Below are 55,835 nucleotides of genomic sequence, written 5' to 3'. Positions count from 1 at the left end.
CTGTTGGGTGCGGGCTTGTGGTTCCGCTTTGCCGCAACGCGCAAGCTGGCTCGCCGGCTGGGCCGCATGACCGAGATCATCCGCAATATTGCCGAGGGCGAGGGCAATCTCAGCCAGCGCATGGACACTACCCGCCTGGTGGCCGACGAGACCGGCGAGCTGGGGCGCTGGATCAACAGCTTTATCGACAACCTCGACACCATCGTGGGCCGGGTCAAGCAGGCCAGCCGCCACGCCTTGCAAAACAGCGAGCAGATGCTTGGCCGCAACCAGCAGGCCAGTGATACTGCCGAGGAAGTGACCACCAATATCCAGCAGATGCTCACCATGATCGAAGCGCAGCTGCAGACGGTGAACTCCGCCTCGGAAACCGCAGCGCAGATGAAAGCCAATATGGCGTCGGTGGTCGAGGCAGCACGTGCCCGGCTGGACACTGTCACCAGCGGCACCCGAAAGATCCGCGACATCGTTGAAAGCTCGGCGGCCAGCGTGCAGGTGCTGGATAACCGGACCGGCGAGATCGTCGGCATGGTGTCGCTGATCACCGACATCACCAGCCAAACTAACCTCTTGGCACTCAACGCGGCTATCGAAGCTGCGCGCGCAGGCGAACACGGACGAGGCTTTGCCGTGGTCGCCGATGAGGTTCGAGCACTGGCCTCGCGCACCGCCAAGGCGGCAGAGGAGATCAGCCAGGGTATCACCAGCATCCGCGACGCCACTCGCCAAACCGTGGTCGTCATGGAGCGTGGCGTGGCCGACGTCGACGTGCAGCTGCAACAGGCCGCCAGCGCCTCCGATGACAACGACCTGCTGCACAAGACCGTGGAGGAATTGTTCGAGGTGATCTCGGTGATGGACACCAACAGCAAGGAACACGGCCGCCAGGCAGGCCACGTCGCCGACGCAACCCGCTCGATGAGCCAGGTAATCACCGCACTGCGCGCCAGCTCCGGGCAGGTGAAGGAAACCGCATCGCGGCTGCATCAGTTGTCGGATACGTTTCAGGTTAGCGCCGACCGCTAGGCCAGCAACGCTGGCCTAGCGGTAGCGGCAAGCTTCAAGCCGCAAGCTACAAGTTACAAGCAAAGGCAAACCCAGGCACGTGCTGGTTTGGCTGTTTCTTGCAGCTTGTAGCTTGAAGCTTGCAGCTGCCTTCTAAAGAAAAACCCCGGCTCTTGCGAGTCCGGGGTTTTCTTGCAGCTTGCGGCTTGAAGCTTGCCGCTGGCTCTAAGCCGTCGGCTTAGAGCTTACCTTCCAGCTCCGGTACCGCCTCGAACAGGTCGGCAACCAGGCCGTAGTCGGCTACCTGGAAGATCGGCGCTTCTTCGTCCTTGTTGATCGCAACGATCACCTTGGAGTCTTTCATACCGGCCAAGTGCTGGATGGCGCCGGAGATGCCGACCGCAACGTACAGCTGCGGCGCAACGATCTTGCCGGTCTGACCAACCTGCATGTCGTTCGGTACAAAGCCTGCGTCAACCGCGGCGCGCGAGGCACCTACAGCAGCGCCCAGCTTGTCGGCGACCTTGTACAGCATTTCGAAGTTGTCGCCGTTCTGCATGCCGCGGCCACCGGAGATGACGATCTTGGCGCCTGCCAGTTCCGGACGGTCGGACTTGGCCAGCTCTTCGCCAACAAAGCTGGAGGTGCCAGCGTCGTGGGCAGAGGCAACGGCTTCAACGGCAGCGCTGCCGCCTTCGGCCGCAACGGCGTCAAAGCCGGTGGCGCGTACGGTGATGACTTTGATGGCGGCGCTGGATTGCACGGTGGCAATCGCGTTACCGGCGTAGATCGGGCGCTTGAAGGTGTCAGCGCTCTCAACAGCAGTGATCTCGGAGATCTGATCAACGTCCAGCAGCGCAGCAACGCGCGGCAGGTAGTTTTTACCATTGGTGCTGGCCGGCGCCAGGATGTGAGTGTAACCCTTGCCCAGCTCAGCGATCAGCAGGGAAACGTTTTCCGGCAGCAGGTTTGCGTAGGCAGCGTTATCAGCCAGCAGGACCTTGCTTACGCCAGCAACTTTGGCAGCGGCGTCAGCAACGGCTGCGCAGCCAGCGCCGGCAACCAGTACATCGATGTCGCCACCGATAGCCTGAGCGGCCGCAACGGTGTTCAGAGTAGCTGCGTTCAGCTCGGCGTTGTTGTGTTCAGCAATAACCAGAATGCTCATGTTCAGATCACCTTGGCTTCGTTCTTCAGTTTGTCGACCAGCTCGTCAACGCTCTTGACCTTGATGCCAGCACTGCGGGCAGCCGGGGCTTCAACCTTCAGGGTGGAGACGGTGGAGGCAGTGCTCACACCCAGGTCTTCCGGCTTGAGGGTTTCCAGCGGCTTTTTCTTGGCCTTCATGATGTTCGGCAGCGACGCGTAGCGCGGCTCGTTCAGACGCAGGTCAGTGGTAACAATGGCCGGCAGTTTCAGCGCAACGGTCTGCAGACCGCCGTCGATTTCGCGGGTGACTTTGACGCTGTCGCCTTCAACGGCAACTTCAGAGGCAAAGGTGCCCTGAGCGTAGCCAGACAGTGCAGCCAGCATCTGGCCAGTCTGGTTGTTGTCGGAGTCGATGGCCTGCTTGCCGAGGATAACCAGCTGCGGCTGCTCTTTATCAACAACGGCTTTCAGCGCCTTGGCGATGGCCAGGGAGCTCAGCTCCTCTGCGGACTCAACCAGAACAGCGCGGTCGGCGCCCAATGCCAGGGCGGTACGCAGTTGTTCCTGGGCGGCAGTCGGGCCGACAGTGACAGCGACGATTTCGGTCGCAACGCCTTTTTCTTTCAGGCGTACGGCTTCTTCTACGGCGATTTCGCAGAAGGGGTTCATCGACATCTTGACGTTGGCCAGGTCAACACCGGAGTTATCGGCCTTGACGCGAACCTTGACGTTGTAATCGACCACGCGCTTAACGGCAACGAGGATTTTCATGGACGTTAGTCCTCCACAAGTCTTGAGACGCCCGCGGGCGCACGACGTTAAAAGGGGTGCATAGGATACCGGGCAGATTCAGCGCCCGAAAGTACAAATTGTCGCTTTGTTGGACAAAAATGCCGGGTTAGTGACCGATCGTCGCTAACCCGGCAGTCCGGAGGGGCTTATGCGGCGCCGAGTTGCGCTGCGTAGGCTTCCAGGTGGTGGTCGTCATCACCGAACTGGTGGCTGATCATGACCAGGCGCTTGGCGTAGTGAGCACCGTTGTACTCCCAGGTCATGGCGATACCGCCATGCAGCTGGATGCACTGTTCGGCAACGTAACGGCCAGCGCGGTTGACGATGAACTTGGCGGCGGCCAGCTTGGCACTGCGCTCGGCGCTGTCGGCATCGTCTGCCAGCGAGGCAGCCAGGATGGCCATGGAGGTAGCACGCTCCAGCTCGCTGATCATGTCGACCATACGGTGCTGCAGAACCTGGAACTTGCCGATCGGCACGCCGAACTGCTTGCGGGTCTTGAGGTAGTCCAGGGTCAGGTCGCAGGCAGTGCGCATGGCGCCAACGGCTTCTGCACACAGGGCAGCGATGGCGCGGCCGCTCTGGTAGCGGATGGCGTCGAACGCCTTGCCGGCTTCGCCCAGCAGCTCGCCCTGGGCGTTGTCCAGGAACAGCTCGCAGGCCTTGCGGCCGTCAACGGTGGCGTACACGCGGCGGGTTACGCCGGCAGCGTTCGGGTCAACCACGAACAGGCTGATGCCTTGCTCGTCACGGCTGTTGCCAGCGGTACGGGCAGAGACCAGGATCTTGCCGGCAGTCTGACCGCCGATCACAACACCCTTACGGCCGCTCAGGCTCCAGCTACCGCCTTGCTCGGTAGCAGTGGTGGTGACGTTGGCCAGGTCGTAGTGGCTGTTCAGCTCGTCCAATGCAACGGCGGCTTGCAGCTCACCGGTAGCAATGCCGCCCAGTAGCTCTTCTTTCTGCGCGTCGCTGCCCAGCTGGCCGATCAGGCCGCCAGCCAGAACCACGGACTCCATGTAGGGTTCCAGGCAGATGCCCTTGCCCAGTTGTTCCATGATCAGCATGGTTTCAACGCCGGTGCCACCGAAGCCGCCCAGTTCCTCAGAGAACGGAATGGCGGTCAGGCCCAGCTCACCCAGCTGCTGCCAGAAAGCGGTGCTGAAACCGGCTTCGCTGGCGCTGAATTTGCTGCGGCTTTCGAAATCGTAAACGTCGCGAACCAGGCGTTCAGCGGTTTCTTTGAGCATTTGCTGCTCTTCAGTCAGTTTGAAATCCACGGTCGGCCTCCTTAGAGCTCAAGAATCATTTTCGAGACGATGTTCTTCTGGATCTCGTTGGATCCACCGAAGATCGACAGTTTGCGCATGTTGAAGTACTGCGAGGCCGGGGTGGCCGCGTAGTCGTCAACCAGCATCTCGCCATCAAAGTCCAGTTCCATTTCTTCCGGCAGGAAGGGCAGGGCGTACGGGCCCAGTGCCTTGCGCATCAGGTGAGTGATGGCCTGGCGGATTTCAGTGCCCTGCACTTTCAGGATGGAGCTCTCGGAGCCCGGTACGCCGCCTTCGGAAGCCGCGGCAACGATACGCAGGGTGCTCATTTCAGCCGCCATCAGCGACATTTCGACTTCGGCGATCTGGCTGCGGAACAGGGCGTCTTCGAGCAGCGGCTTGCCGTTCTTCTGCTGCTTGGAGGCAATACGCTTGAGGTTGGTCAGTGCTGCTTTGGAGGCACCGATACCAGCCAGGCCGGTACGCTCGTGAGTCAGCAGGTACTTGGCGCAGGTCCAGCCCTTGTTCTCTTCGCCAACCAGGTTCTCGACCGGCACTTTCACGTCATCGAAGAAGACTTCGTTGACTTCGTGGTCGCCGTCCAGGGTGATGATCGGGCGAACGGTGATACCAGGGGTCGCCATGTCGATCAGCAGGAAGGAGATACCACGCTGCTGCTGAGCTTCGGGGTCGGTACGTACCAGACAGAAGATCCAGTTGGCGTGCTGGCCCAGCGTGGTCCAGGTTTTCTGACCGTTGACGATGTAGTGATCGCCATCGCGCACGGCGCGGGTCTTCAGCGACGCCAGGTCGGAACCGGCGCCCGGCTCGGAGTAACCCTGACACCACCAGTCGGTGCCGTCGAGGATGCGCGGCAGGTAAGTGGCTTTCTGTTCTTCGGTGCCGAACTTGATGATTACCGGAGCAACCATGTTGACGCCGAACGGTACCAGACGCGGTGCGCCGGCAGCGGCGGACTCTTCGTCAAAGATATGCTTCTCGATCGGGCCCCAGGTAGTGCCACCGTGCTCTACCGGCCAGCCCGGCGCGTACCAGCCGCGCTTGGACAGGATTTTCTGCCAGCGCTCGTGGTCAGCCTTGTGCAGGTGTTTGCCCAGTTTGACCTTCTGGGCGATGTCGGCAGGCAGCTCCTGCTTCAGGAATTCACGCACTTCATCACGGAAGGCGAGCTGTTCGGGAGAAAAATGGATTTCCATTGTGGTTCCTCGTTGTAATACGGGTATCCGACGGTCAGCCCGGGGGGCTGACCGTACTGATTCATCACAGGTCGGCGAACTTGCGCCCTTCCTTAGCAAGTTTTTCCAGCAGGGCGGCCGGTTTCCACCAGGCGCCGTGTTGCTCGTGGAATTCGCAGATGCGGGCGTATACGCGATCCAGGCCGACCGCGTCAGCATAGAACATCGGGCCACCCTGGTGGGCCGGGAAGCCGTAGCCGTTCAGGTAGATGACGTCGATATCGCTGGCGCGCTGGGCAATGCCTTCTTCCAGGATCTTGGCACCTTCGTTGATCAGGGCGTAGATGGTGCGCTCGATGATGTACTCATCGCTCAGTTCGCGGCGCTCAATGCCCTGTTCCTTCGAGGCGGCTTCCATGATGGCCGGCAGCTCGGGGTTCGGCAGCGGAGTGCGCGAGCCCTTCTCGTAAACGTAGAAGCCTTTGCCGGTCTTCTGACCCAGCAGGCCGGCTTCGGCCATCTTGTCCAGTACGACCGGCAGTTTGAACTCGGCCGGCAGGGTTTGACGCTGACGGGTACGGATAGCCAGGCCGATGTCCAGACCGGACAGGTCACGCATGGCGAACGGGCCCATGGCCAGACCGAACTTGCGCAGGGCGCCGTCGATCTGCTCCGGTGTGCCGCCTTCTTCCAGCAGGAATTCGGACTCGCGACCGTACTGGAACACCATGCGGTTACCGACAAAGCCGTCGCAGACGCCAACCGGCACCGAGACCTTCTTCAGTTTCTTGCCGATCGCCATGGCGGTGGCCAGCACGTCCTTGGCGGTTTTCTCGCCACGGACGACTTCCAGCAGACGCATGACGTTGGCCGGGCTGAAGAAGTGCAGACCAACGACGTCCTGCGGACGCTTGGTGAACTGAGCAATCGCGTTCAGATCCAGCGAGCTGGTGTTGGAGGCGAGGATAGCGCCCGGCTTGCAGTTGGCATCCAGTGCCTCGAACACCTTCTGCTTGACGCCCATGTCTTCGAACACGGCTTCGACAACAACGTCGACGTCGGACAGGTCGGCATAGTCGGTCACGCCGCTGATCAGGGTCATGCGCTGTTCCAGCGCGTCCTGGGTCAGGCTGCCGCGCTTGACGCTCATGCCGTAGGTGTCGCGGGCACGCTCAAGGGCCTTGTCGCGGGCCTCTGAGCTGATTTCCAGGATCTTGACCGGGATGCCGGCGTTGGCGAAGCAGATGGCAATGCCGACGCCCATGGTGCCGCCACCGATGACCGCAGCCGACTTGACGTCGCGTACCGGGGTGTCTTTGGGCAGGTCGTTGATCTTGGAGGCCTGACGCTCGGAGAAGAAAGCGTGGACCAGTGCGGCACGCTGCGGGGAAACCAGGCACTCGGCGAACAGTTCGCGCTCGCGCTTCAGGCCCTCTGCCAGCGGCAGGGCGAAGGCGGCTTCAACAGCGGAGACGCAGCGCTGGGGCGAGAACAGGCCCGGCATTTTCTTCTCGATTTCTGCGCGCTTGGCAGCAACGGCAGCGGCGTTGTCGACGCCATCGAGCTTGTCGGTGCGCTCACCGGTGCGGCGCGGGCCCTTGCCCTCGGCCAGCAGCTTTTCGGCAAAGGCGATACCGGCAGCGGTCAGGTCGCCTTCAACCAGCTCGTCGATTACACCTAGGTCGTGGGCTTCGACGGCACCGATCGGGTTGCCGCTGACGATCATGTCCAGAGCCTTGGCAACGCCAACCAGACGCGGCAGGCGCTGAGTGCCGCCAGCGCCCGGCAGCAGGCCGAGTTTGACTTCCGGCAGGCCGACCTTGGCGCTCTTGACGGCGATGCGGTAGTGGCAGCTGACGGCCACTTCCAGGCCACCGCCCAGTGCGGTGCCGTGGATGACAGCGACGCTCGGCTTGCTGCCGGCTTCGATGCCGTTGACCACGTCGGGCAGGCTCGGCTCTTTCGGCGGCTTGCCAAATTCCTTGATGTCCGCGCCGGCCATGAAGGTCATGCCTTCACAGACCAGTACGATCGCCTTTACGTCCGGATCGGCTTCTGCAGCCTTGAAGCTTTGCTGCAGACCTTCGCGCACAGCGATGCCCAGGGCATTGACCGGCGGGTTGTTCACGGTGACGACCGCGATGGCGCCTTTGCGCTCCAGAGTGACCACATCAGACATGCTCGATCTCCGTCTGTTTATTGGGTGTGTTTCACTACGCGAAATAGCGGAATCATGTTTCGCTAGGCAAAATACAAAAAATAAAACCGCTTGTCGATGCCTCGGGAAAAGGAAATGGGGGTTTATTAGTTAAGGTGATGAATCTGGCCTGCGCTAGCGCGGGCCAGATTCATCACAGCCGCAAGCCGCAAGCCGCAAGCCGCAAGCCGCAAGCCGCAAGCCGCAAGCCGCAAGCCGCAAGCCGCAAGCCGCAAGCTTCAAGCGAACCCCGAACTGAAGGAGACGCTGTTTCAGGCGGGCACAAAAAACCCGGCTCACAATAGGTCCGGGTTTTTCTTGCCGCTTGAAGCTTGAAGCTTGCAGCTTGTGGCTTGCCGCTGGGGTCAAACCCCCAGCCGCTCGATATCCCGTGCCAGCATGGCCAGCTGGTGGGCGAGCTGGTTTTTGACGCGTTCTTCAGAGACCAGATAGGACGGGGCGCCGCAGGTGAGGACCATCAGGCTGCCGTCTTGTAGGTGCAGAGGCACGCCGGCGGCGTTGACGTTGCGGTCCCAATCGCCAAGCGAGAGGCAGAAGCCCTGGTCCTGATATTCGGCGAAGCTGCGTTGCAGGGAGGCGTACAGTTCCGTCCAGGTGTCCGGATTGCGGGCCTTGATGGCGTCGAGCAGGTGGCTGCGCTCGTCTTCCTTCATGGCAGCCAGATAGGCCCGGCCGGCAGCGGTGGTGGCCAGCGGCAGGCGCTCACCCACGTCCATGCGCAGGGAGGTGGATTCCGACGGGCGGCAGTTCTCGACGTAGATCATCGACAGGCGGTCACGGCAGGTCAGGCCAACCGAGGTATTGGTGTTGCGCGCAAATTCATCAAGGTAGGGCTTGGCCAGTTGGCGCACCCGCAAGTTGGAGACATAGGCGTAACCCAGCGCCAGTACGCCCGAGTCAAGCTGGTACTTTTCCAGCTGAGTGGAGTAGCTCAGGTAGCCCAGCTTGGTCAGCGTGTAGGTCATGCGCGAGACCGTTGGCTTGGGCAGGCCGGTGATGCGGGCGATATCCTGGTTGCCCATGACCACTGATCCCTGGCTGAAGGCGCGCAATACGTCCAGTCCGCGCGACAGCGCTTCTACGAACTTGCGGTCCTTGGCAGGGGCGTCCTTTACTGTGGTTTCCAGCTCATCTTTCATCGGGTTGCGTACCTTGTGGCGCATCAGAGGATGCGACCGAATGTAATGTGGTGCTTTTCAGTTCGCTGCTGTCGCTAACGCGCGGAAAGATACCATGATCAATCCCCGCACAGTGACACACTGATACTCTGTATCTGTTTTGTTAATCGTGGCAGTGTCAGGTGTCTCGATCATTGCACAGCCAGCCTTTAATAGACTAGCATCTTTTTGGTATTTCGTTTCGCAGTGCAAAACAATAGTTCAAAAACAAGAGGCTGAGATGTCTACACCTGAGCACTATGCCGTCAGTGCGCAACTGGCAGAACTGGGTCACACCACGATCTTCGATATCCTGGAGCAGTCCTGCAGCCGCTATGGCGACAGCCCGGCATTTTCCTGCGGTGCCGACACTCTGACCTTTAACCAGCTGCGCGGACGGGCCGACGCCTTTGCGCGCTACCTGCGCCAGCATGCTGGTTTGCAACCGGGCGACCGGCTGGCCATTCAGCTGCCCAACCTGCTGCAGTACACCATCGCCATTTTCGGCGCCCTGCGTGCCGGACTGGTGATCGTCAACACCAACCCCCAGTACACCTATCATGAAACCCGCCACCAGTTTGCCGACTCCGGTGCCCGCGCCGTGGTGGTGCTCGACAAGCTGGTTCCGCTGGTGCGCAAGACGCAAGGTGCTACCGAGATCGAGACGCTGATCGTCACCAGCATGGATGACTACAGCAATCCGCAGTTCGACAGCAGCGAGTCGGACGAGGTGCGCTTTATGCAAGCACTGCGCCTGGGTGATGAGCTGCCGGCCATCGAGACCGAGCGCGGCCTCGACGATTTGGCACTGCTGCAATACACCGGCGGTACCACCGGCGTATCCAAGGGCGCGATGCTGACCCACCGCAACATCCTCTGTAATGTGCTGCAGGCGGTGAGCATCCTGAAGGAAGGCGACGTGAACTACGGCGGCGAAGTGCGGGTTTCACCGCTGCCGCTGTACCATATCTTTGCCTTTACGGCGAACTGCATCGCCTCCGTGTTTACCGGCTTCCACACCATTCTGATCACCAACCCGCGTGATCTGGACGGGCTGATTGCCGACCTCAAGCGCCACCCCTTTACTCTGCTGACGGGTATCAATTCACTGTTCGTGTCGCTGATGAACCACCCTGAATTCGACAACGTCGATTTCAGTCGCCTGAAGTGGGTCAACTCCGGTGGCGCGCCGCTGAACACCGAGATTGCCCGTCGCTGGCAGGAGCGGACCGGCAGTGTGGTGCGTGAAGGTTACGGTCTGACCGAGACCTCGCCGGTGGTGGTTGCCTCTACCTCCAAGACGCCTCATAAGGAAGGGTTCATCGGTAAACCGGTGATCGATACCTGGGTCAAGACTGTGGACGACGACGGCAATGAGACGCCGCGCGGCGAGCCGGGCGAGGTGCTGATCAAGGGCCCGCAGGTGATGCAGGGCTACTGGCACCGTCCGGATGAAACCGCAGCGACGTTCTCTGACGATGGCTGGCTGAAAACCGGTGATGTGGGCGTGCTCGATCAGGAAGGCTTTCTCAAACTGGTCGACCGCAAGAAGGACATGATTCTGGTCTCCGGTTTCAACGTCTACCCCAACGATGTCGAAGATGCCGTCATGCGCCACGCCGGTATCCGCGAGTGTGTCGCCGTGGGTGTGCCGGATGAGCGCACTGGCGAGGCGATCAAGATCTTCGTTAGCCTCAACGATGCAGCGCTGGACGAGGCGGCAATTATTGCCCACTGCCGTGAGAACCTGACCGGTTACAAGGTGCCCAAGCACGTTGAGATTCGCGACGACCTGCCCAAGTCGACCGTGGGCAAACTGCTGCGTCGCGTGTTGCGCGACGAAGCGCGCGGTGAGGCCAAGGCGTGAGCGCGCCGCTGCAGTTCAGCCTGCAGGGTGGTGTCGCCGAGATCCTGCTCGATGACGGCAAGGTCAACGCGCTGTCGGAAAACATGCTCGAGCAACTGCTGGCCGCAATCGCCAAGGCGGCCGAGACTGATGCGGCGCTGTTGATCAGCGGCCGCCCCGGTATCTTCAGTGGCGGGTACGACCGTAAGCTGATCGACGCCGGCGGCCCGGCCTGCGATGCCATGCGCGCAGCTGGCGACAGGCTGACCCTGGCGCTGCTCGACTATCCCGCGCCGCTGGTCATTGCCGCGACCGGCCACGCGATGGCCAAGGCGGCGTTTATGCTGTTGCTGGCTGACTACCGCCTGGGGGCTGAAGGTGATTACCGCGTGTCGCTGAACGAGGTGGCTATCGGCATGACCATGCCGGACGGCGCCGTGTTGCAGGCGCGTGCGCGTCTGTCGCCGCAATGGCTGAATCGCTGCGTGTTGCAGGCAGAAGTCTTTGCCTCGGCCGGCGCGCTGGAGGCTGGGTTCTTCGACGAACTGCAGCCGGCCGAGCAACTGCTTGAGCGCGCCCGCGCCAAGACCCGTCAGTTGGCCGGGCTGGACCGCCGGGCCTATCGTGAGACGCGCGCGCTGCTTAATGCGCCGCTGCGTGAGGCGTTTACTGCGCTGCAGGGGTGACTGGAGGCCCGACTTCCAGCTCGGCCATGGCGCTGCACAGTACCTTCACGGGCTGACTAGACGATGAGCCTCGGGTTTTTGGGTGGGCCGAGTTCCAACTCGGCCTTAGTTTTGCAGGCTGACCCGTTGGTCGAGCAGATGCTCCACCTTTCCTTTCTATTTATTCCTTGAAGTACGCGACCTGCGTGGTGGTCAGCAGCAGCTGGCCGTCATCACTCCACAGGTGTGCGACCTGATCCGAGTAGTTGTTGTGCATGCGCGTTGCACGGGCGTGGCCGAGCACGTGGCGATCGCCTGCGCGCGCCAGTTGCTCGGTATCGGCGTGGAAGTAGTGGGTCAGTGACACCGTGCCCGCGGGGGTGAAGCGCTGGCGGCGGTGGAAGATGCGCGGGGCGAAGACGTCGCCCAGTGCCGTCAGCGAGGCAAAGTCGAGTGGCCGGGCGGGGTGGTCGCGGGTCCATAGCAGGGTCTCGCTGTCGGCATCCTCAATGGTGTCAGATCGGCTGGGGTCGAACAGGCCGGACACGTAGCGGAAATCGTAATTGCGGAACCAGTTGCGCTCACTGCGTACCAGCTGCGGCAGGCTGTCTGCAGCCGGTGCCGTGGGCATCTCGTGCTGCTGCTCGGACCAGGTCTCACGGCGGGTGGCAAAGAAGGCGGTGCCGCTGGTGACGACCTCACCGCCTTGCTTTTGCAGCAACAGCCAGTGCTGGGTTGAGCGGTTGGTGCGCAGCGGGATGGCTTCCAGCTCGAAGGCGCCCAGCTGGACCGGGCCGGCAAAGTTCACGGTCAGCGAGACCGGCTCGCCAATGCGCTCCGGGTGCTGCAGCGCACCATTGAGCAGGGTGGCGGCGGTGACGCCGCCGAACGGGCCGACCATGTTCTGAAAGCTGTCGTCGACCTCGCCCCTGAACAGGTTGGTGCCGGCCGCGGTCAGGTTGATTGCGCGGTCAAAGGCGTGGCTGGTGGGGGCGGGTGTGGTCATCTGCAAATTCCGTTACGGCGGGAAAGGTATAAATATGATGGTCATAATAGTAGGCGATCAGACGGTTTTGCCATCAAGCTTGATGCCGTGAATCCGCCGTTATCGACCAGGCCGAATGCGCCTGGAAAAGACAAGGCGGCACTGCTGTCGAGTGCCGCCCGTAGAGCGCATCAACCGCGCTGGTAGGTGCCGATCAGGCGGTTCATTACAGTGGCGTGCGGCTCGATCTTTTCCAGCAGTTGCCACAGGGTCAGGCCGGCTGGCAGGTCCAGCTCAGCGTCCAGCGCAATGACCCAGAAATAGTACTTGTGCTGGCCGTGGCCTTCCGGCGGCAGCGGGCCGTTGTAACCGCTGTTGCCAAAGTTGTTCACGCCTTGGGTGTAGTCGGCGCAGCCTTCGGCCAGTTCGCTGACGCTGGCGGGAATGTTGTAAAGCACCCAATGCACAAAACCGTAGGTGCCGTTGGCGGAAATCAGCGGGGCATCCGGGTCGTGGCAGATGACGGCAAAGGACTTGGTGCCGGCCGGTGCGTTCTTCCAGCTCAGCGCGGGAGACACGTCGACATCATCGCCGGTGTGCTTGGCGGCGATGGCGCCGTTGTTGCCAAACGCGCTGCTGGTCAGTTCCAGGTCGTTGGAAAATGCGAATCCCATGGTGTTCTCCTTAGGTTATGAGCTGAAAACTACCTAGTATGCACCTGCCTGGCGACAGGCACGTGTCACTTGATCAGGGCGCTCAGCAGCCAGAGTCCGAGCAGTACCCAGACGATACCCAACACGATCTTGCGGCGGATAAAGGCGCGTACGCCGGTGTAGATAAGAAACAGGCCGAGAATGACGGCGGCGATGCTCAGCAGATTGCTGTTGACCCCCAACGCGCGGGCAAACCCGTTGATAAAATCGGAGCTGGCGTTGCTCAGCAGGGTGAACAGCCAGATCAGGCTGTCGATGACGACACGGACCACGGTACCAATGGCCGAGCCGAGCCATTCAAAGGGGCTGGAGTTGAGCTGCATGCAAGGGTCGCTGAAAGAAAGTGGAGGCGCTACCTTAGCAAAAAAGGCGCTGGAGGCTGTAGCTGGAAGTGATCAGCTTGAAGCAGTCCGAGCTGTGTCGGACTGCTTTTCTTGGTCGCCCAACGCTGACGGTCTTCGGCGCCGATCCACGCTGTTTTGGCTTCCAGCTTCCAGCTTCCAGCTTCCAGCTTCCAGCTTCCAGCTGCGTGAGCGCGTTAAACGCGCTCGATCACCGCTGCTACACCCTGACCCAGGCCGATGCACAGGCTGACCAGCGCGTAGCGCTTGCCGGTGCCCTCAAGTTGGCGCAGGGCGGTCAGGGCCAGGCGAGCGCCGGAGGCGCCCAGCGGGTGGCCGACAGCGATGGCGCCGCCGTTCGGGTTCAGGCGCGGATCGTCAAAGGCGATGCCCAGTTGCTTGGCGCAGCCCAGAACCTGCGAGGCGAAAGCCTCGTTGATTTCGATCACATCCATGTCGTCCAGGCTCAGGCCGGCGCGGCTCAGGGCTTTTTTGCAGGCTTCAACCGGGCCCAGGCCCATGACACGCGGGGCGACACCGGAGACGGCGCCGGCGAGGATGCGTGCGCGCGGCCTGATGCCGTACTTCTGGCCAATCGCTTCGCTGCCGATGATCAGCGCAGCCGCGCCGTCGTTGACGCCGGAGGCGTTGCCGGCGGTGACCACGCCACCTTCAAACAGTGGACGCAGACCGGACAGGGCGGCCAGGTCGCTGCTCGGACGCGGGTGTTCGTCCTGATCGACCACCTTGGCCGGCTTCTTGCGGCCCTGAGAGACTTCAATCGGGTGGATTTCTTCAGCGAAGAAGCCGTCGGCACGGGCCTTTTCGTACAGCGCCTGGCTGCGTGCGGCGTAGGTGTCGGCTTCTTCGCGGGTGATACCCAGGTCGGCAGCAACGTTGTCGGCGGTTTGCGGCATGGTGTCATCGCCGAACTGCTTCTCCACCTTGGGGTTCGGGAAGCGCGCACCGATGGTGCTGTCGAAGGCGCGGAAGTCGCGGCTGTAGGCACTTTCGCTCTTGGCGATAACGAAGGGCGCGCGGCTCATGCTTTCCACGCCACCGGCAACGAACAGGTCGCCTTCACCGGCTTTGACTGCACGAGCGGCGTCGAGGATGGCCGCCAGGCCGGAGCCGCACAGACGGTTGACGGTAACACCGGCCACGTCCTGCGGCAGGCCGGACATCAGCCCAGCGTGGCGAGCAACGTTGCGCGCGTCTTCACCGGCCTGGTTGGTGTTGCCCATGACCACGTCTTCGTAATCCGCACCGTCGAAGGGGTTGCGGGTAACGACGGCGCGAATCACCTCGGCCAGCAGGTCATCGGGGCGCACGCTGGCGATGGCGCCGGCGTGGCGGCCGAAGGGGGTGCGCAAACCATCATAGATGTAGGCAGTCATGCTCTTACTCCTGGAAGTCGGGTGTAGTCAAAGGCAGTTCCAGCTGCACGCGGCGACGCAGCCAGGGGCTGGGGCGGTAGCGCGGCTCGCCGTAAACGGCCTGAATATTGTTGAGAACAGCGAGAATGTTGGCTTTGCCATAGTGCTCACCGAAGGCCAGCGGGCCTTTCGGATAGCCCAGTGCCAGTTGAATGGCGCGATCCAGCGTTTGCGGTGCGGTGATGCCTTTCTGCACGATTTCGCAACCCAGGTTGACGACGCTGGCGATCAGGCGCTGGATGACAAAGCCGGCTGAATCGTTGATGACCTCCACTGGCACGCCATCGGCGCTCAGGGCCTGGCGCGCCTGGGCGACGACGTTGGCGCTGGCGGCAGGCTGGCGCATCAGGGTGCGGCGTTTGTCCCAGTTGGCGAAGCTGTCCAGTGCCAGCGTGCGATCTGCCGGCAGACCCAGCTGAGTCAGGGCGGTGCTGCAGTCATCGCCCAGCGGGGTGATCAGGCAGATGGCGTCGTCCGATGGCTTGCTGGCGGTTTCCAATGTGGCGCCGGCCGTGGTCAAGACCTCTTCGACCTGGCTACGCAGTGCATCATCATCGGTCTCCAGCCAGAACGGGCGGTTGATCAGCACGGTTTCTGGCTGCTGCTCGGGCTGCTCGATCTTCTGGCCGTCTTCGTAACGGTAGAAGCCCTGGCCGGTCTTGCGACCCAGCAGGCCGGCAGCAACGCGCTGGGCGGCGATGAACGATGGGGTGTAGCGCGGGTCGTGGTAGAACTGCTCGTAGACCGACTCCATCACCGCGTGGGAGACGTCCAGGCCAGTCAGATCGAACAGCTCGAACGGCCCCATGCGAAAGCCTGGGCCGTCCCGCAGGATGCGGTCGATCTGTTGCACGCTGGCAACGCCTTCGCTGAGCATGCGCAGCGCTTCGGTGCCAAAGGCACGACCGGCGTGGTTGACCAGGAAGCCGGGGGTGTCGGGCGTGATGGCCGGGAAGTGCCCTGCTTGCTCTGCCAGCGCCACCAGTGCCTGTACGTGGCGCTCATCGGTGCGCTCGCCGCGTACGACTTCGACGATCTTCATCAGCGGAACGGGGTTGAAGAAGTGGAAGCCGGCAACCCGCTCAGGGTGCTTGGCGGTGCTGGCGATGCGGGTGACCGACAGCGAGGAGGTGTTGGTAGCCAGTACGCAGTCTTCGCTGACAATGGCTTCGAGGTCGGCAAACAGCTTCTGTTTGACGTCCAGCAGCTCGACGATGGCTTCAATCACCAGGTCGCAGTCTTTGAGCTGTTCCAGCGTTTGCGCCGGTTGCATGCGGGCGATGGTTGCTGCCAATTCGGCTTCGGTCATCTTGCCCTTGGCCTGCGCCCGTTGCAGCAGGTTGCGGTTGAAGGCCAGAGCATCGTCGATGGCTTCTGCACGGGTATCGAACAGCAGAACCTGCTGACCACTGCTGGCGAACAGTTGCGCGATGCCGCGCCCCATGGCCCCGGCGCCGATGACGCCAATCCGCTTGAACATGCTTTGCCTCCTGAAGTACGCTCATTGTTCCGCATGGCGAAACGGTATTTCGTTTAAAGTGCAGCGAGATTAAATCTTGCGCAGTAGGAGTGCAAGTTTGGCGACAGTCTGCGCGCCCTTTGCCGTGGCATACTCGTCGACTCCAAACTGGTCGTATTTTGCGCCGCGCAGGCCGCCAAACCGGGGCTTCTCGTCCAGCCGGCCAGATCGAGTGTAGTGAATAAAAGGTGACTCACCCGTGAATCAGGATCAACGTCAGGCTATTGCCAGTACCGTAACCGGCTTTTTTCAGGAGCTGGGCGCCCAGCTGGAGGAGTACTCGGAGGGGCGTGCCGTAGTCGGCCTGACTCTGACCGAGAAGCACATGAATAACGCCAGCTCCCTGCACGGTGGTGTCACCGCCAGCCTGCTGGACATCGCCATGGGCTTGTGCGGCACCTGGGTGGCCTCACCGCAGGAGCGTCGTGTTGCCATTACCCTGTCGTTGAACACCAACTTCACCTCGACCGCGCCGGTCGGTACCCATGTGCGCGCCGTGGCCACCTGCCGCAACGCGGGTCACAAGATCTTCATGGCCAGCTGTGATCTGCTGGACGAGAACGACAAGCTGATTGGTTTTGGTGAGGGTGTATTCAAGAAGGGCGCCTACCGCAAGGACCTGCCGTGACCCCTGCCTGGCTGCTACCCCTTGGGGTGGTGCTGGAGCTGGCCGCCCTGCTTGCTCATCTGCCGCCGCTCAGCTGGGCAGCGGCGCTGGCCTTCAGTGTCTACTTTCTGCTGTATTTTCGGCGCCTCAACCCGTATCCGCGCTGGCTGGGTATCGTCACCCTGGTGGTGCTTGCGGCAGCGGTATGGTTTGCCCGCCCCGAGGCGAGCCTGTGGCCAAAGCTGGCCAGCTCGGTGGCCTATTACACCAGCTTTCTCGGCGCGCTCGGGCTGATGCAGTTACTGGCGCAGCGCCTGCCGCAGCTGCGCGAGCTGCATAAGGCGCTGCTGTCCGGCTCCAAGGTGGTTTTGTATCCGCGTTATGTGCTGGCGGCGGGTAGCATCGGCTCGATTCTCAACTTCGGCATGATGAACCTGCTCTGCGGCACCCTGACTGATCACCTCAAGCGCTATCCGCTCACCGACGAGCAGCGCCGCGCAGGCCTGCGCAGTGTGATGGTCACCACCCTGCGTGGTTTTGCGCTGGTGCCCCTGCTGGCGCCGACCAGTGTGACCATCGCAATCATCTCGCGCGAGATGCCCGAGCAGTCCTGGAGCACTATGGTGCCTTACGGTGCGGTGGCGGCGCTGATGATGATTGTGGTCGGCTGGCGTCGTGAAACCACCGGCCTGCTGGCGCTGCGTGACAACATTGGTGACACCAGCAAGGCCGACGGCATGCCGCAGCTGCTGATTGGTAGCCTGCTGGGGCTGGGCGCCATTGGTCTGCTGGCCTCGGTGACCGACCTCAGCGCCTCCCAGTCTGCGATGGTGCTGGTGCCGGCCGGGGTGATCAGCTACTTGCTGTGGCGTGAGCGCTCGCCGCGGACCGTGGTGGAGGAGGTGACCGGCAACATGGTCAGCATGCACAACGAGATGTTTATCTTTGGTTGTGCTGCGCTGCTCGGTGGGGTGTTGGGCGCGGTGGCGCCGCTGGAAGATATTGCCGCCTGGCTGGCGCAGGAGCCCAAATACAACGTGTTGCTGGCCATCGGCGCGCTGTTCAGCACTATTGTGCTGGCGGTGCTGGGGCTGGCGCCGATTGTGTCGTTATCGCTGACCGCCGGCCTGCTGGCGCAGTTGGCGCACCTGGGCGTGCCGATCATGACGCCGGCGGTGGGGCTGATGTGCGGCTTTTCGCTGGCCATGATCTTCTCGCCCTTTGGGCCCTCCACCCTTATTCTGTCGCGCTACAGTGGTGAAACACCCTATCGGGTGGCTTTCGGCTGGAACGGGCGCTTTGTCGCCAGTGTCATGCCGCTGCTGCTGTTGCTTATCTTTTTTACCTATTGGCAGCAAAGCTGAGATGCCTGAATTACCTGAAGTCGAAACCACCCGGCGCGGTATCGCGCCCCACCTGCAGGGCCAGCGGGTAAGCCGCCTGGTGGTACGTGAGCGGCGCCTGCGCTGGCCCATCCCGGAAGATTTGGCGATCCAGATCGAGGGGCAATGCTTTGACGCCATCGAGCGCCGGGCCAAGTACCTGTTGCTGCGCATCGGCGGTGGCACACTCATCGGCCATCTCGGAATGTCGGGCAGTCTGCGGTTGGTGCCGGCAGGCACGCCGGCGGGCAAGCATGATCATGTTGATATCGAGCTGGAGTCGGGTATGGCGCTGCGCTACACCGACCCGCGCCGCTTTGGCGCGCTGCTCTGGGCGCGGGCCGACGAGCCCCACGCGCTGCTGGGCAAGCTGGGACCGGAGCCGCTGTCGGCGGCCTTTGACGGCGAGCGGCTGTATCAGCTCTCGCGCGGCAAGAGCACGGCGGTCAAGCCGTTCATCATGGACAACGCGGTGGTGGTTGGCGTGGGTAATATCTATGCCAGTGAGGCGCTGTTTGCCGCCGGCATTGATCCGCGCCGCGAGGCCGGGCGTATCAGTCGGCAGCGCTATCTGCGCCTGGCCGAGGAGATCAAGCGTATTCTGGCCGCCGCCATCGAGCGCGGCGGCACCACGCTGCGGGACTTTGTAGGTGGTGATGGGCAGCCCGGCTACTTCAAGCAGGAGCTGTTCGTTTACGGCCGAGGCGGGCAGCTGTGTAAACAGTGCGGCACAACCCTCTCCGAGGTCCGTCTGGGGCAGCGCAGTTCGGTATTCTGTCGCAACTGTCAGCGCTGATAATCGGCATTTGCAGTCGGTGCGTTCCGTATTTGCCCGATTGTGCCTACAATGAAGCGGAGGCCATCGATCCAGAGGAATTGGGTCGGGCCACAAGAACCATGCCTTTCGGGCCACAACCAGGGATTAACTATGCGCCTGTTACGTCATTCCACCGCACTTATCGCCGGCCTGCTGATGAGCGCCAGCGTCATGGCTGCGGACTCCTATAACGATTATCACCAGGATGAGCCGGGCTACTTTGCCATGGTCGGTGATCTGGTCATCGCCCGCCCGCTGCTGCTGGGTGTGACGCTGGTTGGCGCTGGTGCCTTCCTGGTCAGCCTGCCGTTCAGTGCCATGGGCGGCAACGTTGGTGAGGCCGGCCACGAGCTGGTTATTCGTCCCGCAGAAGAAACCTTCGTACGTTGCCTGGGTTGCTCCCGCGCCGGCTATGGCCGCAAGCAGCAGGATGAAGCTCGCTGAGCTGCGGGTGCCGTGAGCCCCGATGGGGCTCGCCGGTGCAGGTACTGACCCTGTTGTAACGGAGGCGCTCGCATGAGTGAGCCCCGATCGCTGCCGGCACCGGCGGCGTTGCTGCGTCCGGCCGGGCTGCTGCTCGGCCTGGTCGTTGTGGTCCTGTTGTTTCTGCAACATCCCTCCCTTGCCCAGCTGTTTGCCGGCGTTGCGCTGTTTCTGTTGGGTATGCGCTACCTCGAAGACGGCTTTCGCGCCTTTACCGGCGGTGCGCTGGAGCGCTGGCTGGCAGCCAGTACCGACCGGCTCTGGAAGAGCCTGACCTTTGGTACCCTGAGTACCGCGCTGGTGCAGTCGAGTTCACTGATTACCCTGCTCAGTATTGCCTTTCTCAGTGCCGGGCTGATCAGCCTGACGGCCGGGATCGGCATCGTATTCGGGGCCAACCTCGGCACAACCACCGGGGCCTGGTTGATTGCCCTGGTGGGCCTAAAGCTGGATCTGGCGCAGGTCGGCATGCCGCTGCTGGTATTTGGCGTGGTGCTGGAGCGCAATCGTCAGGCGCGTTGGCGTGGTACCGGGCAGGTGCTGCTGGGTATCGGCCTGCTGTTTCTTGGCATTGATCAGATGAAGGCAGGCTTCGCCGGGCTGGATCAGGTGTTTGATCTGGCGGCGTATCAGGTTGAGGGCTGGCGCGGCATTGCGCTCTATGCCCTGCTGGGCACACTGGCGACGGTGCTGATGCAGTCCAGCCACGCGACCCTGATGATTACCCTGGCGGCACTGGCCAGCGGACAGCTGGATTACAGCAATGCCCTGGCGATGGCAGTGGGTGCCAACCTGGGGACCACGGTGACCGCGTTGATAGCGGCGCTGGGTGCCAACAACGCCGGCCGTCAGCTGGCGGCGGCGCATATCCTGTTCAACCTGCTGACCGCGCTGGTGGCGCTGGCTATTTTGCCGCTGCTGGCCACTCTGGTTGACCAGCTGGCTGACTGGCTGGGCATGCAGGCAACGGCCTACACCCTCAAGTTGGCGCTGTTTCACACCCTGTTTAACCTGCTTGGCCTGCTGCTGATGCTGCCGCTGGTGCCGGCGCTGGTGCGCTGGCTGCCGCGCTGGTTACCGGCCCCGGCACTGGCGTCCGGCGAGGACCTGGCCGAGCAACCGCGTTCCCACGCTCTGTATCTGGACGAGGCGGCGCGGCGCCATGCCGACACCGCGCTCAAGGTGCTGCAGCAGGAGCTGAGGCACCTGGCGGCTACCAGCCGTCAGGTGATTGCCTCGGCGCTGTATCTACCCGCCGAGTTCCGCCAGGACATGACCCGCGAACGCGCCCTGAGCGACCCTTTGTCGGTGCCGCCGCTGGCAGAGCGTGAAGATGCCGATGCGCTCTATCACCAGCACATCAAAGGTATTTACGCGGATATCGTCGACTTTCTCAGCCATCTGGACTGCGACCCCTTGCCCGAGCAGCAGCAGGCGCTGATGCAGTTGAACCTGGCTGCGCGGGATCTGGTGGAGGCGGTCAAGGCGGCCAAGCACCTGCAGACTAACCTGCGCAAACACGTCGACAGCGCCCGCCCGGCGATGCGCGAAGGTTACCGCCAGCTGCGTGAACAAGGGCGTTTGCTGCTTAGCGATCAGGCCCGGCGTGAGGCCGACGGCTTGTCTGCCGAGGCTGAACAGCAGCGCTCGGCGGCCTATGTGGACCAGCAGCAGTTGTTCCGCAGCCAGTTTGAGCAGCGCCTGAACCAGCAGCTACGCGCCGGTGAGCTGGACGGCTGGCAAGCCACCAGCTTGCTGAATGACCTGCACTACCTGCTGGAATCCAGCGCCAACCTGCGTGCCGCCCACGACGCCCTGAGCATTCCGGCGGATCTTGCTGAAAGGTGAGTTGACATGCCTCCTACTAATAGTCCGCTGCGCTGAGACACTTTGCTAAACGCTCGGATGGTGGGGTGTGCACGGAATTTAGTCCCGTTTACGCGGGCGAGTAGCGCAGGGCTGGCGGGAAAAAGAGCGGCAGCATGTCTGAGGAGCGTAGCGACGAGTTCTGCCGCTACCTCGCCGGCCACCCCCGTCAGGCCGAGCAACGCAGCGAACCCGAAGGGCCGCGTAGTCGGGTGCCCCGGGGGATTCAGGGAAGCGCTAATCCATTTCACATGCCCTCTGGCGTTCAGGCCAGTCCGCAATCAAGGCGTGGTTTCGAAGGCATGTCGGGACCTGTCGAGAAATCACAACGCAGAGTTCGGACTGGCCTGACCGCCCCGCAGGGCGAGCGCTCAAGCATGCATCTGACCGCGTTGCGCTGCTTGCCAATAGAACCACTATTGGCTGCCCATCGCGCCTTGTATCTGCATGCTTGAGCACTCGCAGAGGGCGTGTGAAATGGATTAGCGCTTCCCTTTGGGGGGCTGGGCAAGCAGCCCCCCTTGGCTCGCCGTAAAGGCGAAAGGCGGACTTAGCACCAGCACGATGCCGAAGATACTGGGTTGCAACAGGATGGGCTCGCAACGCAAAAGTAGGGAGGTGCGCCGCTGGAGATATCGCTCCTTGCTGATTCCCGATAACCCATAAAAAAACGCCTGATGCAGAGCATCAGGCGTTTTTCGGTGCAGAGTAACGCGAGCCTTATTTGGCTGCGCGCTTCTCTTTCTCCTTGGCGATCACGGCCTCGGCAACGTTGGCCGGGCACGCGGAGTAGTGCGAGAACTCCATGGAGAACTGACCACGACCGGAGGTCATGGTACGCAGGGTGCTGATGTAGCCGAACATTTCTGCCAGCGGTACGTCAGCCTTGATGCGAACGCCGGTTACACCGGCTTCCTGGCCAGCGATCATGCCGCGACGACGGTTCAGGTCACCGATTACGTCACCAACGTGGTCTTCAGGCGTGAACACGTCTACCTTCATGACCGGCTCCAGCAGCTGCGGGCCAGCTTTGGGCATGGACTGACGGAAGGCACCCTTGGCGGCGATTTCGAACGCGATGGCCGAGGAGTCAACGGCGTGGAAGCCACCGTCGGTCAGCTCGAAGTCAACGTCCAGAACCGGGAAGCCAGCCAGCGGGCCAGTACCCATCAGAGAGGCAAAGCCCTTCTCGATGGCCGGGAAGAATTCCTTCGGTACGTTACCGCCAACAACGCTGGACTTGAAGGTGAAGCCGGAGTTCGGCTCGCCGGGACGGATGACGTAGTCGATCTTACCGTACTGACCGGAACCACCCGACTGCTTCTTGTGGGTGTAGCTGTCTTCAACTTCGCGAGTGATGGTTTCGCGGTAGGCAACCTGCGGCTGACCTACAACCAGTTCAACGCCGTAGGTACGCTTGAGGATGTCGACCTTGATGTCCAGGTGCAGCTCGCCCATGCCCTTGAGGATGGTTTCGCCGGAATCCGGATCGGTTTCAACGCGGAAGGTCGGATCTTCAGCAACCATCTTGCCGATGGCAACGCCCATCTTCTCGGTGGAGCCCTTGTCTTTAGGCTCAACGGAGATGGAGATTACCGGCTCGGGGAAGACCATTGCTTCCAGGGTGCAGGGGTTCTTCGGATCACACAGGGTGTGACCGGTCTGAACGTTCTTCATGCCCACGATGGCGATGATGTCGCCCGCGGTAGCGAAGGTCAGTTCGTTACGCTCGTCTGCCTGCATTTCCACCATGCGGCCAACGCGCTCGGTCTTGCCGGTGAAGGAGTTCAGGATGGTGTCACCCTTGTTCAGCTTACCGGAGTAGATGCGGTAGAAGGTCAGGGCGCCGAAACGGTCGTCCATGATCTTGAATGCCAGGGCGCGGAAAGGCTCGTCCGGAGAAACGATAGCGAACTTGCCAGTCGGGTTACCTTCTTCGTCGGTCAGCGGCTGCGGGTTAACCTCAGTCGGCGACGGCAGGTAGTCAACAACGGCGTCAAGCAGCAGTTGCATGCCTTTGTTCTTGAACGCGGAGCCGCAGTAGGTCGGGAAGAACGCCAGTTCCAGAGTGCCCTTGCGGATGCAGCGCTTGATGTCTTCGATGGAGGGCTCTTCGCCGTCCATGTAGGCCATCATCAGGTCGTCGTCCATTTCGACAGCCATTTCGATCAGCTGCTCGCGATAGGTTTCGACGTCGTCAGCCATGTCTGCCGGTACGTCTTCGACCTTATAGTTTTCCGGCTGTCCGGTTTCGTCCCAGATGTAGGCCTGACGGGTCAGCAGGTCAACAACACCAGAGAAGGTGTCTTCGCGGCCGATCGGCAGGGTCATGATCAGCGGCTTGGCGCCCAGCACGTTCTTGACCTGCTCGGTTACGCGGATGAAGTCTGCACCGATACGGTCCAGCTTGTTGACGAAGATCAGACGGGAAACTTTGGAGTCGTTCGCATAGCGCCAGTTGGTTTCGGACTGGGGCTCAACGCCGCCGGAACCACAGAATACGCCGATACCGCCGTCGAGTACTTTCAGCGAGCGATACACTTCTACGGTGAAGTCAACGTGGCCGGGGGTGTCGATGACGTTGAAGCGGTGGCCTTTCCAGAAGCAGCTGACAGCAGCGGACTGAATGGTAATACCGCGCTCGGCTTCCTGTTCCATGAAGTCGGTGGTGGACTCACCCTCGTGTACTTCACCCAGCCTGTGGATCTTGCCGGTGAGCTTGAGGATACGTTCAGTTGTAGTGGTTTTACCGGCATCAACGTGGGCGAAGATACCAATATTGCGGTAGAGGGATAGATCAGTCATGGCACTCTCTGATAGCCGGGTGGAAAAAACAGGCGGTTAATATACAGGAATCGGAAAAGAAACTCTCGGCTTTTACGATGAAATGGTGTTAAGCCCGCTGCCGCCTGTCTGGCGGTGGGCGTGTTGGGTGTCGATAAAGGCTCCTGCCGGGCATTGGGATCATGGGACTTTGCCATTTTGGCGCATCAGCCAGCGTGATCTGGCGGCGCATGGGGTGTCCGGCTGTTATGGTCCGCTTTTTGTTGCAGTAGCTTTGCAGCGCCTTGATATCAATCGGCCGAACGGAGAGGCACGTGATATAGAGCAGGGCGGTGACGCCTTCGTTAAAGAGCGCGTCGGCATTTCAGGCGCCGCACATCTACGTCATTCTTTTTGTATTTACCGCCATCGCAGTGGTGCTCACGCACTTTATTTCTGCCGGCCTGTATGACCGGGTAATGCTGAAGAACGGTCGGGTTGCAATCAACCCCGAGAGTTATCGCCAGGTCGAGGCGACCCCGGTCAGTCTGGAGTAGTTCGTGCTGGCGATTCCCCAGGGCCTGGTCGATGCCTCCATGGTGGTGTTCTTCACCTTTATCATCGGCGGCCTGTTCATAGTCATCCGCACCACGGGCGTGATCGACATCGCCGTGGACAAGCTGACTCGCCGCCTTGCCAACCGCTCCGTGCTTATTCTGCCGCTGATGATCGCACTGCGTTTTGACAGTATTACTGCAGTGGGCGTCGCGCTGCTGGTGACGACCGCCGGGTTCTCCGCCGGGGTGCTGAACCCGATCAACACTGGCCTGGGGCAGATGATCGCCGAGGTGCCGATTTACTCCGGCGCCGGCTTGCGCTCCATGTTGTTTCTGCTGCTGATTGGCTCGGGTGTGCTCAATATCACCCGTTGTGCGCTCAAGGTGCGGGCCAACCCGGAGTTTAGCCTGATGGCCGATGACAGCAAGGAAGCCGAAAAGCGCCGCCATTAAAAGGTTTTTATACGAATACCTTTGCGTCGTGATGCGGTCGGGCTAGTGCCGGGTTATTCGCTTGGTACCGGTGCCGCCTGCTCCTGCACGCTGGCCGCGCCGATACCGCGAGGGTCGCTGGCCGCGCTGACGCGGTTCTCGGTCTTGTCCCAGGAGACCGCGTGCATGTTGCCGTAATCGCGGCCGACAGGCTCGATGCGATGGCCCATGGCTTCAAGGGTTTCACGCTCCTGCTCTGTGAAGGCGGCGTCTTCGACCTGAATGTAGTCCGGCAGATACTGGTGGTGAAAGCGCGGGCGGCTGACCCAGCGGTCGACCGGCTCGCCATGCATGGCTTCCAGCGCTCCGAGCAGCACCATGGTAATGATGCGGCTGCCGCCGGGGGTGCCGAGCAGCGCCAACTGCTGGTCGTTTTCCAGCATGGTCGGAGTCATGCTTGAGAGCGGGCGCTTGCCGGGGGCGATAGCATTGGCCTCGCTGCCGGCCAGGCCGTAGGCGTTGCTGCCGCTCGGGTCGGCGGCAAAGTCGTCCATTTCGTTGTTGAGCAGCACGCCGGTGCCGGGCGGGGTAAAGGCCGCGCCAAAGGGCAGGTTGATGCTCAGGGTGGCCGACACGGCATTTCCATCGGCGTCCATCAGCGAGAAATGGGTGGTGTTGGTGCCCTCGTGGAAGTCACGCAGCGGCCCCAGCTCGCTGCTCGGAGTTGCGCGCTCAGGGTTGATGTCCTGCGCCATAGCCACGGCGTAGGCCTTGGAGGTCAGATCGGCCACCGGTACCGATACAAAATCGTTGTCGCCCAGCAGCATGGCGCGGTCGCGGTAGACGCGGCGCATCAGCTCGACCAGCTGGTGGGTCTGCTCAATTGAGCGATTGGGGCTGGCAGGTAGCGCGGGCAGCGCCTGCAGAATGCCGGCCAGCGCAATGCCGCCAGCGGACGGCAGCGGCGCGCTGATGACCTGATAGCCGCCGCTGGAAAAGCGAATGGGGCTGCGTTCGATAACCCGGTAGTTGTCCAGATCCTGTTGCTGCCAGACGCCACCCGCAGCCTGCACGCCGCGCAGCAGTTGTTCGGCAACCGGGCCACGGTAGAAACCGTCGCGGCCGTTGCTGGCAATAGCACGCAGGGTGTTTGCCAGGTCGGGCTGGGTAATCAGCGTGCCGGTTTCGGGTGCCTGATTGTCACGCAGAAACAGCCGCGCGGTTTCGGCGTCGCGCTGCATGGCGGCCAGCCGGTAGCCGACCAGCGTGCGGTAGTGCTCGCTGCTGTTGAAGCCGTTTTCTGCCGCCTCGATGGCGGGGGCCAGCGACTGGGCCAGCGGCAGGCGGCCGTAGTGCTCGGCAAGATGAACCAGTGCAGCCGGGATGCCGGGAATGCCGGCGGCCAGCGGCCCATTGATGGCCGGGTCGCGCTGTACCTCGCCGCTGGCATCGCGGTAGAGGTCGCGGCCGGCTTTGCCCGGTGCGGTTTCGCGGGCGTCGATAAAGCGGTAGGGCTGGTCGGCGTTGCCGGGTTGGCGCAGCAGGAAGAAGCCGCCGCCGCCAATGCCTGAGCTATAAGGCTCGACCACGGCCAGGGTGGCCGCCACCGCGATGGCGGCATCGAAGGCGTTGCCGCCATCGGCCATGATCTCAAGGCCTGCTTCGGTGGCAATCGGGTGGGCGCTGGCGACCGCGTTGCGGCCTGGGCCGTCCGCCGCCAGCAGGGGAGTGCTGCACAGCAGCAGCACGCTGAGGCTGAGGGTACGGCGCAGGCGAGTCATCATGCGTTTAGGCCTGGCCGGTGATGATCTTGTATTTGTCCATCAGCTCGTCCTTGCTTTCGACGTTGTCCGGGTCCAGCGGGATGCAGTCCACCGGGCAGACCTGCTGGCACTGGGGTTCGTCAAAATGGCCGACGCACTCGGTGCACAGGTTGGGATCGATGACGTAAATCTCTTCGCCCTGGGAGATTGCACCGTTGGGGCACTCGGGCTCGCAGACATCGCAGTTGATGCAGTCGTCGGTAATGATCAGTGACATGCTCTGACTCCTGCCGACTCAGCCGCTGAAGCGCTCGGTCAGCGCCTCGTTGACCACCGGGTGGACGAACTTGGTGACATCACCGCCCAGAGCGGCAATTTCACGCACCAGTGTGGACGAAATGTAGGAGTACTTCTCCGACGGCGTCAGGAACAGGCTTTCCACGTCGGGCGCCAATACGCGGTTCATGTTCGCCAGCTGGAATTCGTACTCAAAGTCGGAGACCGCGCGCAGGCCGCGCAGCAGCACGTTGGCGTCCACTTCCTTGACGAAGTGCGCCAGCAGGGACGAAAAGCCGACCACTTCGACGTTGGGCAAATGGCTCAGCACCGTCTTGGCCATGTCGACGCGTTGCTCCAGCGAGAAGGCCGGGTTCTTCTTCGGGCTGGCGGCAACAGCCACTACCACGCGGTCAAACAGTCGCGCGGCGCGCTCAACCAGATCGGTGTGGCCTTTGGTGATGGGGTCGAAGGTGCCGGGATAGAGTACGGTGTTCATGCCAGAGCGGGTCCTGCAGCGGGTGGTTGAGAGGCAGATGGTAGCTTAACAACCGCCGAAAACCCAGCTATGCGGGGTCGGCGGCGCGCTCGGGCGCCACCGACCGGACGCTCAGGTGAGATCGCTGGCCAGCTGGCTTGCCAGCCGGGCGACGAGCCCGTAGATCGACAGCTGCGGGTTGGCGCCAATGCTGGTGGGTAACAGCGAGCCATCGAGAATCGACAGGTTTGCCAGTTGGTGGTGGCGGCCCCGGCTGTCGACCACCGCGGTTTGCGGGTCATCGCCCATGGCGCAGCCACCCATGACGTGAGCGCTGGCCAGGCGCACGTCGTGGGCGCGGTAGGACAACTCGGCAACCTGCGTCTGGAAGTCGGCCCAGCTGGTGCTCAGGCGCCCGTGGGCGTGGCTCGGCATGACCGCCTTGGCGCCAGCGGCGAACTGGATCTCGCCCATGCTCAGGTAGGCGCGGCGCACGCCATCCCAGAGATAGTCGTTGAGCGGGTAGTCCAGTACCGGGTCACCGTTGTCGCGCAGGCTGACGCTACCGCCCTGGCTCTGTTCGTGGAAACCGTCACGCAGCAGCGCCAGCAGGATGTTGCTCTGCGGCAGCGCTGCCATGCGTTGGAACCCCTGCATGCCAAAGCCGCCCATCAGGGTGGCGGTGATGCTGGGCTGCATGGGCGGCACTTCCAGTTTGTAGCCCATGGGGCCGCTGGTGCCCTGATCCCACTGAAAGTGGTCCGAGTAGATCGACTGCGGCGCACCATAGTAGCCGTGGATGTCGCGATCATATTGGGCCAGGGTCAGGTTGACCGGGTGCAGGAAGGTACGTTTGCCGACGCGCTGGTGCGGGTCTGGCGCCTCGGAGCGCAGCAGCAGACCGGGGTTGTTGATGCCGCCACCGGCCAGCACGATGTGCGGTGCGCGCAGCGTCAGGCGTTGCCCGGCCGGGCGGCTGAGATGGGCGTCCATGGCGCGGCAGTGTACGGCGCTGACGCGGTCGCCACTGAACGACAGGCGCTCGGCGCGGGCGCTGTGTACCAGCACGGCGCCCTTGTCCAGCGCTGCCGGCAGGGTGGTTACCAGCATCGACTGCTTGGCGTTGGTCGGGCAGCCGGTGCCACAGTAGCCCAGATTCCAGCAGCCACGTACGTTGCGGGGAATGACCTTCCAGTGGTAGCCCAGCTGCTCGCAGCCCTGACGAATGACATCGTTGTTGGCGTTTGGCGGTACAGCCCAGGGTGCTACGCCCAAGCGTTCCTCCATCTTGGCGAACCAGGGTGCCATGCTGTCGCTGTCCAGCCCTGTCACATTGTGCTCGCTGGCCCAGTGCGCCAGGGTCGGGTCGGGTGTGCGGAAGCTGCTGGTCCAGTTGACTGTGGTGGTGCCGCCCACGGTGCGACCCTGCAGGATGCCAATGGTGGCGTCGGCAGTGGCGCGGGCCGAGGCTTCCTGGTACAGCTCGGCGTAGGCCTTGGCTTCGTCATTTTTGAAGTCGCTGGAGGTTTTCAGCGAGCCTTCTTCTACCAGCAGTACACGCAGGCCGGCGTTGGCCAGAATTTCGGCGCTGGTGCCGCCACCGGCGCCGGTGCCGATGATGATGACGTCGGCTTCGAGTTCGCGCTCGCTGTCCAGCTCGCGCGCATCAATGACCTGCCAGCCGCGGGCCAGGCCCTGCAGGAATATATCGGGTACGGGCATGAAAAGACCTCTCAGACTTGCGGCGGGCCGGGGTAGCCAACGGCTGCCCAGGATTGCGGGGTGGCGTACCAGGACAGCTGCAGTAGTTGCAGCAGGGCCTTGTGCCCCTTGCGCAGCAGCTCGAAGCGGCTGTCGCGCCAGCGCAGTAGAAAGGCCTCCAGCTGAGCCGGGCTGGCCTGGGCGAGATCACCCCAGATGCCGGTCAGCGGCCCGCGGGTCAGCGGCAGCGACAGCATGCCCAGGAGGTTGAGCACTTCATCCTGCACAAAAGGGGAGGCGGCCTGCAGGGAGCGGTCCAGCTGCGCTGTCGCGGCGTTGACGGCCTCGCCATCGTCAAAGGCCGGATGCGGGCCGATCACTGCGGGGTAGAGCGCGCGCAGCAGGGGCAGGTCGGAGTCGCGCAGCACGGCAAGGTGCTTGGCCGGGCCGCTGCTGCTGCAACCGCTGAGGCTGGCGGTCAGGCCAGCGGTGCCGAGCACCATGGTGGCGCCCAGCCCCAGCTTGAGCAGGCTGCGCCGGCCAAGGCTCGGTGAGGTGATATCAGACATGATGTTTCTTCTTGTTGTTGTCGTGTTTGCTTTTCAGCGTAGAAAGAATTTGTACACCAGGTTTAGTAGTTTGCCACCGTAGGGCGGGTAGATCGGTTTGGCGCCGTTGTAACGCTGCTTGATGTACACGCCCTTGGCCTTGCTCATGGTGAGGAAGCCTTCGTGGCCGTGATAATGGCCCATGCCGGAGGCGCCGATGCCGCCGAACGGCATGTCGTCCTGGGCCACGTGCAGCAAGGCATCGTTGATGCACATGCCACCGGCGTGGGTCTGGTCCATCAGGCGCTGCTGTTCGGCCTTGTCGTAGCCGAAGTAGTAGAGCGCCAGCGGGCGGGGGCGCTCGGCAATGTAGTCGAGCGCCGCATCCAGATTGTCGTACGGCAGAATTGGCAGCAGCGGGCCGAAGATCTCGTCCTGCATGACCTTCATATCGTCGGTCACGTCCAGTAGCAGGGTGGGGGCGATGATGCGCGTGCCACTCAGGTCTTCGTTGGCCGGGTTGACCGGCAGAATGCGCGCGCCTTTCTCTTCGGCATCGGTCAGATAGCTCTGCAACCGCTGGTATTGGCGCGGGTTGATGACCTGGGTGAAGTCGGCGTTGTCGCGCAGACACGGGTACATCTGCGCAAACTGCTGGTGCAGAGCCTGGGTCAGGTCCTCGATGCGGCTACGCGGGCAGAGGATGTAATCGGGGGCAACGCAGGTCTGGCCGGCATTCACGCCCTTGCCGAAGGCAATGCGCTCGGCCGCGTCATTCAGCGGTACATCGGCGGAGATGATGGCCGGTGACTTGCCGCCCAGTTCCAGGGTGACCGGGGTCAGGTTGTCGGCGGCGGCGCGCATCACATGGCGACCAATACTGGTGGCACCGGTGAACAGCAGGTGATCAAAGGCCAGTTTGGAGAAGGCGACACCCACCTCGGCCTCGCCGGTAACCACAGCAACGTGATCCTCGGGGAATATCTCACCCAGCAGTTGCTCCAGTACCTCGGCGGTGCGCGGGGTGGATTCGCTCATCTTGATCATCGCCCGGTTGCCGGCCGACAGCGCGGTGATCAGCGGCCCGATAGCCAGAAACAAGGGGTAGTTCCACGGCACGATAATGCCGACCACGCCCAGCGGCTGATAGATGACCTGCGCCTTGGCCGGCTGGAAGGCCAGCCCGACCTTGCGGCGTGAAGGCTTCATCCAGCCTTTGACCCGCTTGCTGGCGTAGTGAATGCCTTCAAGCGAGGGCATGATCTCGGCCAGCCGGGTCTCATCCGCCGAGCGCCGGCCGAAGTCTTCTCCGATGGCATCGATCAGCGCCTGCTGGTGTTTTAGAACCCCATGCTTGAGAGCCTGCAGGTGTTGAATGCGCTCGTCGGCGGAGGGCATGGGGGCCTTGCGAAAAGCCGCGCGCTGGGCTTCGAACAGGTCGTTCATGCGGCTGATGGAGTGCTGCTGCTCTTGCATGTAGGCAATATCGGCTACCATGGTGCCTCCCTCGGCTGGGCTGTTGAGCCAGCGCTGTCTTGTTGTTATCGGCTTTGGTGTTGTCGGCGAGGGGTGTGAGTCCTGCCGTGTACGTTATGGACTGTATTTCTAGAGTAATTGCTCTAAAGTGTCAAATAATCCGTGAGTGAAGCCGACCAACGACCATGAAAACCCGCGACCGCATCATCGAAGCCAGTCTGCAGTTGTTCAACGAGCAGGGCGAGCGCGCTGTCACCACCAACCACATTGCAGCGCATCTGGGCATGTCGCCGGGTAACCTCTATTACCACTTCCGCAACAAGCAGCAAATCATTGCCGAGCTGTTTGAGCGCTACGCCGCCGAGGCCGAGCAGAACCTGGCCTTGCCAGAGGGGCGGGCGCTCGACCTGGATGACAAGGCGCGCTATCTGGAGACGATGGGCGCAACCATGTGGCGTTATCGCTTTATGCTGCGTGATCTGGAGCACCTGCTGGCCAGCGACACCCAGCTGGCGGCGCGCTACCGGGCGTTTTCACGCCATGCGCTGCATGCGATTGAGGCAATCTTTCAGGGCACCATTGATGCGGGCATTCTGGATGCGCGCTATGCCAACGCCGAGGTGCTGGCACTCAACAGCTGGTTGCTGATGACCAGCTGGGTCAACTTTCTCTGCACCACCATGCTCAACGATGCACAGGATGACCTGACGCCGCAGATGCTGCGACGCGGTGTGTATCAGGTGCTGGCGCAGGAGAGAGGGCTGCTCAGCGAGGCGGCGCGTCCGGAGGTTGAGGTGATGTTGGAGCGGCTCTACTCGCCGCTGGCGGCAGACTGAAGCTGGTGCTGGAGCCAGGCGGGAATGCGGCGTTCCAGATAGTAGCGTGGCCGCCAAGGCGGTCCCTCGATAAAGCCGACGTGGCCGCCGCCCTGATGCAGCTCAAACTCGGTACGCGGACCCAGTTCGCTCAGCTGCGGCAGGCTGTGCGGGTAGACGAAGGGGTCGTTGTGGGCCTGAATCAGCAGGCAGGGCACCTGAATTGCGCCCAGAAAGTACCGGCTGCTGCAGCGTCGATAATAGTCCTGCGCGCTGGCATAGCCGTGCAGCGGCGCGGTCACCCGGCCATCGAAATCCCAGAAGGTATCCATCCCCTCCATTGAGCCCAGCGCATCCAGTCGCGCATGCTCGCTATGCCAGCCCTGGTGCTGGAATAGCCGCTTCTTGTTGCTGACATAAGCCAGCATGTCGCGCATGAAGCGGCTCTGATAGACCCGGGAAAAGCCCTCGCTGATGCGGTCGGCGCATTCATCCAGCCGGAATGGCACCGAGACCGCGACCGCTGCCTGCAGCGGGCATTGATCCGCGCATTCACCTAGATACTTGAGCAGCACGTTGCCGCCCAGCGAGTAACCGGCGGCTGCCAGCGTGCGCCCGGGGTAGCGCAGCAGCACATGGTTGACCACCTCGGCCAGATCATCGCTGGCACCCGAGTGGTAGGCACGGGCGCTGTGGTTGGGCTCGCCCGAGCAGCCGCGCCAGTTGACCGCCGCACTGCGCCAGCCAAGTGCGGCCAGCTGCCGCTGCTGACCGAGGATATACAGTGAGCTGGAGCTGCCGGTCAGGCCGTGCAGCAGAATCACGCAGGGGTGCTCCGGGTTGTCCGGGCCAAACCAGTCCAGATCAATAAAGTCGCCGTCGGCCAGCGTCAGGCGTTCACGCTGGCGCTGTAATTGGGGAGGGCGGCGCAGCAGCGGGCTGAACAGGGTCTGCAGGTGGCCGCCGGGCAGCCAGCGCGCAGGCCGAAAGCGGCTCACGCTGTGCGGTGCCACAGGCTGTACCAGACCTGGCCAGCGCGCTTTTCACGGTACAGTTGCCAGCTGCCGGGCAGGGTCAGCTGGCTGGGCGACTGCTCGCTTTCGATATAGATCTGCGCCTCTTCAGCCAGCCAGCCGTTGGCTTCCAGTGCTGTGCAGGCCGGCTCCAGTAGGCCCTGATGGAAGGGCGGGTCGAGAAACACCAGATCAAACTGGCGCGGCGGTGTGCCGCTCAGCAGTGACAGGCCGTCCTGCTGGACCACCTCGGCGCGGTCGCACTCCAGTGTCTGCAGGTGGCCGCGCAGGGTCTGCACCACATCCCGGCTGAGGTCGCCGGCCAGGGCGCTGGCGGCGCCGCGCGAGAGCGCCTCCAGGGTGAGCGCGCCGCTGCCGGTGAACGGATCAAGGCAATGGGCGCCGGGTACGTCGCTGCTCAGCCAGTTGAACAGGGTTTCGCGCACCCGGTCCGGGGTCGGACGCAGGCCCGGCTGTTCGGTAAAGGTGAAGCGGCGGCTGCGCCACTCGCCAGCGATGATGCGCAGCTGGCTGACGCGCGCCTTGGTGCGAACGGGTTTCATGCGTCCTCGCCCTCCGTGGTCTGGGCGGCCGAGTCGCCGTCGGTCTCGCTGTTGGTGTTGTCTTGCTCCGTCTCAGGCTCAGGCTGCGGCGGGCCAACGGTGATGATCACGCGCTCGCTGGCGGGCAGATGGCGGGCAAAGGCGTCGCGAATGTCCCCGGTGGTCAAGGCCTGCACGCGGTCAAGGAACAGCTGCATGTAATTCAGCGGCAGGTCATAGAAGCCGATGGCGCCCAGTTGCGAGACGATGGCGCCGTTGCTCGCGGTGCTCAGCGGAAACTCGCCCAGCATCTGCTGCTTGGCGCGGCTCAGTTCGGTGTCGGTCGGGCCGGTGAGGATGAACTCGTCCAGTACCTGGTTGGCTACGTCCAATGCCTGCTCGGCCTGATCGGCGCGGGTCTGAATGCTGATGTAGAAGGGGCCGGGGGCCTGCATGGCGCTGAAGGTGCTGCGCGGCGAGTAGGCCAGGCCGCGTTGCTCACGAATCTCGTCGACCAGGCGAGAGCCAAAACCGCCGCCGCCGAGGATCTGGTTGCCCAGATACAGCGCGGCGTAGTCCGGATCGTCGCGGCTGATGCCCTGCTGGGCGATCAGCACGTGGGTCTGGTTGCTGGCAAAGTCGATGTGCTGGGTGCTGGCGCTGACCGGCTCGGGGGCCGGGGTGCGCGGTGCAGCATCGCCCTGCGGCATGGCGTCGGCCAGGTGCTGGGCCAATTGCTCGGCGCGCTGGCGGTCAACCGCGCCAACCAGGGCGATCACGGCATTGCCGGCGCTGTAGTAGGTTTGCTGGAAACCTTGCAGGTCTTCACGGGTGATCGCGTTGATGCTCTCTTCCGTCCCGTCCGGCGGGATGCCGTAGGGGTGGCCGGCGTACAGGGTCGACCAGAGCGCGTCGCTGGCCTGGCTGCCCGGGCGCTGGCGGGCATAGCGCAGGCCGGCCAGCATCTGCTCGCGGATACGCTGCAGCGAGGCCTCGGGGAAGCTGGGTTTGGCCAGTATCTGCGCAAACAGTGACAGCGCAGGTTCCAGCTTGTCGCTGGCGGTCAGAGTGCGCAGACCGAGCAGCCCCATGTCGCGGTGCGAGCTGTTGCTGAACTGCGCGCCCAGGCGCTCAAAGCCTGCTGCGATATCGCCGGCATCCAGGTTGCCGGTGCCTTCGTTGAGCATGGCGTTGGTAAAACCGGCCAGACCCGGCAGTTCGCCATCGCGGCTGGCGCCGGCGGCAAACAGGATCTGCACGTCCAGCATCGGCAGCTCGTCGGCCTGCATGTAATACACCGGCGTGCCCTGACTGGTCTGCCAGTGCTGCAGGTCCAGCCCGCGGCGTGCCGGCGGGGTGTCCAGGTCCAGCTCTTCCAGCGACTGCAGCGCCGGCAGCGGCTCGCCAAAGACTTCGCTGGCGGTATCGGTGGCCACCGGCGCCTCGCTGGGCACGCTGACCGGTTCGGGGATGGACTGCTCGGGCGCACGCTCAACCAGCAGAAACAGCATGCCGCCCAGTACCAGCAGGGCAATCAGCCAGCGCAGGGCAGAAAACGGGGAACGGGGGCTCATGGTTGCGCCTCCTCGGCAAGCGGCAGGTTGTAGCTGCGGGTGTAGCGTTCGCGTGTCAGGTATTTGCGGGCCACCTCGCTGATCTGTTCGGGGGTAATGGCCTGCAGGGCTGCAGTGTCTTCGTCTACCAGCTCCCAGGGCAGACCGACGACTTCCAGCTCACCGATGCGATTGGCCTGCGCCATGAAGCTGTCCTGGGCGTAGACCAGCCCGGCGACCACCTGGGCCTGCACGCGGGACAGCTCGTCTGCGCTGGGCGGGTTTTGCTTGAGCTCGTCGATCTCTTTCCAGATCGCCTCTTCCAGCTGCGGCAGGTCGATGTTGCGCGCCTCGTTGGGGATGCCGCTGAAGATAAACAGGCTGTCACCCCGGGTGAAGGCGTCGTAGCTGGTGCCCACCGAGGTGGCGACCGCATCGCCTCGCTCCAGGTGACTCGGCAGGCGGGCGCTGTAGCCGCCGTCCAGCACGGCGCCGAGCAGGCGCAGAGCGTGTACTTCCCAGGCCTCGCTGACGGTATTCAGCGACGGCACGTTGAAGCCCATCAGCAGGGTCGGCAGTTGCAGATCCAGGTGCAGGGTCATGCTGCGCTCGCCGGGCGCCGGCAGTTCCAGGGGCTTGCGGACCTGCGGTGCGTCGCCGGCCGGCACGGCGCCAAAGTAACGCTCGACCAGCGGCTTGACCGTCTCGGGGTACACGTCGCCGACAATCACCAGTACGGCGTTGCCCGGCACATAGTGCTGCTGGTACCAGGCGCGCAGGTCCTCGATGCCCATGCGCTCGATGTCGTGCATCCAGCCGATAACCGGCTGGCCATAGGGGTTGGCGGTGTAGGCCTGAGCGAGGAAGCGCTCGTAGGCCAGGCCGTTGGGGTTGTCATCCACGCGCATGCGGCGCTCTTCCTTGATGACCTCGATCTCCTTGACGAACTCGTCTTCGGGCAGGGTCAGCAGGTGCATGCGCTCGGCTTCCATCTCCAGCGCTACCGGCAGCTGGTCGCGGCTGAGCATCTGGTAGTAGGCGGTGTAGTCGCGGCTGGTCATGGCATTTTCGCTGGCGCCCAGGCTACTCAGCAGGTGGGATGCCTGGCCGGGCTCAAGGTGCTTGCTGCCCTTGAACATCATGTGCTCCAGCGCGTGGGACAGGCCCGTTTGTCCGGGCGGCTCATCAACGCCGCCGACCTTGTACCAGACTTGCGAGACAACAACCGGCGCGCGGTGGTCCTCGCGGATGATGACCTGCAGGCCATTGTCCAGGGTGTAGCTGTGGGTGGGCTGGCGGGCCTCGGCGTGGGCCAGCGGTGCCAGCAGCGGAAGCAGAAGCAGGAGGTAGCGCAAGGGCTGCATGCAGGTTTCCTGTTGTACGGCGTGGTCGAAGGGCGAGCCGGCAGACGGCTGCTGCGGGTCATACCGCCCTCGGCTGAAGTGGGGTAGGATAACCCAACCTGTGCGACACGTGTCGCGCTCATGGAGTAGGGTAGCTGGCCCGTTGATCCCAACTTGTTGATAAACAAGAAAAACAGCATGAGAGTTGCTAGCAAGCACAAGAAGACAGGGGCGGAGCCGCTGTGTTCGTTAAAGCATTCCTAATGCCTTAAAAATTCGCGATCTTGGTTGAAATTTAACCATTTCGTGACGGTTGTAATAATTGGAAACAATTAGTCCAACTGCAAATCGTGCCCTAGGGGCGGCCATCTGCCCCTGCCTAGGGACAGTTGCGTCTGCCATGCCAACGCTGCGAAGCGCAGGCGCAACTCAATAATAGAGCGCAAGCTCTTCATCGAAATGTCGGGACGAAGCGTGTGTTTCGTTATCCGACCCAGCATATGCCTGCTGGTCTGCTAGGAGAGCATGCATACGGGGCCAACCTGTATGTGTGAAGCCTCTCCGACAATGTCCTAATAACCCGACCGTGAGGAAGGGCCTTCTCTGCGAGCTATACGTGGGGATAGGGCTAGCAGCAGTAACCACATGACTAACATATGTGAATTCTCGACAGACCCCTCGTCACTATCAACGGGCCTACGATAGCTATCGGCCTCAGCCAAAACGGCAACGCAGCTGGTTATTCCTGTGGGTTTAAGGAATACGGCATCAACACAGCTGTCGGGGGAAAGAGAAAGTCTAAATGGTGAAACGGTTCGATGAAGGGAACGTGGAAATCCTGACCACCTGCCAGCTAACGCTGGCAAGCCGCGCGTAAGCAAGGCCGACGGGTGTGAGGAAGGGGAGGCAACAAAAAGCAAATGCCAGGCTGTAATGGCTTGGATATCGGATGAAACATACCGACGTCAGAAATGGTGGCTGACTTGTTGCTGGTTTATGAGGGCAGGAAGACCTGCTGAAGCCTAAATAAAGGACCCGATGGGGACGGACCTCCCCATCAGGGGTACGTCCGTCCAGGGTTTCTTGGAGGACAGTATGAAAAATCATGAAGGAACATCTGATTCTGCGTCCCCCGCCGTCCATGGTTGGCACCAGCTAGACTGGGGTCATATCAATCGGTCGGTTAGGAAAACGCAGTTAAGGATTGCTCAGGCTACACGGGACAACGACTGGCGGAGAGTAGGAAGGCTGCAACGGTTGCTGACCCGCTCGTTTTATGGCCGTTGTTGGGCCGTTAAACGGGTGACGGAAAACAGGGGGCGTAGGACCCCCGGTGTTGATGGGCAAACATGGGGTACGCCCAAGGCCAAATGGACTGCCGTTAGTAGGTTGTCAAAAACGCGAGGGTACAGGCCCAGACCGCTTCGGCGGGTATGGATACCCAAACCCGGGAAAACGGAAAGGCGTCCGTTGGGAATTCCCACGATGCTGGACCGCGCAATGCAAGCGCTTTACCTGCTTGCCTTGGAGCCAGTGGTAGAAACGACAAGCGACCCCGGATCCTACGGGTTCAGGTCCGACCGATCTACCGCCGACGCGATGGTGGAACTATTCCACCTGCTATCCCCAAAAACGGGGCCGCAGTGGGTTATGGATGCCGACATCAAAAGTTTTTTTGACAAAATAAGCCATGACTGGCTGCTTAAGTCTGTTCCTATGGACAAGAGCATGCTTCGGAAATGGCTGAAAGCCGGAGTGATTGACCGGCATACGCTGAGGGCAACGGAAGAAGGAACGCCGCAGGGTGGAATCATCTCGCCTTGTCTGGCCAACGCCACCTTGAATGGGCTGGAAACCGAACTGAAAACACATCTGTATGAGCAGTTCGGAAAAACCAGAGGGAGCAAACTCAAGGTCAATGTAGTGCGCTATGCAGATGATTTCGTAGTCCTAGCCAGCTCAAAAGAACTGCTAGAGGAAACCATCAGACCGTGGATAGAAGCATTCCTGGCTGTACGGAGTGTGGAGCTATCTCCGGAGAAAACGCAGATCGTACGCATTGAAGATGGGTTCGATTTTCTGGGGTGGAACTTCCGTAAATACGTGCTCAAGTCACATCACAAGGGCTCTAAACTGCTGATCAAGCCAACCAAGGAAAACGCGCAGGCGTTTTATAGGAAGGTACGAGAAGTAATCCGGGGCAGTGGGGATATGACGCAGGAAGCGCTCATTGGGCGGTTGAATCCAATATTGCGGGGGTGGGCTAACTACCATTCTCCCGTAGTGGCTAAGGAAACCTTCAGTGCGCTGGATAGGCATATCCAATGGCGACTCAGGAGGTGGGCAAAACGGCGGCATCCAAAGAAGTCTATTCTATGGATCAGAAAGAAGTACTTCCATTCCATAGGCGGGCGGAATTGGGTGTTTGCCAAACCCTATAAAACTGAACAAGGTGAAGTAACGTACAAGCAGCTATATCTATTGGCTGAAACCGCAATCGTGCGGCAAAAGCGGCTACCTGGGGCGTATAGCCCCTTCGATCCGGAGCACGAGTTGAAGTGGGAAGCGATCAGAATCAAACGGATGCAGCACAAGCTGCGTTATCGGAAACAGGTTCTGTGGCTTTTCAGGAGACAGCAAGGCAAGTGTGCCTTGTGCGGGAGCGCGATCAGCAAGGACACCGGCTGGCACGATCATCACATTGTAAGACGTGTGGATGGTGGGTCAGACAAGCTGGGAAATCGCGCGTTGCTTCACCCCAATTGCCATGCCCAGTTGCATAGTCAGCATGGTTCAGTAGCTCTGAGACACAGCGGAATTAAGGACATCCGCTCCTCATCGTAACCGGGTCAGTGTAAACTGGCTTTTTCATAGGCTTGAGCCGTATGCGAGGAAACTCGCACGTACGGTTCTTAGGGGGGGATGGGCCAGTAATGGCCTGTCCCTACCCGACTCAATGAGGCGGACATGCGCCGCCGATCTCAGATAGTGACACTTCATGTTTGGTTCCAAAGACAAGCCGCAAGACACCGACACCCAGGACAACAGCAAAGCCGAGAAGAAGGGGCTGTTTGGCTGGGCCCGGCGCAAGGACAAGCCCGCCGATACACCGGCACAGGCAGATGCGCCAGCACCGCTCAGTGGCGACCTAAATACCATCGAAGGCCGTGAGGCCGCCGCGCGTGAAGCGGCGGCCTCGCTGTTTTCCGAGCTGGGCCAGCAAGCGCCCGCTGAAGCGCCGGCCGAGACAGTCGAGCCCGTAGCGCAGCCCGAAAGCGGCGGCTTTTTTGCCCGCATGCGCCAGGGGCTGTCCAAGACCAGCGCCAATCTCGGCGAGGGCATGGCTAACCTGTTCCTCGGCGAGAAAGAAATCGACGACGAGCTGCTGGAGGAGATGGAAACCCGGCTGCTGATGGCCGACGTGGGTATCGAAGCCACCACCATGATCATGGAAACCCTGCAGCAGCGGGTCACCCGCCGTCAGGTCTCCAGCCGCAAGGCGTTGTATCGCGCCCTGCAGGATGAGCTCGAAGCGCTGCTGGCGCATGTCGCCAAGCCGCTGGAAATCGACACCAGCAAGAAGCCCTACGTGATTCTGGTGGTAGGCGTGAATGGCGTCGGCAAGACCACCACCATCGGCAAGCTGGCCAAGCGTCTGCAGGGCGAGGGCAAGCAGGTGATGCTCGCCGCCGGCGATACCTTCCGCGCCGCTGCGGTTGAGCAGTTGCAGGTCTGGGGTGAGCGCAACAAGATCGGCGTGATTGCCCAGCACACCGGTTCGGACTCGGCCTCGGTGATCTTCGACGGCCTGCAGGCCGCCAAAGCCCGTGGTGCTGACGTGTTGATTGCCGATACCGCCGGGCGTCTGCACAACAAGGATCATCTGATGGACGAGCTGGCCAAGGTCAAGCGCGTGATGGCCAAGCTGGATGCCGACGCGCCGCACGAGGTGATGCTGGTGCTCGACGCCGGTACCGGCCAGAACGCTATTTCCCAGACCAAACTGTTCGATCAGGCGGTGGGTCTGACTGGTCTGACCCTGACCAAGCTCGATGGCACCGCCAAGGGCGGGGTGATCTTCGCGCTGGCCAAGCAGTTTGGCCTGCCGATCCGCTTTATCGGTGTGGGTGAGCAGATTGATGATCTGCGTCCCTTTACCGCGCCGGACTTTGTGGCGGCACTGTTTGGACAGAAGCCATAAATGATTCGTTTCGAGCAGGTCAGCAAGCGCTATTCCAACGGTCATCAGGGGCTGGATAACCTCAGCTTCCACATTCGCACCGGCGAGATGGTGTTCATTACCGGGCATTCAGGCGCGGGCAAGAGCACCCTGCTGAAACTGATTATGTGCATGGAGCGCCCCAGCAGTGGCGCCGTGCACGTGGGCGGCCAGAACCTGCGTGATCTGGGCAGTGATGACATACCTTACCTGCGCCGTCAGGTGGGTGTGGTGTTTCAGAATCACCAGTTGCTGTTTGATCGCACCGTTTTCGATAACGTCGCGCTGCCGCTGATCATTAATGGCACGCCGAGCGATGAAGTGGGTCGCCGGGTGCGCGCCGCGCTCGATAAGGTCGGCCTGCTAAGCAAGGAAAACAGCTACCCCATCGCCCTGTCCGGCGGTGAGCAGCAGCGCGTTGGCATTGCCCGTGCGGTGGTGCACAAACCCGCACTGCTGCTGGCCGATGAGCCGACCGGTAACCTCGACCCGGAGTTGTCGGCAGAGATCATGAGCCTGTTCGAAGACTTCAACCGGGTGGGCGTGACCGTGATCATCGCCAGTCACGACCTGCCGCTGATCGCGCGCCTGCACCACCGCACCCTGACCCTCGATCAGGGCCGGCTGCTGGCTGACGGGGAGTCCTGATGAGCAGCAACAAACCCACCCAGCCCGCCCGTCGCAAGGTGCCCAGCGGCGCGGCACGCTCCCAGCGCAACTGGCGTCACCCGCTGCGCAGCTGGCTGGGCAGCCACCGTACCAGCGCTCTGCAGGCACTGGAGCGTGTGCGCCACTACCCGTTCAGTAGTGCCATGACCGTGCTGGTCATGACTATCGCTCTGGCGCTGCCCATGGGGCTCTCGGTGCTGATCAATCAGGTCAAGCAACTGGGGGTGAACTGGCAGGAAGCGGCGCAGATCTCCGTGTATCTGGCTGACAGCGTCAGCGCCGAGCAGCAACAGGCGCTGACCGAGCAGGTTGGCCAGCTCGCCGGTGTTGCCAACGCCCAGCTGCTCGATAAGGACTTGGCCTTGGCCGAGTTCCAGCAGCACGCCGGCATGGGTGACGCCCTGCTGCAGCTCGACTACAACCCCTTGCCCAGCGTTATTGTGGTCACCCCCAAAAGCATCGAGGGTGGCGCCGCTGCACTGGAGCCCCTGCGTGATCGGCTGGTGGCGCTGGACGGGGTAGATCAGGTGCAGATCGATCTGCTCTGGGTTGAGCGGCTGTCTGCCATCCTGGCGATGTTTGAGCGCTTTGCCAGCGGTCTGGCGGTGCTGCTGATCATTGCCCTGCTGTTGGTTATGGCCAACACCATCCGCCTGGCCATCGAGAGCCGCCGCGAAGAAATTCTGGTGATCAAGCTGGTCGGCGGCACCGACGCCTTCGTGCGTCGCCCGTTCCTCTATATAGGTGTGCTGTACGGCCTGCTGGCCGGCCTCTTGGCCTGGGTGCTGCTGGCGCTGGGCCTGGCCTGGCTGAATGTCACCGTGGAGCGGGTTGCCGCGCTGTATCAGAGCGACTTCGCCTTGTTTGGCATGCCCTTCACCGACGGCCTGGCCCTGGTGTTCGGCGCCATGCTACTCGGCCTCGCCGGCGCCTGGCTGGCGGTGGGGCAGCACGTACGGGCGATTGAGCCGCAGTAGGCGCAACTCGTAGCCTAGTTGGGCAACGGTTTTTGGTTTGGGTTTGGGTTTGGGTTGTGGGGTAAGGGTTTAGGGCGGTGGGCTGAAAGCTGAAGGCTGGAAGCTTGAAGCAGTCCGAGTCGTTGCGGACAATGGTTTTTTCCTCATGCTCCGCCAAGCAATCGCTCCGGAACAGCTCAGACTGCTTCAAGCTTCAAGCTTCAAGCTTCAAGCTTCTGGCCTCCAGCCTCCAGCCTCCAGCCTCCAGCCTCCAGCCCGAGTTCGCGTTGAACTTTAACCTACGTTCACAGTCAGATTTTGCGGTGATACACTGGGTCGTCATTTTAAGTGAGGTAGCGCATGAGCACTGCACTGCAGCCTGTTCATAATCTGGCTCCGGGAGCGAATCTCGAAGCCTACATTCAGAGCGTCAGCAGCATTCCTGTCCTGAGCGCCGACGAGGAGCGCGTGCTGGCTGACCGCCTGTACTATCACGAAGACCTTGAAGCCGCCCGCCAGTTGGTTATGTCCCATCTGCGCTTTGTGGTGCACATCGCCCGCAGCTATTCGGGCTACGGCCTGGCGCAGTCCGACCTGGTGCAGGAAGGCAACGTCGGCCTGATGAAGGCGGTAAAACGCTTCAATCCGGAGATGGGCGTGCGCCTGGTCTCCTTTGCGGTGCACTGGATTCGCGCCGAGATTCACGAGTTCATTCTGCGCAACTGGCGCATCGTCAAAGTCGCCACCACCAAGGCCCAGCGCAAGCTGTTTTTCAACCTGCGCAGCGCCAAGAAGAAGCTGGCCTGGCTGTCGCAAAATGAAGTACAGGCCGTTGCCGCTGATCTGGGTGTAGCCGAGCGCGAAGTGCGCGAGATGGAAAGCCGTCTCTACGGCCAGGATCTGGGCTTTGATGGCGCCCAGGACGATGACGACGACACCGCCTACGCACCGGTTCACTACCTGGAAGACAAGCGCTACGACCCGGCTACCCAGCTGGAGTCTGCCGACTGGTCCGACAGCGCCAGCAGCAGCTTGCTGAGCGGGCTGGATGAGCTGGACGAGCGCAGCCGCGATATTCTCTACCAGCGCTGGCTGGCTGAAGAAAAGGCGACGCTGCACGAGCTGGCAGCCAAGTATCAGGTGTCGGCTGAGCGTATTCGTCAGCTGGAAAAGAACGCCATGAACAAGTTGAAAAAGAACCTCGAGACCGAGGTCGCGATTTAAGGCATCTCAGTCGTACTGAAAGGGCATCCACGGGATGCCCTTTTTGTTGGTGAGGCCGCCCGCCCGATAACCCCATTTTGTGTACCCAATCAGATAACAAGACCAAGGAGTAACGCATGACGCGTCGTCAGGGTGTGCGACTGGCCACACTGTTTACCGTGGTAATCCTCGCTTTTTATGCCTTTGGCTACTGGCAGTCACGGCCGGCGGCGCCTGAGCCGATGGACTGGTACGGCCAGTATCAGGAGTCCCTGTTCAAGCCCCTGCAGGCCCAGCGCCTGACCCTGGCGGATGCCGGTGCGGCGCTCGGTCATGGCACCCTGTGGATGATCAGCTCCGAGGGTGAGCCGCTGCTGGTGAGTCGCTACACTCTGGAGAGCGATGATCTGAGCTGGCGTGCGCAGGCGGTTATCGCGCTGACGCCCGAGCAAACCGACAGCCTGGTGCAGGCCCAGGCCTGGCAGCCGGACCTGCCCGACCAGCCGATCAGCTCGGCCGTGGGCGATGCCCTAAAGGACCGTAAGGTTGTGCGTCTGAGCATGATCCCCAACGAGCCGATGTCACTGGCGCAGGTGCAGGGCACCTTCGGCAATCCCGACCTGCGACTGCCGGTCAGCGAAGGCGAAGCCTGGGTTTATCCGAAGGTTGGGGCGGTGGTGGCCGTGGGTGAAGAGCAGGCGCATTCCATCATGTTTGGCCTGCGCGAGGACCTTGGCGAGTAGCCAAGCGCTGCAATGCCCATCTGCAGCGCTGCGCTGCATGGGTGATCGGGCTGTTTGGCGTTCATCGCAGCAGCCTGACGAGCTGCCTCAGATATCCAGCCGGTTGCGCCAGTAGCGCAGCGTCAGCCAGTCGGGTAGCGGCTTGCCGGCTTCCATGCGGTCCAGGTAGTGTCGCCCGCCCAGCTGCTGGCTCTGCTGACGAATCCAGTTGGCGCGGCGCAGGGCATGCGGTGGTGGGCTGGCGGCATCCCAGTTGAGCGGGCTGGGCAGTACTGCGGCCAGCTGGGCCGACTGCTGGCTGGACAGGTAGCTGGCTCCCACACCAAAGTGGTGCCGCGCCGCCGCCTCTACGCCATATACGCCGTGATCCCACTCGGCGATGTTCAGATACATCTCCAGAACGCGTTGCTTGGGCCAGATCAGCTCGATACCCAGGGTAAACCACGCCTCCAGCCCCTTGCGCACATAGCTGCGGCCGGACCAGAGGAACAGGTTCTTGGCGACCTGCTGGCTGATGGTGCTGGCGCCGCGCAAATTCCCGCCCTGCATGTTATGTTCCACGGCGGCGCGGATGGCCTTGAGGTCGAAGCCATAGTGGTCGGCAAAGCGCTGATCTTCGGCGGCGATCACGGCCATTTTCATGCTGTCGGGGATCTGCGCGTAGGGCGTCCATTGATATTGGCGCTGATAGCCGGGCGTATCGCGCTCGGTGACCCAGCGCTCGACCATCAGCATGGAGCCGGGCGCAGGTGCCCAGCGCAGCACCACGATGGGCAGCAGGCTGACGGCGGCTACAATCAGCAGCCACTTGGCAATCTTGCGCAGGATGAGTTTGAACATGGGCGTCCGGGTAGAAAGTCTGCCCGGAGTATAAACCGAGGGAGCAAAGCATGGCCAAATGGCTGTTGATGTTGGCGTCACTGAGTGGTTTTACCGGTGTAGCACTGGGGGCGTTTGCCGCCCACGGGCTGCGCGGCAAGCTGCCGGAAAACCTGCTTAATGCCTTTCAAACCGGCGTGAGCTATCAGCTATGGCACACCATGGCGCTGATCGGGGTGGCCCTGCTGCTGTTGCGTGGTCCGGACAGCGCCCTGCTGAAAACCAGCGGCGTGCTCTTTGCCGTGGGTATTGTGCTGTTTTCCGGCAGCCTGTATCTGCTGGCGCTCAGCGGCCTGGGCAAGCTGGGCATGATTACCCCGTTGGGCGGCGTGACCTGGCTGGTGGCCTGGTTCTGTCTGGGCCTGGGTATCTGGCGTACGCTCTGAGCGTGGCCAGCGGGCGGCAAAGGGCGTTATCATAGCGCCCTTGTCGCCGGTCAATAGTGGCCGCGCCACGCTGCCTTATTATCTCCATCCGCTGTTACCGAGCCGCCCATGCAGATTCTCTTGAATGGTGAGCCCCACCAACTGGACCAGCCCCTGACCCTCAGCGCGTTGATCGATCAGCTGGGCCTGACCGGCAAGCGCCTGGCGGTTGAGCTGAACCTTGAGATCGTGCCGCGCAGTCAGCACGCCGACACCCGCCTGAGCGAGGGTGACCGGGTAGAGATCGTGCATGCCATCGGTGGCGGCTAACCCAATCCTCGTTGGAGACCCTGATGACTGATATGACCCAGGATGCGCTGGAAATCGCCGGCGTTCGCTACCGTTCCCGCTTGTTGGTCGGCACCGGCAAGTACAAGGACCTGGACGAGACCGGCCGCGCCATTGAAGCCTCTGGTGCCGAAATCGTGACCGTGGCTATTCGCCGTACCAATATCGGCCAGAACCCGGACGAGCCCAACCTGCTGGATGTGGTCTCGCCGGATCGCTACACCATCCTGCCCAACACCGCCGGCTGCTACACCGCAGACGAGGCCGTGCGCACCTGCCGCCTGGCCCGTGAGCTGCTGGATGGTCACAAGCTGGTGAAGCTGGAAGTGCTGGCCGACCAGAAGACCCTGTTCCCCAACGTGGTAGAAACCCTCAAGGCCGCTGAAGTGCTGATCAAGGACGGCTTTGACGTCATGGTCTACACCAGCGATGACCCGATCATCGCCCGCGAGCTGGCTGCCATGGGCTGTGTTGCGGTGATGCCGCTGGCCGGCCTGATCGGCTCCGGCATGGGTATCTGCAACCCGTGGAACCTGCGCATCATTCTGGAAGAAGCCACCGTACCGGTGCTGGTGGATGCCGGCGTTGGCACCGCGTCTGACGCCACCATCGCCATGGAGCTGGGTTGCGCCGGTGTACTGATGAACAGCGCTATTGCCCACGCCGATCAGCCGGTGTTGATGGCTCAGGCCATGCACCACGCCGTGGTGGCCGGTCGTGCCGCCTATCAGGCTGGCCGCATGCCGCGCAAACTGTACGCCTCGGCATCTTCGCCGCTGGACGGCACCCTGCGCTAAGCAGGCTATCCTTTCGTCAGGCGCCCTGCGGGGCGCCGCTTTATCCGACCATTACCGAGCACCCCATGTCCGATACGCCCGAACTGCCCGACAGCGCAGAGACCCCCACCCCTGATAGCCCACCGCGCCGCGCCATTCGCAGCTTCGTCATGCGCGCAGGCCGCATGACCGAAGGCCAGCAAAAGGGTATCGACCAGGGCTGGCCGCGCTTTGGCCTGACGCTGGATCAGGGCATGCTTGATCTCGACGCCCTGTTTGGCCGCAGCGCACCGCGTACGCTGGAGATCGGCTTTGGCATGGGTCACTCGCTGCTGGAAATGGCCGCTGCTGCCCCTGAGCAGGACTTCATCGGCATTGAAGTGCACCGTCCGGGCGTGGGTGCACTGCTCAATGGCCTGCTGACTGAGGGGCTGAGCAACGTACGGGTGTTCGACTGCGATGCCATTGAGGTGCTCAACCGCTGTATTCCGGACGGCAGCCTGGACCGCCTGCTGCTGTTCTTCCCGGACCCGTGGCACAAGAAGAAACACCACAAGCGCCGCATCGTCCAGCCGGCCTTTGCCGAGCAGGTGCGTCGCAAGCTCAAGGTGGGTGGCGTGTTTCACATGGCTACCGACTGGGAGCACTACGCCGAGCACATGCTGGAAGTGATGAACGTTGCCCCCGGCTACCGCAATCAGGCGGGCGAAGCGGGTTACGTACCGCGCCCGGAAGAGCGCCCGATCACCAAGTTCGAGCGCCGCGGCGAGCGACTGGGCCACGGGGTGTGGGACTTGAAGTTCGAACGGGTCGACTGAGCGCGCGGGTCTCAGTAGTGGTAACGCAACTGGGCGATCAGTAGCGCATCGTCGGTCATCTTGTAGATGATGCGGTGCTCGCTATTGATGCGCCGTGACCAATAGCTGGCGAGGTTGTGGTTTAGCGGCTCCGGCTTGCCGACGCCAGCGAACGGGTCACGTTGAATCTTTTTGATTAGTACATTGATGCGGCCGACCAGCTTCTTGTCGGTTTTCTGCCAGTACAGATAATCCTCCCAGGCACTCTGCGCGAAGATCAGTTTCATTCGCCCAGTGCCCGTTCCTGCCCTTCTCCCTGCTCCAGTTCGGCAATCGAGTCCAGCAGGCGGCGTGCGTTGCGCGGCGAGCGCAACAGGTAGGCCGTTTCCTGCAGCGCTTCATAATCCTCCAGTGACATCATGACCACCGACTGAGATTTGCTGCGGGTAATAATGATGGGCGCGTGATCTTCGCAGACCTGATCCATGGTCTTGGCCAGATTGGTTCGCGCGGCGGTATAGCTGATAGCGTCCATTATTACACCTGTACAGAAAATTGACATGTGCAGGATAGTGTACAGGTCAGGCCGGCGCAATCATCGCTTTACCCACACCTCAACCCGGCCATTGCGCCGCGCGCCACTTTCCCCGCCCGCCGAGCCGACCGGCTTGTAGTGTCCGTAGCCGATGTGCCCCTGCACCGGCGACCCCATATCCCGCAGTACCTTGGCTGCAGACAGCGCGCGCAGCTCGGAGATCATCTGGGCGCGCAGCTCGTGGCTTTGCTGGTCGGCAAAACCGATCAGCATGATGTCCCGGCTGCTTTTGCCACTTTGCGCCAGGTATTGCTGAATGCGCAGCAGATCGCGCTTGGCCTTGTTGTCCAGGTCGGTGTGGCCTTCATCAAAACGAATGTTGACCGACAGCCGTTGATAGTTGGCGGTCAGGCGCTTGAGGCTGTCGGGTACGCTATCGTCCATCACCGGGTCCACGGCGAAGGGCGTTTGCGAAAAGAAGCCCGACTCGGCCACCAGCGCTTGGCCGGCCTCGCTCTGGGCAAAGGCGACAAACTCCTGTGCCAGCGGCTCTCCACCAGTGCCCGGGGTGTACAGGTAGAGGCGTCGCGACAGTGGATAATCTTCCGTGGCCACGGTCAGCTTGCTGGGCTTGAGCGCCGGCGCTTCGCCATCGGCAATGGCCAGCAGCTTGGCACCGCGTACCGAGGCAAAGCCGGCAAAGCCGATGCCGCCTGGGTTGGCGGTCACGTCGTCAGACAACTGGTCATTCGATTCATAGCGACGCGCGCTCTCGCTTAGACTATAGCGCCCGGCCAGCACCAGCTCCTTGAAGGTGTCCCAGGTACCTGATTGCTCATCCCGGGCGTAGATATCAATCGCCCGGTCTGGCCCGCCAACCTCCGACCAGTTGCTGATCTGGCCGGCAAAGATGCGCGCCAGGGTGTCTATGTTCAATTGCTCCACCGGGTTGGATGGGTGCACCAGAATCGCCAGCCCGTCGATGGCGATGATGTGCTCGCTATCACCGCTCAGCAGGTCGGCCCGGCTGGCCATGGCCTGGGCTTCGCTGCTTTTGACCCGTCTTGAGGCGGCCCAGACATCAGCCTGCCCGGCGGCCAGCGCGCTGTAGCCGGTGCTGGAGCCATGGGCCGCCACCAGCACGGTCAGCGGCTGGCCATCGCGTTGGGTGCTGAGAACGGTCTCGTTGGCGGTGCCGGTGCCCGCGCTGGTCACCGGTTGGCCGCTCAGCTGCTGCAGAAACTGGGTCATCAGCATCGGCGCCAGGGTTGCCCCTATGGTGTTGGAGCCGTGCACTTCCAGTGCGTGGGCGCTGACCAGGCCGGGCAGCAGGGCAAGGGAGAGCCAGAGGTGACGCAGGGGGCGGCGAAGGGAATGCATGATGGACCTCATTCATCGGACAGCGGGTGTGCGGGCTGCCAGAGTGCGACAAGGAGATGACATGCAGGTTACAGCCGCGTGACAGCTTGGATGCTGTGCCTCCATTCTGACGCTTGCGTCACGGACGGGCAGGGCGTTTTGCCGTCCCTTAAGGCAAGAGTTTTAATGTTCTCAGCCGCGCCATGGCCCATAATAGGAGCTACTGACTCGACGACGCGCACTGTATGGCTGTAACGCCCCTCTACGACCCGAAAACCCTGATTATGCTGGCCTGTCTGCTGGTTGGCGTCATGGGCATTGTTCTGCTGCTGATGGGGCGTGCTACCCGGCCACGGATTCCGGGTGTGCATCATTGGGCGGCGGGGTCACTGCTGACCGCGTTGGCGGGCGTGCTGATTCTGCTGCGGGGCTCGGCGCCCGACTGGTTGACCTTCACTGTGCAAAATACCGCAGCGATGCTGGCCTACACGTTGTACTGGGTTGGCAGCGCCAAGCACTTCGGCCACCGACCAAAGCTCAAGGTCTGGGTGTTGCTGTTTGTGGTGGCCTGGTGCGGGCAGACCTATTTCACTCACGTTGAGGACAGCCTGCGTGGCCGCTATCTGAGCCTGACCGGCTACGTTTTTGCTGCCAGCCTGATGCACGCCATCGTCTTTGCCCGCGAGCTGTATCGCCACCGCGGTGATCACCAGCAGCGCCTGCTGGGCGCGGGTTTTACCTTTTTCTGGGTGGTCTTTTCGACCCTGGTGTTTGGTGCCCGCTGGGCGCATGCCATCTTTCAGCCGCAAGACGGGCAGGGCATGCTTGATGTGTCCTGGCTGCAGGCACTCTATCTGGGGACCTTCAGCTTCGGCTTGGTGATCGTCAACATCGGCTTTCTGCTGCTCGTCTCCGAACGTATCCGCAGCAATTTTGAAGAGCTGGCCATGACCGACACGCTGACTGGCGTGCGTAGCCGCCGCGCGGTGGTAGACGCCGCCAGCGACCTGTTCAAACGCAGCCGACGCAGCGGTGAGCCTTTCTCGGTGCTGTCGCTCGATCTGGACCACTTCAAGGCCATCAACGACCAGCACGGGCATCAGGTTGGAGACCGCGTGCTGCAGGCCTTTTGCCGGCGCATGGAAGACACCCTGCGGCAGTCCGATGTATTCGGCAGACAGGGCGGCGAGGAGTTTATTCTGCTGCTGCCCGCCACCTCGATGGCGCAGGCCAGCGAACTGGCCGACCGCCTGCTGCTGGCCGCCGTGACCAGCGAGCCCGGGCTACCCGGCGTGACGGTCAGTATCGGTTTGACCGACTGGCGCCGCGACGACACCTCGATTGACGACCTCTTCAACCGCGCCGACCGCGCCCTGTACGCGGCCAAGGACGCGGGGCGTAACAACGCCAAGTATTGTTAGAGTCGTCCCCCGGGGCTATCAAGAGCCTTGCCGCACAAGCGGCAGAAGGTTAAAAGCCCGCACCTTGGTCGCTCATAGCAGGTCCTTAATCCGCACGATCGTGAGGATTGGCGTTAAATCAAGCCTGAAAGTATATAAATCCTCACAATCGTGAGGATTTATATCTGTTTGCTTATGTTGACGGAAAAATCCTTACGTTCGTGCGGTTTTCTGCTATGTTGCAATGGTATCGGCTTCTTTCCTTACAGTCGTGAGGATTGCCAGATGACTATTGAGGTTGGGTGATGAAATTCCACATCAGCTCCCCGGAGCAAATTGGGCCGTTGGTCAGGGCCAGCCGCAAGGCCATGCAGCTGCGTCAGGATGATGCCGCCGGCAGCATTGGCGTGTCTGAGAACTTCCTCGGCAAGGTCGAGCGCGGGAGCGACTCGGTGCAATGGGGCAAGCTGTTCCAGGTCATGCAGGAGCTGGGGCTGACCCTCTCTGTCGAGGTACCCGAGCCCTTTGCCGAGCAGGTGCAGGCCAGGTTAAACGAGCTGCACGCTCGGGCAGCCTCTGCCGGCAGCAAGGCGGACTAATGGCCAGAACACTCATTGCGTGGATCAACCACACATGTATTGGCACCCTGCGCGAAAGCAACGGGCTCTGGGCCTTTGCTTACAGTTCGGACTGGCTGGCGGATACGAGCGCCTATCCCTTGTGTCCGCTGTTGCCGTTGCAAGCAGAAGAACACATTGATGGCGCCACGCAGCGCCCGGTGCAGTGGCACTTCGATAACCTGCTGCCGGAAGAGGGACAGCGCACCCTGATCGCCGAGGCAGCTGGCGTAGCCATCGCCGACGCCTTTGCCTTGCTGCAGCATTTTGGCGCCGAGTCGGCCGGCTCTATCACCCTGTTACCGCCGGGCGAGCGGCCGCAACCGGGCAGTACTCAACCGCTGTCGACTGTCACGCTGTCTCAGCGCATCCAGTCCATGCCCGAGGTGCCGCTGGCCCAGCGCGCCGCCAAGCGCATGTCGCTCGCCGGTGCGCAGCACAAGGTGGCGGTGATCTATCGTGACGGCCAACTCCTTGAACCGGTAGGCAGCGAGCCTTCAACGCACATCCTCAAGCCGAATCACCCTGGCAACGACTGGCGCCACTCGGTGATCAATGAATGGTTTGTCATGACGCTGGCCGGGCGTGTCGGCCTGCCGGTTCCCAAGGTCACGCGGCTTTATGTGCCCGAGCCGGTGTTTCTCATCGAACGCTTTGACCGGGTCTTAACCCCGGACGGTTGCGCGCGCCTGCACTGCATCGACGCCTGCCAGATGGATGGGCTGTCCCGCGAGTTCAAATACAGCGCCGGCAGTATTGAGCGGCTGGCCGACCTGGCAAGCCGCTGCCGACCCTCCGCGTTGGCAAGGCTGCGCCTGTTTGAGTGGCTGGTGTTTAACGTGCTGGTGGGCAATGAAGACGCGCACCTGAAGAACCTGAGCTTTTTACCTACACCCAAGGGCGTGCAGCTGGCACCGTTCTACGATCTGCTGTGCACCGCCGTCTACGGCACCAAAGCCTGCGACAAGGACCGCTGGCCCGAACAAGCCGAATTGGCCTGGCCCGTCCTCGGCCGTCAGAGGTTGCCACAGATAAGTACCGAGCTGCTGATCGAGGCCGCAGAAGCCATGGGCATCAAACCAGCCACCGCAAAGCAGTCTGTACGCAAACTGGTGGACGCCATCAGCGCCGCTGCGCTGCCCCTGCTAGACCAGATGCTGGCGGAAAATGCTGAGTTGGTAAAGGCCCGCCCGGAACTTAAGGCGACATTTGGCGGAGAGATGCGGCTGCTGCGGAGTATTGAAGCCATTGTTATTCGTGGCATGGTTGGGCAGGTGCGGGGTGGGTAGTAGTGGCTTATCTGGTAACTGGTAGAGTAGGGCTGCAGACGGAGCTGAACCGTCAGCCAGATGATGCGTCAGAGCCTGTCCGACAATCTGAGTCTTTATAACATCTGAGCCCAGCAGCATCTAAGCCGCAAGGCTCTTTCATTGCGACCTGAAACAGGAATGCATTAGGTACACCGAACTGGTCAACCAGCTACGCCACGAACTAGCCCAGACCCTGATGGCGCAGGTCTTGGACATGGAGTGGGTGCGTGAGCCGGTGGGTGTCTTGCGAATTTCTTTAGCTCGCTAAGCATTTTGGGGCCGAGCAGATGACCCTTTGAGGTCTTGCAGGCGTATATTTGAAACACCTTCAGCGTCGGCATGGTTCCGCCCAACATCAGGTAGCCCTTGAGCTCTCGACTTTCATTTACCGCTACCCAAAACTGGTCTTTGATAGCCATCTGCTCGTATGCAGAGTCCGCTAAGAACCCAAACATATTTTTGTGTTTATCAGCGGTCGCAGTCACTTGGGGGATATAGGGTTTTACCGCTTCGTAGCTCTTTAAAATTGCATATTCCATTGCAGTTACCGAGTGTTTGACCAAGCAGGTAGGGGCTGCCGGCCTGAGCCCTTGCTCTGTTCTATCACTCGACTCGCCTGTGCTCAAGCCAGCCTATTGCCGGTCACCCATCCACCCCACCAATACCCCCACATACGCCTCGGTAACTCAACTGGTTACCGTGACTGGTGGGTTCTACACTGGGCGGCATTTGACCACACAGGAAAGCCCAGATGACTTACGAAACCCTCGATTACCAGGTGGAGGACGGTGTCCTCACGTTGACGCTGAACCGTCCTGACCGTATGAACGCCTTCAACGGCCAGATGCGTCGAGATCTGATCGCGGCCTTTGATGCTGCCGATGCCGATGATGCGGTGCGTGTTGTGATCATGACCGGTGCCGGTCGTGCGTTCTGTGCCGGTGCGGATCTGGAGAAGGGCGGTGATACCTTCAACCGTCACAAGCGTCAGGATCAGCCCGAGGGTGATGACCTGCGTGATGGCGGCGGTACCGTGTCGCTGCGTATCTACGAGTGCACCAAGCCGGTCATTGTTGCCTTTAACGGCGCGGCCGTGGGTGTGGGCGTGACCATGAGTCTGCCGGCGGATATTCGCATGGCTTCGACCAACGCCAAGTTCGGCTTTGTGTTTGCCCGCCGCGGCATCACCATGGAAGCCTGCTCCAGCTGGTTCCTGCCGCGCCTCGTCGGCCCGATGCAGGCGGCCGAGTGGGTTTACACCGGCCGCGTATTTAGTGCTGAAGAAGCCCTCAAGGGCGGCCTGCTGCGCAGCGTTCACGAGCCGGACGAGCTGCTGCCGGCGGCGCGTGAACTGGCCCGTGAAATTGCCGACAACACCTCCGCCATGTCTGCCGCGCTGAACCGTCAGCTGCTGTGGCGCATGATGGCGGCGGACCACCCGATGGAGGCGCACATTGTGGACTCCCGTGCGATTGCCTTTATGGGTGAGTCTGCGGATGCGAAAGAGGGCGTCAGCTCCTTCCTGGAGAAGCGCGCGCCGCAGTTCAAGCTGCGTCCGAGCACGGACAAGCCGGCGTTCTTCCCGTGGTGGGAGGAGCGCAAGTTCCGCTGACAGATCGCTGAGAAACTACCTGCGTTGGCATTACTGCGTTAAAAGCCGCCGGAAAATGCTCATTTACTGCTTGTAAAGTCGAGCGCGACTCCGATCGCTTTTCCGGCGGCTTTTGCCTTGTACTGCCTGCCTCGGCAACGTTTCTCAACGATCTGCTGTTCGAGCGTCGGTTGGCGCACTGCTGACCGGATACGACGCCCGCGCACGTTCTGTGTGCGGGCGTTTCAGTGTTAGGCTTTGGCCTTTTCTACCTAATGGGAGCTGTTGCCATGAGTCGTCACTTTGAATCTGCCCCGGGCCTGTGCGAGAACCGCGATGCGGCCACCGAGGGCTTTGTCTTCAACCAGACCATGCTCCGCATCAAGAACCCTGAGGCGACGCTGGATTTCTATACCCGCGTGATGGGGATGACGCTGGTGAAGAAGCAGGATTATCCGGCGGGTAAGTTCAGTCTGTATTTTCTGGCCGCAGTCGACAGCAATGCGCTGGATACCTGGTCGGACGATCCGGTGGAGCGCACCCACCAGACCTTCGGCCGCCCGGCCATGCTCGAGCTGACCCACAACTGGGGCACTGAGGACGATCCGGAATTCAGCTATCACAACGGTAACGATGACCCGCGTGGTTTCGGCCATATCGGCTTTGCCGTGCCGGATCTGGAAGCGGCCTGCGCGCGCTTTGAGGAGCTGGGTGTGTCCTTCGTTAAGCGCCCGCAGGACGGCAAGATGCACAACATCGCCTTTATCCGTGACCCGGACGGGTATTGGATCGAGATCTTTGCGCCGGGCGGCATGGCGTAACAGAGCGGCTCTCGTCTGACGCTGGTCGAGCGGGAGCTCGACCAGCCCGGCTTCTGGACCCTGTTGTAGATACCGTCTTCGAACTTAGTGCGCAATGGCCAATGCGGGATCGAAGGGCTTACCTGATTTGAGTACTCCATAGGCGATACTCAGCAACTTACGCATGGCCGCGCACACGGTCTGCTTACCCTTTTTGCCCCTGGCCCTCAGACGCTCGACTTGCGCCTTGATCGCTGGGTTGTAGGTCATCGCTACAACAGCAGGTAGGTAGAGCGCACTGCGCAATCGAGCTGACCCTGTTCGTGAGATGCGAGTACGACCGTAGTAGGCGCCTGACTCTTGCAGGCGTGGGTCCAGGCCCGCGAACGCAGTGACCGCGCGCGAATGGGTAAAGCGTTCTATCTCGCCCAGCTCAGCCAGGATCAGCGCCGCTGTCTTGTCAGCGATGCCGTCGATGCTCACCAGCAGATCACGTTTACCACGTAGATCCGGGTCATCATCGATATGCTGCTTGATCTGCTTTAGCGTCCATTCGATTT

54 protein-coding genes (1 of these 54 running past the window's edge) are annotated in these 55,835 nt (G+C 61.9%); 26 read left to right on the top strand and 28 right to left on the bottom strand.

What is annotated here, in order from left to right; translation table 11 throughout:
* Positions 1-1,026: the final stretch of a methyl-accepting chemotaxis protein gene (locus BM116_RS07790; RefSeq protein WP_083723985.1), read on the top strand. The gene continues 1,098 nt to the left of window position 1, outside the view; only the last 1,026 of its 2,124 coding nucleotides appear in the window; the start codon falls outside the window, past its left edge; the stop codon is at positions 1,024-1,026.
* A gap of 217 nt (positions 1,027-1,243) precedes the next feature.
* On the opposite strand, the gene BM116_RS07785 is transcribed toward BM116_RS07790, so the two are convergent.
* From BM116_RS07785 to BM116_RS07760, 6 genes are all read right to left on the bottom strand, one after another.
* Positions 1,244-2,173, bottom strand: coding sequence for an electron transfer flavoprotein subunit alpha/FixB family protein (locus tag BM116_RS07785; RefSeq protein ID WP_083723987.1), 930 nt, complete (start codon positions 2,171-2,173; stop codon positions 1,244-1,246).
* Between the two features lie 2 nt (positions 2,174-2,175).
* The gene (locus tag BM116_RS07780; RefSeq protein ID WP_083723989.1) at positions 2,176-2,925 is read right to left on the bottom strand and encodes an electron transfer flavoprotein subunit beta/FixA family protein; all 750 of its coding nucleotides are present in this window, start codon (positions 2,923-2,925) and stop codon (positions 2,176-2,178) included.
* A gap of 167 nt (positions 2,926-3,092) precedes the next feature.
* Complete coding sequence (locus tag BM116_RS07775; RefSeq protein WP_083723991.1) at positions 3,093-4,226, bottom strand: acyl-CoA dehydrogenase family protein; 1,134 nt, start codon at positions 4,224-4,226, stop codon at positions 3,093-3,095.
* A gap of 11 nt (positions 4,227-4,237) precedes the next feature.
* Positions 4,238-5,434 (bottom strand): acyl-CoA dehydrogenase family protein, encoded by a 1,197-nt coding sequence (locus BM116_RS07770; protein WP_083723993.1) that lies wholly within the window; start codon positions 5,432-5,434, stop codon positions 4,238-4,240.
* A gap of 64 nt (positions 5,435-5,498) precedes the next feature.
* Positions 5,499-7,592 (bottom strand): 3-hydroxyacyl-CoA dehydrogenase NAD-binding domain-containing protein, encoded by a 2,094-nt coding sequence (locus BM116_RS07765; RefSeq protein ID WP_083723995.1) that lies wholly within the window; start codon positions 7,590-7,592, stop codon positions 5,499-5,501.
* Between the two features lie 383 nt (positions 7,593-7,975).
* A complete protein-coding gene (locus BM116_RS07760; RefSeq protein WP_083724092.1) occupies positions 7,976-8,770 on the bottom strand; it encodes an IclR family transcriptional regulator in 795 nt (264 codons plus the stop codon).
* Positions 8,771-9,029: 259 nt separating this feature from the next.
* Between BM116_RS07760 and BM116_RS07755 the strand changes: the two genes are divergently transcribed.
* Positions 9,030-10,655 carry an AMP-binding protein gene (locus tag BM116_RS07755; RefSeq protein WP_083723997.1) on the top strand — a complete coding sequence of 542 codons (1,626 nt, stop codon included), beginning with the start codon at positions 9,030-9,032 and terminating at the stop codon, positions 10,653-10,655.
* Complete coding sequence (locus BM116_RS07750; RefSeq protein ID WP_083723999.1) at positions 10,652-11,320, top strand: crotonase/enoyl-CoA hydratase family protein; 669 nt, start codon at positions 10,652-10,654, stop codon at positions 11,318-11,320. Before BM116_RS07755 ends, BM116_RS07750 begins: the two co-directional genes overlap by 4 nt.
* Positions 11,321-11,480: 160 nt before the next feature.
* Here the strand turns inward: BM116_RS07750 and BM116_RS07745 are convergent, their stop codons facing one another.
* The 5 genes from BM116_RS07745 to BM116_RS07725 form a co-directional block, all read right to left on the bottom strand.
* A complete protein-coding gene (locus BM116_RS07745) occupies positions 11,481-12,305 on the bottom strand; it encodes an acyl-CoA thioesterase (RefSeq protein ID WP_083724001.1) in 825 nt (274 codons plus the stop codon).
* Between the two features lie 170 nt (positions 12,306-12,475).
* Positions 12,476-12,958 carry a YbhB/YbcL family Raf kinase inhibitor-like protein gene (locus BM116_RS07740; RefSeq protein ID WP_083724003.1) on the bottom strand — a complete coding sequence of 161 codons (483 nt, stop codon included), beginning with the start codon at positions 12,956-12,958 and terminating at the stop codon, positions 12,476-12,478.
* Between the two features lie 65 nt (positions 12,959-13,023).
* The gene (locus BM116_RS07735; protein ID WP_083724005.1) at positions 13,024-13,320 is read right to left on the bottom strand and encodes a hypothetical protein; all 297 of its coding nucleotides are present in this window, start codon (positions 13,318-13,320) and stop codon (positions 13,024-13,026) included.
* Between the two features lie 215 nt (positions 13,321-13,535).
* Complete coding sequence (locus BM116_RS07730) at positions 13,536-14,735, bottom strand: 3-oxoadipyl-CoA thiolase (RefSeq protein ID WP_083724007.1); 1,200 nt, start codon at positions 14,733-14,735, stop codon at positions 13,536-13,538.
* Between the two features lie 4 nt (positions 14,736-14,739).
* Entirely contained in the window at positions 14,740-16,254 is a 1,515-nt protein-coding gene (locus tag BM116_RS07725; protein WP_083724009.1) for a 3-hydroxyacyl-CoA dehydrogenase, read from the bottom strand.
* A gap of 238 nt (positions 16,255-16,492) precedes the next feature.
* On the opposite strand from BM116_RS07725, the gene BM116_RS07720 reads away from it, so the two are divergent.
* The 5 genes from BM116_RS07720 (at position 16,493) to BM116_RS07700 (ending at position 21,430) form a co-directional block, all read left to right on the top strand.
* Positions 16,493-16,921 carry a PaaI family thioesterase gene (locus BM116_RS07720; protein ID WP_083724011.1) on the top strand — a complete coding sequence of 143 codons (429 nt, stop codon included), beginning with the start codon at positions 16,493-16,495 and terminating at the stop codon, positions 16,919-16,921.
* Positions 16,918-18,264: a hypothetical protein gene (locus BM116_RS07715; RefSeq protein ID WP_083724013.1), complete on the top strand. Its 1,347-nt coding sequence runs from the start codon at positions 16,918-16,920 to the stop codon at positions 18,262-18,264. Before BM116_RS07720 ends, BM116_RS07715 begins: the two co-directional genes overlap by 4 nt.
* A gap of 1 nt (position 18,265) precedes the next feature.
* Positions 18,266-19,078 carry a bifunctional DNA-formamidopyrimidine glycosylase/DNA-(apurinic or apyrimidinic site) lyase gene (gene mutM / locus BM116_RS07710; protein WP_083724015.1) on the top strand — a complete coding sequence of 271 codons (813 nt, stop codon included), beginning with the start codon at positions 18,266-18,268 and terminating at the stop codon, positions 19,076-19,078.
* A 132-nt stretch (positions 19,079-19,210) separates the two neighbouring features.
* Entirely contained in the window at positions 19,211-19,543 is a 333-nt protein-coding gene (locus BM116_RS07705; protein ID WP_083724017.1) for a hypothetical protein, read from the top strand.
* Between the two features lie 72 nt (positions 19,544-19,615).
* Positions 19,616-21,430 carry a Na/Pi cotransporter family protein gene (locus tag BM116_RS07700; protein WP_083724019.1) on the top strand — a complete coding sequence of 605 codons (1,815 nt, stop codon included), beginning with the start codon at positions 19,616-19,618 and terminating at the stop codon, positions 21,428-21,430.
* Between the two features lie 738 nt (positions 21,431-22,168).
* Here BM116_RS07700 and fusA read toward each other — a convergent pair.
* Positions 22,169-24,253, bottom strand: a complete 2,085-nt coding sequence (gene fusA, locus BM116_RS07695; protein ID WP_083724021.1) for an elongation factor G — start codon at positions 24,251-24,253, stop codon at positions 22,169-22,171.
* A gap of 311 nt (positions 24,254-24,564) precedes the next feature.
* On the opposite strand from fusA, the gene BM116_RS18955 reads away from it, so the two are divergent.
* Together BM116_RS18955 and BM116_RS07690 are read left to right on the top strand one after the other, a co-directional pair.
* Positions 24,565-24,768: a hypothetical protein gene (locus BM116_RS18955; RefSeq protein ID WP_211276236.1), complete on the top strand. Its 204-nt coding sequence runs from the start codon at positions 24,565-24,567 to the stop codon at positions 24,766-24,768.
* 3 nt (positions 24,769-24,771) lie between these two features.
* Positions 24,772-25,221 carry a hypothetical protein gene (locus tag BM116_RS07690; RefSeq protein ID WP_211276237.1) on the top strand — a complete coding sequence of 150 codons (450 nt, stop codon included), beginning with the start codon at positions 24,772-24,774 and terminating at the stop codon, positions 25,219-25,221.
* A gap of 53 nt (positions 25,222-25,274) precedes the next feature.
* Here the strand turns inward: BM116_RS07690 and ggt are convergent, their stop codons facing one another.
* The 6 genes from ggt to BM116_RS07660 form a co-directional block, all read right to left on the bottom strand.
* The gene (gene ggt, locus BM116_RS07685; protein ID WP_090475094.1) at positions 25,275-26,984 is read right to left on the bottom strand and encodes a gamma-glutamyltransferase; all 1,710 of its coding nucleotides are present in this window, start codon (positions 26,982-26,984) and stop codon (positions 25,275-25,277) included.
* A gap of 4 nt (positions 26,985-26,988) precedes the next feature.
* Positions 26,989-27,240 (bottom strand): YfhL family 4Fe-4S dicluster ferredoxin, encoded by a 252-nt coding sequence (locus tag BM116_RS07680; protein ID WP_083724024.1) that lies wholly within the window; start codon positions 27,238-27,240, stop codon positions 26,989-26,991.
* 18 nt (positions 27,241-27,258) lie between these two features.
* The gene (gene coaD / locus BM116_RS07675; protein WP_083724026.1) at positions 27,259-27,738 is read right to left on the bottom strand and encodes a pantetheine-phosphate adenylyltransferase; all 480 of its coding nucleotides are present in this window, start codon (positions 27,736-27,738) and stop codon (positions 27,259-27,261) included.
* 111 nt (positions 27,739-27,849) lie between these two features.
* Positions 27,850-29,439, bottom strand: coding sequence for a GMC family oxidoreductase (locus BM116_RS07670; protein ID WP_083724028.1), 1,590 nt, complete (start codon positions 29,437-29,439; stop codon positions 27,850-27,852).
* An 11-nt stretch (positions 29,440-29,450) separates the two neighbouring features.
* Positions 29,451-29,987: a hypothetical protein gene (locus BM116_RS07665; RefSeq protein ID WP_083724030.1), complete on the bottom strand. Its 537-nt coding sequence runs from the start codon at positions 29,985-29,987 to the stop codon at positions 29,451-29,453.
* Between the two features lie 33 nt (positions 29,988-30,020).
* Positions 30,021-31,463: a coniferyl aldehyde dehydrogenase gene (locus tag BM116_RS07660; RefSeq protein ID WP_083724032.1), complete on the bottom strand. Its 1,443-nt coding sequence runs from the start codon at positions 31,461-31,463 to the stop codon at positions 30,021-30,023.
* A 164-nt stretch (positions 31,464-31,627) separates the two neighbouring features.
* Here BM116_RS07660 and BM116_RS07655 point away from each other — a divergent pair, with 164 nt between their 5' ends.
* Complete coding sequence (locus BM116_RS07655; RefSeq protein ID WP_083724035.1) at positions 31,628-32,278, top strand: TetR/AcrR family transcriptional regulator; 651 nt, start codon at positions 31,628-31,630, stop codon at positions 32,276-32,278.
* On the opposite strand, the gene BM116_RS07650 is transcribed toward BM116_RS07655, so the two are convergent.
* Genes BM116_RS07650 through BM116_RS07635 form a run of 4 tightly spaced genes read right to left on the bottom strand, consistent with a single transcriptional unit; the run spans position 32,254 to position 36,729 of the window.
* Positions 32,254-33,270 carry a hydrolase gene (locus BM116_RS07650; protein WP_235846717.1) on the bottom strand — a complete coding sequence of 339 codons (1,017 nt, stop codon included), beginning with the start codon at positions 33,268-33,270 and terminating at the stop codon, positions 32,254-32,256. The genes BM116_RS07655 and BM116_RS07650 overlap by 25 nt on opposite strands.
* The gene (gene rsmD / locus BM116_RS07645) at positions 33,252-33,833 is read right to left on the bottom strand and encodes a 16S rRNA (guanine(966)-N(2))-methyltransferase RsmD (RefSeq protein WP_083724037.1); all 582 of its coding nucleotides are present in this window, start codon (positions 33,831-33,833) and stop codon (positions 33,252-33,254) included. The genes BM116_RS07650 and rsmD overlap by 19 nt, the downstream gene beginning before the upstream one ends.
* On the bottom strand, positions 33,830-35,386 hold the full coding sequence (locus BM116_RS07640) for a M16 family metallopeptidase (RefSeq protein WP_235846716.1): 1,557 nt from the start codon (positions 35,384-35,386) through the stop codon (positions 33,830-33,832). Before BM116_RS07640 ends, rsmD begins: the two co-directional genes overlap by 4 nt.
* Entirely contained in the window at positions 35,383-36,729 is a 1,347-nt protein-coding gene (locus BM116_RS07635) for a M16 family metallopeptidase (RefSeq protein WP_083724039.1), read from the bottom strand. The genes BM116_RS07640 and BM116_RS07635 overlap by 4 nt, the downstream gene beginning before the upstream one ends.
* A 1,074-nt stretch (positions 36,730-37,803) precedes the next feature.
* Here BM116_RS07635 and ltrA point away from each other — a divergent pair.
* The 6 genes from ltrA to BM116_RS07605 all read left to right on the top strand — a co-directional run bounded on the left by ltrA (position 37,804) and on the right by BM116_RS07605 (position 44,498).
* On the top strand, positions 37,804-39,552 hold the full coding sequence (gene ltrA / locus BM116_RS07630; RefSeq protein WP_083724100.1) for a group II intron reverse transcriptase/maturase: 1,749 nt from the start codon (positions 37,804-37,806) through the stop codon (positions 39,550-39,552).
* A gap of 154 nt (positions 39,553-39,706) precedes the next feature.
* Positions 39,707-40,909 (top strand): signal recognition particle-docking protein FtsY, encoded by a 1,203-nt coding sequence (ftsY, locus tag BM116_RS07625; RefSeq protein ID WP_083724040.1) that lies wholly within the window; start codon positions 39,707-39,709, stop codon positions 40,907-40,909.
* Entirely contained in the window at positions 40,910-41,575 is a 666-nt protein-coding gene (gene ftsE, locus BM116_RS07620; protein ID WP_083724042.1) for a cell division ATP-binding protein FtsE, read from the top strand. It begins immediately after the preceding gene.
* Complete coding sequence (gene ftsX / locus BM116_RS07615) at positions 41,575-42,573, top strand: permease-like cell division protein FtsX (protein ID WP_083724044.1); 999 nt, start codon at positions 41,575-41,577, stop codon at positions 42,571-42,573. The genes ftsE and ftsX overlap by 1 nt, the downstream gene beginning before the upstream one ends.
* 339 nt (positions 42,574-42,912) lie before the next feature.
* On the top strand, positions 42,913-43,776 hold the full coding sequence (gene rpoH / locus BM116_RS07610; protein WP_083724046.1) for an RNA polymerase sigma factor RpoH: 864 nt from the start codon (positions 42,913-42,915) through the stop codon (positions 43,774-43,776).
* A gap of 116 nt (positions 43,777-43,892) precedes the next feature.
* Positions 43,893-44,498 carry a hypothetical protein gene (locus BM116_RS07605; protein ID WP_083724048.1) on the top strand — a complete coding sequence of 202 codons (606 nt, stop codon included), beginning with the start codon at positions 43,893-43,895 and terminating at the stop codon, positions 44,496-44,498.
* 87 nt (positions 44,499-44,585) lie between these two features.
* On the opposite strand, the gene mtgA is transcribed toward BM116_RS07605, so the two are convergent.
* Positions 44,586-45,338, bottom strand: coding sequence for a monofunctional biosynthetic peptidoglycan transglycosylase (gene mtgA, locus BM116_RS07600; protein WP_083724050.1), 753 nt, complete (start codon positions 45,336-45,338; stop codon positions 44,586-44,588).
* A 50-nt stretch (positions 45,339-45,388) separates the two neighbouring features.
* On the opposite strand from mtgA, the gene BM116_RS07595 reads away from it, so the two are divergent.
* The 4 genes from BM116_RS07595 (at position 45,389) to trmB (ending at position 47,684) form a co-directional block, all read left to right on the top strand.
* Entirely contained in the window at positions 45,389-45,763 is a 375-nt protein-coding gene (locus BM116_RS07595) for a DUF423 domain-containing protein (protein ID WP_083724052.1), read from the top strand.
* A 108-nt stretch (positions 45,764-45,871) separates the two neighbouring features.
* Positions 45,872-46,072 carry a sulfur carrier protein ThiS gene (thiS, locus tag BM116_RS07590; RefSeq protein ID WP_083724054.1) on the top strand — a complete coding sequence of 67 codons (201 nt, stop codon included), beginning with the start codon at positions 45,872-45,874 and terminating at the stop codon, positions 46,070-46,072.
* Between the two features lie 23 nt (positions 46,073-46,095).
* Positions 46,096-46,887, top strand: coding sequence for a thiazole synthase (locus BM116_RS07585; RefSeq protein ID WP_083724056.1), 792 nt, complete (start codon positions 46,096-46,098; stop codon positions 46,885-46,887).
* 65 nt (positions 46,888-46,952) lie between these two features.
* On the top strand, positions 46,953-47,684 hold the full coding sequence (gene trmB / locus BM116_RS07580) for a tRNA (guanosine(46)-N7)-methyltransferase TrmB (RefSeq protein ID WP_083724058.1): 732 nt from the start codon (positions 46,953-46,955) through the stop codon (positions 47,682-47,684).
* 11 nt (positions 47,685-47,695) lie between these two features.
* Here trmB and BM116_RS07575 read toward each other — a convergent pair whose 3' ends face one another.
* From BM116_RS07575 to BM116_RS07565, 3 genes are read right to left on the bottom strand one after another with little or no spacing between them, the layout of a single operon-like run.
* Positions 47,696-47,950 (bottom strand): Txe/YoeB family addiction module toxin, encoded by a 255-nt coding sequence (locus tag BM116_RS07575; RefSeq protein ID WP_083724060.1) that lies wholly within the window; start codon positions 47,948-47,950, stop codon positions 47,696-47,698.
* Complete coding sequence (locus BM116_RS07570) at positions 47,947-48,198, bottom strand: type II toxin-antitoxin system Phd/YefM family antitoxin (RefSeq protein ID WP_083724062.1); 252 nt, start codon at positions 48,196-48,198, stop codon at positions 47,947-47,949. Before BM116_RS07570 ends, BM116_RS07575 begins: the two co-directional genes overlap by 4 nt.
* 60 nt (positions 48,199-48,258) lie before the next feature.
* Positions 48,259-49,578: a substrate-binding domain-containing protein gene (locus tag BM116_RS07565; RefSeq protein ID WP_083724064.1), complete on the bottom strand. Its 1,320-nt coding sequence runs from the start codon at positions 49,576-49,578 to the stop codon at positions 48,259-48,261.
* Positions 49,579-49,802: 224 nt separating this feature from the next.
* On the opposite strand from BM116_RS07565, the gene BM116_RS07560 reads away from it, so the two are divergent.
* The 3 genes from BM116_RS07560 to BM116_RS07550 all read left to right on the top strand — a co-directional run bounded on the left by BM116_RS07560 (position 49,803) and on the right by BM116_RS07550 (position 52,863).
* Positions 49,803-50,978, top strand: a complete 1,176-nt coding sequence (locus BM116_RS07560; protein ID WP_083724066.1) for a GGDEF domain-containing protein — start codon at positions 49,803-49,805, stop codon at positions 50,976-50,978.
* 284 nt (positions 50,979-51,262) lie between these two features.
* A complete protein-coding gene (locus BM116_RS07555; protein WP_083724068.1) occupies positions 51,263-51,556 on the top strand; it encodes a helix-turn-helix domain-containing protein in 294 nt (97 codons plus the stop codon).
* The gene (locus BM116_RS07550; protein WP_083724070.1) at positions 51,556-52,863 is read left to right on the top strand and encodes a HipA domain-containing protein; all 1,308 of its coding nucleotides are present in this window, start codon (positions 51,556-51,558) and stop codon (positions 52,861-52,863) included. The genes BM116_RS07555 and BM116_RS07550 overlap by 1 nt, the downstream gene beginning before the upstream one ends.
* Positions 52,864-53,045: 182 nt before the next feature.
* On the opposite strand, the gene BM116_RS18665 is transcribed toward BM116_RS07550, so the two are convergent.
* The gene (locus BM116_RS18665) at positions 53,046-53,423 is read right to left on the bottom strand and encodes a hypothetical protein (protein WP_139056939.1); all 378 of its coding nucleotides are present in this window, start codon (positions 53,421-53,423) and stop codon (positions 53,046-53,048) included.
* Positions 53,424-53,635: 212 nt separating this feature from the next.
* On the opposite strand from BM116_RS18665, the gene BM116_RS07545 reads away from it, so the two are divergent.
* Positions 53,636-54,496, top strand: coding sequence for a crotonase/enoyl-CoA hydratase family protein (locus tag BM116_RS07545; RefSeq protein ID WP_083724072.1), 861 nt, complete (start codon positions 53,636-53,638; stop codon positions 54,494-54,496).
* Between the two features lie 269 nt (positions 54,497-54,765).
* Positions 54,766-55,296, top strand: coding sequence for a lactoylglutathione lyase (gloA, locus tag BM116_RS07540; RefSeq protein WP_083724074.1), 531 nt, complete (start codon positions 54,766-54,768; stop codon positions 55,294-55,296).
* Between the two features lie 84 nt (positions 55,297-55,380).
* Here the strand turns inward: gloA and BM116_RS07535 are convergent.
* Positions 55,381-55,835 (bottom strand): transposase (locus BM116_RS07535; RefSeq protein ID WP_139222356.1); only part of this gene is annotated, 455 nt, incomplete at its 5' end.

The organism is Halopseudomonas pachastrellae (genome assembly GCF_900114765.1).
GTDB classification, from domain to species: domain Bacteria; phylum Pseudomonadota; class Gammaproteobacteria; order Pseudomonadales; family Pseudomonadaceae; genus Halopseudomonas; species Halopseudomonas pachastrellae.
Note: the sequence above shows the minus strand (reverse complement) of the source record. Positions and strands in the feature narration are given on the sequence as shown.

What these genes read in the sequence shown, in the direction of transcription:
- BM116_RS07665 (WP_083724030.1), bottom strand. Translation starts at nt 29,987, where the DNA reads ATGTCTGATATCACCTCACCGAGCCTTGGCCGGCGCAGCCTGCTCAAG.
- BM116_RS07745 (WP_083724001.1), bottom strand. Translation starts at nt 12,305, where the DNA reads ATGACCACACCCGCCCCCACCAGCCACGCCTTTGACCGCGCAATCAAC.
- BM116_RS07550 (WP_083724070.1), top strand. Translation starts at nt 51,556, where the DNA reads ATGGCCAGAACACTCATTGCGTGGATCAACCACACATGTATTGGCACC.
- BM116_RS07545 (WP_083724072.1), top strand. Translation starts at nt 53,636, where the DNA reads ATGACTTACGAAACCCTCGATTACCAGGTGGAGGACGGTGTCCTCACG.
- BM116_RS07755 (WP_083723997.1), top strand. Translation starts at nt 9,030, where the DNA reads ATGTCTACACCTGAGCACTATGCCGTCAGTGCGCAACTGGCAGAACTG.
- BM116_RS07705 (WP_083724017.1), top strand. Translation starts at nt 19,211, where the DNA reads ATGCGCCTGTTACGTCATTCCACCGCACTTATCGCCGGCCTGCTGATG.
- BM116_RS07570 (WP_083724062.1), bottom strand. Translation starts at nt 48,198, where the DNA reads ATGGACGCTATCAGCTATACCGCCGCGCGAACCAATCTGGCCAAGACC.
- BM116_RS07640 (WP_235846716.1), bottom strand. Translation starts at nt 35,386, where the DNA reads ATGAGCCCCCGTTCCCCGTTTTCTGCCCTGCGCTGGCTGATTGCCCTG.
- BM116_RS18665 (WP_139056939.1), bottom strand. Translation starts at nt 53,423, where the DNA reads ATGGAATATGCAATTTTAAAGAGCTACGAAGCGGTAAAACCCTATATC.
- BM116_RS07785 (WP_083723987.1), bottom strand. Translation starts at nt 2,173, where the DNA reads ATGAGCATTCTGGTTATTGCTGAACACAACAACGCCGAGCTGAACGCA.
- rsmD (WP_083724037.1), bottom strand. Translation starts at nt 33,833, where the DNA reads ATGAAACCCGTTCGCACCAAGGCGCGCGTCAGCCAGCTGCGCATCATC.
- ftsX (WP_083724044.1), top strand. Translation starts at nt 41,575, where the DNA reads ATGAGCAGCAACAAACCCACCCAGCCCGCCCGTCGCAAGGTGCCCAGC.
- ftsY (WP_083724040.1), top strand. Translation starts at nt 39,707, where the DNA reads ATGTTTGGTTCCAAAGACAAGCCGCAAGACACCGACACCCAGGACAAC.
- BM116_RS07740 (WP_083724003.1), bottom strand. Translation starts at nt 12,958, where the DNA reads ATGGGATTCGCATTTTCCAACGACCTGGAACTGACCAGCAGCGCGTTT.
- BM116_RS07680 (WP_083724024.1), bottom strand. Translation starts at nt 27,240, where the DNA reads ATGTCACTGATCATTACCGACGACTGCATCAACTGCGATGTCTGCGAG.
- BM116_RS07670 (WP_083724028.1), bottom strand. Translation starts at nt 29,439, where the DNA reads ATGCCCGTACCCGATATATTCCTGCAGGGCCTGGCCCGCGGCTGGCAG.
- BM116_RS07635 (WP_083724039.1), bottom strand. Translation starts at nt 36,729, where the DNA reads ATGCAGCCCTTGCGCTACCTCCTGCTTCTGCTTCCGCTGCTGGCACCG.
- BM116_RS07565 (WP_083724064.1), bottom strand. Translation starts at nt 49,578, where the DNA reads ATGCATTCCCTTCGCCGCCCCCTGCGTCACCTCTGGCTCTCCCTTGCC.
- BM116_RS07560 (WP_083724066.1), top strand. Translation starts at nt 49,803, where the DNA reads ATGGCTGTAACGCCCCTCTACGACCCGAAAACCCTGATTATGCTGGCC.
- rpoH (WP_083724046.1), top strand. Translation starts at nt 42,913, where the DNA reads ATGAGCACTGCACTGCAGCCTGTTCATAATCTGGCTCCGGGAGCGAAT.
- BM116_RS07605 (WP_083724048.1), top strand. Translation starts at nt 43,893, where the DNA reads ATGACGCGTCGTCAGGGTGTGCGACTGGCCACACTGTTTACCGTGGTA.
- ggt (WP_090475094.1), bottom strand. Translation starts at nt 26,984, where the DNA reads ATGATGACTCGCCTGCGCCGTACCCTCAGCCTCAGCGTGCTGCTGCTG.
- fusA (WP_083724021.1), bottom strand. Translation starts at nt 24,253, where the DNA reads ATGACTGATCTATCCCTCTACCGCAATATTGGTATCTTCGCCCACGTT.
- coaD (WP_083724026.1), bottom strand. Translation starts at nt 27,738, where the DNA reads ATGAACACCGTACTCTATCCCGGCACCTTCGACCCCATCACCAAAGGC.
- BM116_RS07725 (WP_083724009.1), bottom strand. Translation starts at nt 16,254, where the DNA reads ATGTTCAAGCGGATTGGCGTCATCGGCGCCGGGGCCATGGGGCGCGGC.
- BM116_RS07585 (WP_083724056.1), top strand. Translation starts at nt 46,096, where the DNA reads ATGACTGATATGACCCAGGATGCGCTGGAAATCGCCGGCGTTCGCTAC.
- BM116_RS07655 (WP_083724035.1), top strand. Translation starts at nt 31,628, where the DNA reads ATGAAAACCCGCGACCGCATCATCGAAGCCAGTCTGCAGTTGTTCAAC.
- trmB (WP_083724058.1), top strand. Translation starts at nt 46,953, where the DNA reads ATGTCCGATACGCCCGAACTGCCCGACAGCGCAGAGACCCCCACCCCT.
- BM116_RS07735 (WP_083724005.1), bottom strand. Translation starts at nt 13,320, where the DNA reads ATGCAGCTCAACTCCAGCCCCTTTGAATGGCTCGGCTCGGCCATTGGT.
- BM116_RS07730 (WP_083724007.1), bottom strand. Translation starts at nt 14,735, where the DNA reads ATGACTGCCTACATCTATGATGGTTTGCGCACCCCCTTCGGCCGCCAC.
- BM116_RS07660 (WP_083724032.1), bottom strand. Translation starts at nt 31,463, where the DNA reads ATGGTAGCCGATATTGCCTACATGCAAGAGCAGCAGCACTCCATCAGC.
- BM116_RS07765 (WP_083723995.1), bottom strand. Translation starts at nt 7,592, where the DNA reads ATGTCTGATGTGGTCACTCTGGAGCGCAAAGGCGCCATCGCGGTCGTC.
- BM116_RS07770 (WP_083723993.1), bottom strand. Translation starts at nt 5,434, where the DNA reads ATGGAAATCCATTTTTCTCCCGAACAGCTCGCCTTCCGTGATGAAGTG.
- mutM (WP_083724015.1), top strand. Translation starts at nt 18,266, where the DNA reads ATGCCTGAATTACCTGAAGTCGAAACCACCCGGCGCGGTATCGCGCCC.
- mtgA (WP_083724050.1), bottom strand. Translation starts at nt 45,338, where the DNA reads ATGTTCAAACTCATCCTGCGCAAGATTGCCAAGTGGCTGCTGATTGTA.
- BM116_RS07575 (WP_083724060.1), bottom strand. Translation starts at nt 47,950, where the DNA reads ATGAAACTGATCTTCGCGCAGAGTGCCTGGGAGGATTATCTGTACTGG.
- BM116_RS07595 (WP_083724052.1), top strand. Translation starts at nt 45,389, where the DNA reads ATGGCCAAATGGCTGTTGATGTTGGCGTCACTGAGTGGTTTTACCGGT.
- gloA (WP_083724074.1), top strand. Translation starts at nt 54,766, where the DNA reads ATGAGTCGTCACTTTGAATCTGCCCCGGGCCTGTGCGAGAACCGCGAT.
- BM116_RS07780 (WP_083723989.1), bottom strand. Translation starts at nt 2,925, where the DNA reads ATGAAAATCCTCGTTGCCGTTAAGCGCGTGGTCGATTACAACGTCAAG.
- BM116_RS07760 (WP_083724092.1), bottom strand. Translation starts at nt 8,770, where the DNA reads ATGAAAGATGAGCTGGAAACCACAGTAAAGGACGCCCCTGCCAAGGAC.
- thiS (WP_083724054.1), top strand. Translation starts at nt 45,872, where the DNA reads ATGCAGATTCTCTTGAATGGTGAGCCCCACCAACTGGACCAGCCCCTG.
- BM116_RS07700 (WP_083724019.1), top strand. Translation starts at nt 19,616, where the DNA reads ATGAGTGAGCCCCGATCGCTGCCGGCACCGGCGGCGTTGCTGCGTCCG.
- ltrA (WP_083724100.1), top strand. Translation starts at nt 37,804, where the DNA reads ATGAAAAATCATGAAGGAACATCTGATTCTGCGTCCCCCGCCGTCCAT.
- ftsE (WP_083724042.1), top strand. Translation starts at nt 40,910, where the DNA reads ATGATTCGTTTCGAGCAGGTCAGCAAGCGCTATTCCAACGGTCATCAG.
- BM116_RS07555 (WP_083724068.1), top strand. Translation starts at nt 51,263, where the DNA reads ATGAAATTCCACATCAGCTCCCCGGAGCAAATTGGGCCGTTGGTCAGG.